At 63.9% G+C, this 56,529-nt stretch carries 53 protein-coding genes and 1 tRNA gene (1 of these 54 only partly in view); 24 read left to right on the top strand and 30 right to left on the bottom strand.

Annotated features, from left to right (window positions below; all coding sequences use genetic code 11):
• The 11 genes from rpsB to Q4543_RS03470 form a co-directional block, all read right to left on the bottom strand.
• On the bottom strand, nt 1-228 hold the 5' portion of the coding sequence (gene rpsB / locus Q4543_RS03520; RefSeq protein ID WP_303436371.1) for a 30S ribosomal protein S2. 537 nt of this gene lie to the left of the window's left edge; 228 of the gene's 765 nt are visible here — the first part of the coding sequence; it begins with the start codon at nt 226-228; its stop codon lies beyond the left edge, outside the window.
• A 161-nt stretch (nt 229-389) separates the two neighbouring features.
• Nucleotides 390-1,079 carry a phosphate regulon transcriptional regulator PhoB gene (gene phoB / locus Q4543_RS03515; protein WP_216004851.1) on the bottom strand — a complete coding sequence of 230 codons (690 nt, stop codon included), beginning with the start codon at nt 1,077-1,079 and terminating at the stop codon, nt 390-392.
• 4 nt (nt 1,080-1,083) lie between these two features.
• A complete protein-coding gene (gene phoU, locus Q4543_RS03510; protein ID WP_216004852.1) occupies nt 1,084-1,818 on the bottom strand; it encodes a phosphate signaling complex protein PhoU in 735 nt (244 codons plus the stop codon).
• A gap of 5 nt (nt 1,819-1,823) precedes the next feature.
• Nucleotides 1,824-2,621 carry a phosphate ABC transporter ATP-binding protein PstB gene (gene pstB / locus Q4543_RS03505; RefSeq protein WP_303436370.1) on the bottom strand — a complete coding sequence of 266 codons (798 nt, stop codon included), beginning with the start codon at nt 2,619-2,621 and terminating at the stop codon, nt 1,824-1,826.
• 35 nt (nt 2,622-2,656) lie between these two features.
• Nucleotides 2,657-4,006, bottom strand: a complete 1,350-nt coding sequence (gene pstA / locus Q4543_RS03500) for a phosphate ABC transporter permease PstA (RefSeq protein WP_303436369.1) — start codon at nt 4,004-4,006, stop codon at nt 2,657-2,659.
• On the bottom strand, nt 4,003-5,460 hold the full coding sequence (pstC, locus tag Q4543_RS03495; RefSeq protein ID WP_303436368.1) for a phosphate ABC transporter permease subunit PstC: 1,458 nt from the start codon (nt 5,458-5,460) through the stop codon (nt 4,003-4,005). The genes pstA and pstC overlap by 4 nt, the downstream gene beginning before the upstream one ends.
• A gap of 94 nt (nt 5,461-5,554) precedes the next feature.
• A complete protein-coding gene (locus tag Q4543_RS03490) occupies nt 5,555-6,595 on the bottom strand; it encodes a substrate-binding domain-containing protein (protein WP_303436367.1) in 1,041 nt (346 codons plus the stop codon).
• A 284-nt stretch (nt 6,596-6,879) separates the two neighbouring features.
• Nucleotides 6,880-7,920 (bottom strand): cell wall metabolism sensor histidine kinase WalK, encoded by a 1,041-nt coding sequence (locus Q4543_RS03485; protein ID WP_303436366.1) that lies wholly within the window; start codon nt 7,918-7,920, stop codon nt 6,880-6,882.
• Between the two features lie 111 nt (nt 7,921-8,031).
• Entirely contained in the window at nt 8,032-8,553 is a 522-nt protein-coding gene (locus Q4543_RS03480; protein WP_303436365.1) for a gamma carbonic anhydrase family protein, read from the bottom strand.
• On the bottom strand, nt 8,550-9,191 hold the full coding sequence (gmk, locus tag Q4543_RS03475; RefSeq protein ID WP_216004859.1) for a guanylate kinase: 642 nt from the start codon (nt 9,189-9,191) through the stop codon (nt 8,550-8,552). Before gmk ends, Q4543_RS03480 begins: the two co-directional genes overlap by 4 nt.
• A 5-nt stretch (nt 9,192-9,196) precedes the next feature.
• Nucleotides 9,197-10,075: a YicC/YloC family endoribonuclease gene (locus Q4543_RS03470; protein ID WP_303436364.1), complete on the bottom strand. Its 879-nt coding sequence runs from the start codon at nt 10,073-10,075 to the stop codon at nt 9,197-9,199.
• A 287-nt stretch (nt 10,076-10,362) separates the two neighbouring features.
• Between Q4543_RS03470 and Q4543_RS03465 the strand changes: the two genes are divergently transcribed.
• Nucleotides 10,363-11,016: a PAS domain-containing protein gene (locus Q4543_RS03465; RefSeq protein ID WP_303436363.1), complete on the top strand. Its 654-nt coding sequence runs from the start codon at nt 10,363-10,365 to the stop codon at nt 11,014-11,016.
• A gap of 190 nt (nt 11,017-11,206) precedes the next feature.
• On the opposite strand, the gene Q4543_RS03460 is transcribed toward Q4543_RS03465, so the two are convergent.
• Nucleotides 11,207-12,118: a UTP--glucose-1-phosphate uridylyltransferase gene (locus tag Q4543_RS03460; protein WP_303436362.1), complete on the bottom strand. Its 912-nt coding sequence runs from the start codon at nt 12,116-12,118 to the stop codon at nt 11,207-11,209.
• A 442-nt stretch (nt 12,119-12,560) separates the two neighbouring features.
• Between Q4543_RS03460 and Q4543_RS03455 the strand changes: the two genes are divergently transcribed.
• From Q4543_RS03455 to ggpS, 3 genes are read left to right on the top strand one after another with little or no spacing between them, the layout of a single operon-like run.
• Nucleotides 12,561-13,694, top strand: a complete 1,134-nt coding sequence (locus Q4543_RS03455; RefSeq protein ID WP_303436360.1) for an NAD(P)H-dependent glycerol-3-phosphate dehydrogenase — start codon at nt 12,561-12,563, stop codon at nt 13,692-13,694.
• Nucleotides 13,691-14,467, top strand: coding sequence for an HAD-IIB family hydrolase (locus Q4543_RS03450; protein WP_303436359.1), 777 nt, complete (start codon nt 13,691-13,693; stop codon nt 14,465-14,467). Before Q4543_RS03455 ends, Q4543_RS03450 begins: the two co-directional genes overlap by 4 nt.
• A 3-nt stretch (nt 14,468-14,470) precedes the next feature.
• Entirely contained in the window at nt 14,471-15,979 is a 1,509-nt protein-coding gene (gene ggpS, locus Q4543_RS03445) for a glucosylglycerol-phosphate synthase (protein ID WP_303436358.1), read from the top strand.
• A 61-nt stretch (nt 15,980-16,040) separates the two neighbouring features.
• On the opposite strand, the gene Q4543_RS03440 is transcribed toward ggpS, so the two are convergent.
• Together Q4543_RS03440 and Q4543_RS03435 are read right to left on the bottom strand one after the other, a co-directional pair.
• Entirely contained in the window at nt 16,041-16,478 is a 438-nt protein-coding gene (locus Q4543_RS03440; RefSeq protein ID WP_303436357.1) for a DUF4174 domain-containing protein, read from the bottom strand.
• A gap of 163 nt (nt 16,479-16,641) precedes the next feature.
• Complete coding sequence (locus Q4543_RS03435) at nt 16,642-18,012, bottom strand: class II 3-deoxy-7-phosphoheptulonate synthase (protein ID WP_303436356.1); 1,371 nt, start codon at nt 18,010-18,012, stop codon at nt 16,642-16,644.
• 198 nt (nt 18,013-18,210) lie between these two features.
• Here Q4543_RS03435 and Q4543_RS03430 point away from each other — a divergent pair, with 198 nt between their 5' ends.
• The 8 genes from Q4543_RS03430 to Q4543_RS03395 all read left to right on the top strand — a co-directional run bounded on the left by Q4543_RS03430 (nt 18,211) and on the right by Q4543_RS03395 (nt 25,242).
• Entirely contained in the window at nt 18,211-19,206 is a 996-nt protein-coding gene (locus Q4543_RS03430) for a GlxA family transcriptional regulator (protein WP_303436444.1), read from the top strand.
• 97 nt (nt 19,207-19,303) lie between these two features.
• Complete coding sequence (locus Q4543_RS03425) at nt 19,304-20,488, top strand: ABC transporter substrate-binding protein (RefSeq protein ID WP_303436355.1); 1,185 nt, start codon at nt 19,304-19,306, stop codon at nt 20,486-20,488.
• 105 nt (nt 20,489-20,593) lie between these two features.
• Nucleotides 20,594-21,373 carry an ABC transporter ATP-binding protein gene (locus Q4543_RS03420; protein ID WP_303436353.1) on the top strand — a complete coding sequence of 260 codons (780 nt, stop codon included), beginning with the start codon at nt 20,594-20,596 and terminating at the stop codon, nt 21,371-21,373.
• 82 nt (nt 21,374-21,455) lie between these two features.
• Nucleotides 21,456-22,268, top strand: coding sequence for an ABC transporter ATP-binding protein (locus tag Q4543_RS03415; protein ID WP_303436352.1), 813 nt, complete (start codon nt 21,456-21,458; stop codon nt 22,266-22,268).
• A gap of 57 nt (nt 22,269-22,325) precedes the next feature.
• Nucleotides 22,326-23,336: a branched-chain amino acid ABC transporter permease gene (locus tag Q4543_RS03410; protein WP_303436351.1), complete on the top strand. Its 1,011-nt coding sequence runs from the start codon at nt 22,326-22,328 to the stop codon at nt 23,334-23,336.
• Nucleotides 23,333-24,622, top strand: coding sequence for a branched-chain amino acid ABC transporter permease (locus Q4543_RS03405; RefSeq protein WP_303436350.1), 1,290 nt, complete (start codon nt 23,333-23,335; stop codon nt 24,620-24,622). Before Q4543_RS03410 ends, Q4543_RS03405 begins: the two co-directional genes overlap by 4 nt.
• A 120-nt stretch (nt 24,623-24,742) precedes the next feature.
• A complete protein-coding gene (locus tag Q4543_RS03400; protein ID WP_303436348.1) occupies nt 24,743-24,973 on the top strand; it encodes a hypothetical protein in 231 nt (76 codons plus the stop codon).
• Nucleotides 24,974-25,053: 80 nt separating this feature from the next.
• Nucleotides 25,054-25,242 carry a hypothetical protein gene (locus tag Q4543_RS03395; protein ID WP_303436346.1) on the top strand — a complete coding sequence of 63 codons (189 nt, stop codon included), beginning with the start codon at nt 25,054-25,056 and terminating at the stop codon, nt 25,240-25,242.
• 3 nt (nt 25,243-25,245) lie between these two features.
• Here the strand turns inward: Q4543_RS03395 and Q4543_RS03390 are convergent, their stop codons facing one another.
• Nucleotides 25,246-25,866, bottom strand: coding sequence for a helix-turn-helix domain-containing protein (locus tag Q4543_RS03390; protein WP_216004875.1), 621 nt, complete (start codon nt 25,864-25,866; stop codon nt 25,246-25,248).
• 64 nt (nt 25,867-25,930) lie between these two features.
• Here Q4543_RS03390 and Q4543_RS03385 point away from each other — a divergent pair, with 64 nt between their 5' ends.
• Both Q4543_RS03385 and Q4543_RS03380 read left to right on the top strand, forming a co-directional pair.
• On the top strand, nt 25,931-27,436 hold the full coding sequence (locus tag Q4543_RS03385; RefSeq protein WP_303436443.1) for a class I adenylate-forming enzyme family protein: 1,506 nt from the start codon (nt 25,931-25,933) through the stop codon (nt 27,434-27,436).
• A gap of 189 nt (nt 27,437-27,625) precedes the next feature.
• Complete coding sequence (locus Q4543_RS03380) at nt 27,626-27,970, top strand: hypothetical protein (RefSeq protein WP_303436345.1); 345 nt, start codon at nt 27,626-27,628, stop codon at nt 27,968-27,970.
• A 161-nt stretch (nt 27,971-28,131) separates the two neighbouring features.
• Here the strand turns inward: Q4543_RS03380 and Q4543_RS03375 are convergent, their stop codons facing one another.
• The 5 genes from Q4543_RS03375 to pdxH form a co-directional block, all read right to left on the bottom strand.
• Nucleotides 28,132-31,767 (bottom strand): vitamin B12-dependent ribonucleotide reductase, encoded by a 3,636-nt coding sequence (locus Q4543_RS03375; RefSeq protein WP_303436344.1) that lies wholly within the window; start codon nt 31,765-31,767, stop codon nt 28,132-28,134.
• Between the two features lie 525 nt (nt 31,768-32,292).
• A tRNA-Pro gene (locus tag Q4543_RS03370) sits at nt 32,293-32,369 on the bottom strand.
• Between the two features lie 52 nt (nt 32,370-32,421).
• Nucleotides 32,422-32,892 (bottom strand): DUF192 domain-containing protein, encoded by a 471-nt coding sequence (locus Q4543_RS03365; RefSeq protein WP_303436343.1) that lies wholly within the window; start codon nt 32,890-32,892, stop codon nt 32,422-32,424.
• The gene (locus Q4543_RS03360; protein WP_303436342.1) at nt 32,865-33,407 is read right to left on the bottom strand and encodes a cold-shock protein; all 543 of its coding nucleotides are present in this window, start codon (nt 33,405-33,407) and stop codon (nt 32,865-32,867) included. Before Q4543_RS03360 ends, Q4543_RS03365 begins: the two co-directional genes overlap by 28 nt.
• 109 nt (nt 33,408-33,516) lie before the next feature.
• Entirely contained in the window at nt 33,517-34,122 is a 606-nt protein-coding gene (gene pdxH / locus Q4543_RS03355) for a pyridoxamine 5'-phosphate oxidase (protein WP_303436341.1), read from the bottom strand.
• 105 nt (nt 34,123-34,227) lie between these two features.
• On the opposite strand from pdxH, the gene fabI reads away from it, so the two are divergent.
• The 5 genes from fabI to trpE all read left to right on the top strand — a co-directional run bounded on the left by fabI (nt 34,228) and on the right by trpE (nt 40,427).
• The gene (fabI, locus tag Q4543_RS03350) at nt 34,228-35,034 is read left to right on the top strand and encodes an enoyl-ACP reductase FabI (RefSeq protein WP_216004881.1); all 807 of its coding nucleotides are present in this window, start codon (nt 34,228-34,230) and stop codon (nt 35,032-35,034) included.
• A gap of 11 nt (nt 35,035-35,045) precedes the next feature.
• The gene (gene gpt, locus Q4543_RS03345) at nt 35,046-35,555 is read left to right on the top strand and encodes a xanthine phosphoribosyltransferase (RefSeq protein ID WP_303436340.1); all 510 of its coding nucleotides are present in this window, start codon (nt 35,046-35,048) and stop codon (nt 35,553-35,555) included.
• A gap of 258 nt (nt 35,556-35,813) precedes the next feature.
• Entirely contained in the window at nt 35,814-37,016 is a 1,203-nt protein-coding gene (locus Q4543_RS03340) for an aminotransferase (protein WP_303436339.1), read from the top strand.
• Nucleotides 37,017-37,063: 47 nt separating this feature from the next.
• Nucleotides 37,064-38,908, top strand: coding sequence for a peptidyl-prolyl cis-trans isomerase (locus Q4543_RS03335; RefSeq protein WP_303436338.1), 1,845 nt, complete (start codon nt 37,064-37,066; stop codon nt 38,906-38,908).
• Between the two features lie 4 nt (nt 38,909-38,912).
• The gene (trpE, locus tag Q4543_RS03330; RefSeq protein ID WP_303436337.1) at nt 38,913-40,427 is read left to right on the top strand and encodes an anthranilate synthase component I; all 1,515 of its coding nucleotides are present in this window, start codon (nt 38,913-38,915) and stop codon (nt 40,425-40,427) included.
• Between the two features lie 108 nt (nt 40,428-40,535).
• Here the strand turns inward: trpE and Q4543_RS03325 are convergent, their stop codons facing one another.
• Together Q4543_RS03325 and Q4543_RS03320 are read right to left on the bottom strand one after the other, a co-directional pair.
• On the bottom strand, nt 40,536-41,201 hold the full coding sequence (locus tag Q4543_RS03325) for an alpha/beta hydrolase (RefSeq protein ID WP_303436336.1): 666 nt from the start codon (nt 41,199-41,201) through the stop codon (nt 40,536-40,538).
• Entirely contained in the window at nt 41,198-41,827 is a 630-nt protein-coding gene (locus tag Q4543_RS03320; RefSeq protein WP_303436335.1) for a DNA-3-methyladenine glycosylase, read from the bottom strand. The genes Q4543_RS03325 and Q4543_RS03320 overlap by 4 nt, the downstream gene beginning before the upstream one ends.
• A 118-nt stretch (nt 41,828-41,945) precedes the next feature.
• On the opposite strand from Q4543_RS03320, the gene Q4543_RS03315 reads away from it, so the two are divergent.
• Complete coding sequence (locus Q4543_RS03315) at nt 41,946-43,145, top strand: MFS transporter (protein WP_303436334.1); 1,200 nt, start codon at nt 41,946-41,948, stop codon at nt 43,143-43,145.
• A gap of 85 nt (nt 43,146-43,230) precedes the next feature.
• Here the strand turns inward: Q4543_RS03315 and mltG are convergent, their stop codons facing one another.
• From mltG to Q4543_RS03275, 8 genes are all read right to left on the bottom strand, one after another.
• Nucleotides 43,231-44,391 (bottom strand): endolytic transglycosylase MltG, encoded by a 1,161-nt coding sequence (mltG, locus tag Q4543_RS03310; protein WP_303436332.1) that lies wholly within the window; start codon nt 44,389-44,391, stop codon nt 43,231-43,233.
• A 3-nt stretch (nt 44,392-44,394) separates the two neighbouring features.
• Nucleotides 44,395-45,651, bottom strand: a complete 1,257-nt coding sequence (gene fabF / locus Q4543_RS03305) for a beta-ketoacyl-ACP synthase II (protein ID WP_303436331.1) — start codon at nt 45,649-45,651, stop codon at nt 44,395-44,397.
• Nucleotides 45,652-45,745: 94 nt separating this feature from the next.
• Nucleotides 45,746-46,546: a glycosyl transferase gene (locus tag Q4543_RS03300; protein ID WP_303436330.1), complete on the bottom strand. Its 801-nt coding sequence runs from the start codon at nt 46,544-46,546 to the stop codon at nt 45,746-45,748.
• Nucleotides 46,547-46,630: 84 nt separating this feature from the next.
• Nucleotides 46,631-47,170, bottom strand: a complete 540-nt coding sequence (locus Q4543_RS03295) for a cytochrome b/b6 domain-containing protein (protein WP_303436442.1) — start codon at nt 47,168-47,170, stop codon at nt 46,631-46,633.
• A gap of 37 nt (nt 47,171-47,207) precedes the next feature.
• Entirely contained in the window at nt 47,208-47,666 is a 459-nt protein-coding gene (locus Q4543_RS03290; RefSeq protein WP_303436329.1) for a cytochrome c, read from the bottom strand.
• Between the two features lie 123 nt (nt 47,667-47,789).
• The gene (locus tag Q4543_RS03285) at nt 47,790-48,953 is read right to left on the bottom strand and encodes a M20 aminoacylase family protein (protein ID WP_303436328.1); all 1,164 of its coding nucleotides are present in this window, start codon (nt 48,951-48,953) and stop codon (nt 47,790-47,792) included.
• 88 nt (nt 48,954-49,041) lie between these two features.
• The gene (gene argE, locus Q4543_RS03280) at nt 49,042-50,205 is read right to left on the bottom strand and encodes an acetylornithine deacetylase (protein WP_303436327.1); all 1,164 of its coding nucleotides are present in this window, start codon (nt 50,203-50,205) and stop codon (nt 49,042-49,044) included.
• 149 nt (nt 50,206-50,354) lie between these two features.
• Nucleotides 50,355-52,181, bottom strand: a complete 1,827-nt coding sequence (locus tag Q4543_RS03275; protein WP_303436326.1) for an ABC transporter ATP-binding protein — start codon at nt 52,179-52,181, stop codon at nt 50,355-50,357.
• A 214-nt stretch (nt 52,182-52,395) separates the two neighbouring features.
• Here Q4543_RS03275 and Q4543_RS03270 point away from each other — a divergent pair, with 214 nt between their 5' ends.
• From Q4543_RS03270 to Q4543_RS03255, 4 genes are all read left to right on the top strand, one after another.
• Complete coding sequence (locus tag Q4543_RS03270; protein WP_303436325.1) at nt 52,396-54,102, top strand: peptide ABC transporter substrate-binding protein; 1,707 nt, start codon at nt 52,396-52,398, stop codon at nt 54,100-54,102.
• A gap of 170 nt (nt 54,103-54,272) precedes the next feature.
• On the top strand, nt 54,273-55,310 hold the full coding sequence (locus tag Q4543_RS03265; protein WP_303436324.1) for an ABC transporter permease: 1,038 nt from the start codon (nt 54,273-54,275) through the stop codon (nt 55,308-55,310).
• Entirely contained in the window at nt 55,303-56,307 is a 1,005-nt protein-coding gene (locus Q4543_RS03260) for an ABC transporter permease (RefSeq protein ID WP_216004898.1), read from the top strand. The genes Q4543_RS03265 and Q4543_RS03260 overlap by 8 nt, the downstream gene beginning before the upstream one ends.
• Before the next feature lie 10 nt (nt 56,308-56,317).
• Nucleotides 56,318-56,529 (top strand): hypothetical protein (locus Q4543_RS03255; protein WP_303436321.1); only part of this gene is annotated, 212 nt, incomplete at its 3' end.

Here is a 56,529-nt window from a genome sequence, read left to right as displayed (position 1 = left end):
ACGCTTGGTGCCGACGAACAGAACGCGGCCGCCCTTGGCGACGGTGTCGCGAATGGCCTTGAGCGCGGCGTCCAGCATCGGGACGGTCTGCGTCAGATCCATGATGTGAATGCCGTTGCGCGCGCCATAGATGAACTCGCCCATGCGGGGGTTCCAGCGCTGCGTCTGGTGGCCAAAGTGCACGCCTGCTTCAAGCAGCTGGCGCATGGTGAACTCAGGAAGAGCCATGTCCGTTATCCTTTCCGGTTTCATTTCCTCGGCGGGGGCTTGACCCAGATGGGGCAACCGGTGGACGCTTTGAGGATGTCTCCCCCAAAGGCCCGACCCCGCCTGCGGGGTTCGTGGGCGCGCCTATACGGGCAAAATCCCGCAGGCGCAACCCCTGTTGATCAGCCCAGGGCGTATCCGGCCCCGCGCACGGTGCGCAGCGGGTCGTCGCCGCCATGGATGCCAAGCGCCTTGCGCAGCCGCCCGATATGCACATCGACGGTGCGGGTGTCGACATAGATGTCGCGCCCCCAGACCCGGTCGAGCAGTTGTTCGCGCGACCACACCCGGCCCGGCTTTTCCATGAAAGTCGACAGCAGCCGGAATTCGGTCGGCCCAAGCTTGAGCTCCTTGCCAGAGCGCATCACCCGGTGGGTTTCGGCGTCCAGCAGGATGTCTTCGTATTCCAGCTGAAGCCCGGCCGCAGCGGGGCGTGCCCGGCGCAGCTGGGCCTTGACCCGTGCCATCAGCTCGCGCACCGAATAGGGTTTGATGACATAGTCATCGGCCCCGGTTTCAAGGCCCCTCACCCGGTCGATCTCCTCGGAGCGGGCCGAAAGCATGATGACCGGAACGCCGCGCGTGTCGGTGCGGGTCTTGATCTGGCGGCAGACCTCGATGCCCGACAGGTTCGGCAGCATCCAGTCAAGCACCACCACATCGGGCGCTTCCTCCTCCAGCATCACCAGCGCTTCTTCGCCATTGTCGGCAGCGGCGACGCGAAAGCCCTCGGCCTCGAGATTGTAGCGCAGCACCTCGCGCTGCGCCGCCTCGTCCTCGACCACAAGCACCGTCGGTTGATCGGCGGGCATCGGCTCACTCCGTCTCGAAGTTAGAGCTGAGCGCCGGGTCCGACGACGTGCGGTCTTCCTTGATCCGCACACCGTGGGGCTTCTTGCCGGTGGTCAAGAACACCACCTCCTCGGCGATCGCCGTGACATGGTCGCCCATGCGCTCGACGTTCTTGGCGATGAAATGCAGATGCATGCACGAGGTGATGTTGCGCGGATCTTCCAGCATGAAGGTCAGGAATTCGCGGAACAGCGTGTTGTACATCTGATCGACGTCGCGGTCGCGTTCGATCACATCCAGCGCCAGCGCCTCGTCACGCTTGATATAGGCGTCCAGCGCATCCCGCAGCATGTGTTCGACGTCGCGCGCCATGCGGCGCAGCGCGGTGGCCGAGCCATTGATTGGCGCGAGCTGCGCCAGAACCCCGGTGCGCTTGGCCATGTTCTTGCTCAGATCGCCAATGCGCTCGAGGTTGCTCGACATGCGCATCACCGACAGCACCACGCGCAGATCCGATGCCGCCGGCTGGCGCAGCGCGATCAGGCGCGCTGCCTCATCGTTGAGTTCCTCGTCCAGCGCGTCGATGGCCTTGTCGCCCTTGCGGACCTTTTCGGCCAGCTCCTCGTCGCGGGTTTCCAGCGATTTGGCGGCCTCGAGGATGGCTTCCTCGACCAGCCCGCCCATCTTGAGGATGCGCGCCTGAATGCCTTCGAGATCCCGGTCGAAAGCCGAGGCGATATGTTGCTTGAGATCGCTCATGAGACTTATCCGATCCGTCCGGTGATGTAGGACTCGGTGCGCGGGTCCACGGGGTTGGTGAAGATCTGGCTGGTCTCGCCGTATTCCACGAGATTGCCGAGGTGGAAGAAGGCGGTCTTTTGCGACACGCGCGCCGCCTGCTGCATCGAGTGGGTGACGATCACCACCGAGTAGTTGGTACGCAGCTCGTCGATCAGCTCTTCGACCTGAGCGGTGGCGATGGGGTCGAGCGCCGAACAGGGCTCGTCCATCAGCAGCACCTCGGGTTCGGTGGCGATGGCGCGGGCGATGCACAGGCGCTGCTGCTGGCCGCCCGACAGGCCGGTGCCCGGCGCGTGCAGACGGTCCTTGACCTCGTTCCAGATCGCGGCGCGGCGCAGGGCCTTTTCGACGATCTCGTCAAGCTCTGCCTTGCTTTTGGCCATGCCGTGGATCTTGGGCCCGTAGGCGACATTGTCGTAGATCGACTTGGGAAACGGATTCGGCTTCTGAAACACCATGCCGACCTTGGCGCGCAGCTGCACCGGATCGACCCGCTTGTCGTAGATGTCTTCGTCATCAAGCGAGATCAGCCCTTCGACGCGGCAGATGTCGATGGTGTCGTTCATCCGGTTCAGACAGCGCAGAAAGGTCGACTTGCCGCAGCCCGACGGGCCGATGAAGGCGGTCACGGTGTTGTCGAGCAGGTTGACCGACACGTCCTTGATGGCGTGGGTGTCGCCGTAATAGACCTGCACGTCCTTTGCGGCGATCTTGGTATTCAGAGCTTCCACGTGTGCATTCCTCAGAGGTGCGTCGTACATAGGTTCATCCTCTTTAACTGTTTGCGCGGTCATGATCACCACCGACGCTCGAATTTGCGGCGCAGAAGAACCGCGAGCACATTCATCACGAGCAGGAAAACCAGCAGGACGATTATGCCGCCCCATGCCCGCTCGTAATAGGCCGGATCGGCGCGCTTGGCCCATTCGTAGATCTGCGCCGGCATCGCCGAGTTCGGCGACATGAAGCCGGAAATCACGCCGTCAGGGTAGTTGGTGGCGATGTAGCCGACCATGCCGATCAGCAGCAGCGGCGCGGTTTCGCCAAGCGCCTGGGCGAGGCCGATGATGGTGCCGGTTAGGATGCCGGGCATGGCCAGCGGCAGCACGTGGTGGAACACCGACTGCATCTTGGACGCACCAACCCCCAGCGCCGCGTTGCGGATCGACGGTGGCACCGCCTTCAGCGCGGCGCGGGTCGAAATCACGATGGTCGGCAGCGTCATCAGCGTCAGCGTCAGGCCACCCACGATCGGCGCCGATTGCGGCAGGTGCACGAACTGGATGAACACCGCGAGGCCAAGGATACCAAAGACGATCGAGGGCACGGCGGCGAGATTGGAAATGTTGACCTCGATGAAATCGGTGAACCAGTTGGTCGGCGCGAATTCCTCAAGGTAGATCGACGCGGCGACCCCGATGGGCAGCGCAAGGAACAGCACCACCAGCATCATGAACAGCGAGCCCAGCATCGACACGCCAAGCCCTGCCTGTTCCGCCCGGCTTTCGGACGCATCCGCGCCCAGTACGAAATCCCAATTGAAGCCCTTGTGCAGCGCGCCCTGCGTGCGCAGCGCATCGACCAGATCAAGGTGCCCGGCATCGATGTTCTTGTCCTGCGCGATGCTGTCGCGCGACACGCGGCCCTTGAGATAGCCATCGACGCGGCTGGAGGCGAGGATGTCGAAGCTGACGGTATCGCCGATGCGGTCCGGGTTTTTGAGCGTCCAGTCGCGCACCTGCGCCGCCGCCGAGGCCGAGATCAGCGCCTTCATGTCCTTGGCGCTGTCATACGGCGTCTCGATGCCCGCATCATTCACCAGCTGGAACAGGCCGTTCTGAACCAGCGGCGCGTAGCCAAAGGTCGAGACCTTGGCAAGCTGCTCGGGATCGCGCCCGCCCTGCTTGTCGAGCTTGGCCGGGTCCAGATAGACCGGCACCTCAATGAAGGTCTGCTGGAAGGCGCCAAGACCGTTGCTCAGAATGGCGCTCATGAGCACCACAAGAAAGAACATCCCGGCGCAGATCGCCGACAGGCCGTAGATGCGAAAGCGCTTCTCCGTGGCGTTGCGCCGCTTGGTGCGGGCGTCCGCGACGGTCAGGCTGGTCCTGCGCTGGCCGCCGCCGGTGTGGGTCGCGTCGCTCATTCGTACTGCTCCCGGTATTTGCGCACGATATACAGTGCAAAGACATTGAGCCCGAGCGTCATGACAAACAGGGTCATGCCGAGGGCAAAGGCGACAAGCGCCTCGGGCGAGGCGAAATCCGCATCGCCGGTCAGCTGGCTGACGATCTTGGCGGTGACGGTGGTCATCGCATCGAACGGGTTGAGTGACAGCCGTGCCGCCGCCCCTGCCCCAAGCACCACGATCATCGTCTCGCCGATGGCGCGCGACGCCGCCAGCAGGATCGCGCCAACGATGCCCGGAAGCGCCGCCGGCAGGATCACCTGCTTGATGGTCTCGGACTTGGTGGCGCCCAGCCCGTAGCTGCCGTCGCGCAGCGACTGCGGCACCGCGTTGATGATGTCATCGGACAGCGAGCTGACAAAGGGGATCAGCATGATGCCCATCACAAGGCCTGCGGTCATCACCGCGGTGCCCGCCTGCATCCAGCCAAGGCCGTCGCGGCCAAAGACGCTCAACAGCAGCGGACCGACGGTCAGCAGCGCGAACAGACCGTAGACGATGGTCGGAATGCCCGCGAGCACCTCGAGCATCGGCTTGGCCCATGCGCGAAATTTCGGCCCGGCGTATTCCGACAGGTAGACGGCGGCGAACAGCCCGATCGGCACCGCCACAACAAGCGCGATGATCGAGATATAGAACGTGCCCCACAGCAGCGGCCAGATGCCCAGCTGCGAGCCTCCGCCAAACGATGGCGACCATGTGAACGAGCCAAAGAAGTCCGCCGCCGGATAGATCCGGAAGAAATGGATCGTGTTGCCGATCAGCGAAAGCATGATGCCGATGGTGGTCAGAATGGCGATGGAGGCGGCAGAGAGCAGCAGGATGCGCACGCCGCTTTCCACGGTGTTGCGGGCACGGAACGCGCGCTTGGTCTGCGCAAGGCCCCAGCACGCTCCGGCAAGCGCAAGCCCCAGCACCACGGCGCTCATCATCAGCGTGCCGGTGTTGTTCATCTTCCGCCAGGTCTGCGCGGCGGCAAGCACCGGCGCCGTGACGTTCGATCCAAGCGCAACGCCAGCAGCGGCGATGCGCTCGCGCACGTTGGAAAATTCGGTCCGCAGGTCCGTCACCTGCTCGGGGCTCATCAGCCCCTGTGCAACGGCGGCATCAAGCCCTTCGGCGACGCGGCGCACATCGGACATCACCAGCCCCATGCTCGCGCCTTCAGGCACGGCGCCCTCGCCAAGCTGGGCGGACACGGTCGAGTTCACCACAAAGGGCTGCACGATCAGCCAGACAACCAGCAACAGAAACGCCGGCACCATCGCTTTCATGGCGACGTTCCAGCCGTAATAATTTGGCAGAGAATGAGGGCGCTCGGCGCCATGAAAACCCGCGATGCGCATCCGACCGGCGATATAGCCGACCAGCGCAATCGCCAGCACGATGAGAATGAGCCACGAAACCGGCATGCTGCCCCCGGTGAGAATTCAGAAAATATCGCCCTGATGGCGAAACGGGGCGGCGTGCGATACGCCGCCCCGCGCGATCCGACCAGAGGTCAGATTACATGGACGAGCCCATGACCTCTTCTTCCGAGACCATTGCCTGAGTGTCGGCAAGCTCGGGGTCCGACACAAGGCCGTAGGCTGCCAGCGGGCCATCGGGGCCTGCAATCTCGTCCGCCACAAAGAATTCGGCGAATTCCTTCAGTCCGGGGATCACGCCGAAATGCGCTTTCTTGACGTAGAAGAACAGCGGGCGCGACACCGGGTAATCGCCGGCGGCGATGGATTCGGTGGTCGGCTCGACGCCGGACATGGTCGCAACCTTCAGCTTGTCGGTGTTGTTCTCGTAGAACGCGAGACCAAACACGCCAAGGCCGTTGGTGTTGCTGTCGATGCGCGCGAGGGTCTCGGTGTAATCGCCGTCGATGTCGACCGACTTACCATCGGTGCGCACGGACATGCAGGCACCTTCGGCGTCGTCTTCGGACATGCCGCCGTCGATCATCGCCTGCATCGCGCCGGTGTCTTCGCAGCCCTGAAGCAGGACCTTTTCCTCGAACACTTCACGGGTGCCGTGCTTGGTGCCGGGGATGAAGGCGGCGATTTCAACGTCGGGAAGGTCGGCGTTGACCTCGGCCCACGAGTTGTAGTCGTTGTCGACGATCTCGCCGTCCTTCAGGACCTTGGCGCCGATGGCGTTGAACCAGTCGGCCGGCTCGAAGGCGCTGAAGGCCGGGCCGCTCTTTTGCGAGGCGAAGACGATGCCGTCATAGCCGATGCGCACTTCGATGATGTCGGTCACGCCGGCGTCTGCACAGGCTGCGATTTCTTTTTCACGGATTTTGCGCGAGGAGTTGGCGATGTCGACGGTGTTCTCGCCGACGCCTTCGCAGAAACGCTTGAGGCCAGCCGAGGAGCCGCCCGATTCGACCACCGGTGTCGGGAAGTCGAAATTCTCGCCGAAAGCTTCCGCAACGATCGAAGCATAGGGCAGAACGGTCGAAGATCCGGCGACCTGAACGTTGTCGCGGGCAGCGGCGGCGGTGGCCGAGACGGCTGCAATTGCCAGCACGGAAGCGGAGAGTTTCACGGATTGCATTGGGATGCTCCTGTCACATGTTTCTGAACCCCGTCCCCGCGGGATCCTCGAGCGCAGCCCTAGGGCCCACGCGCAATGCTTTTGTGACGCTTGTGTAACAGTATCATGACAGTGACCATGGAAAACCGGCGCTCCGTAATACTGCGGTCCCCCGGGCCCCGTATTACACCATGAAAACAAGGACTTTGGCGCGATCCTGCCGAGATTTTCCAGCGGGCGGAAACTTTGGATTATCTTTTCCGGTGCGCGGCCCGGGTGGCATGTGTGACGAATCGCGCCGCCGCTCAGGCGGACATCGGCAGCAGGATGCGAAAGGTCATGCCCTTGCCCGGCGCGCTTTCGATCTTCATCCGCCCGCGATGGCGGTTGATGATATGTTTGACGATGGCAAGGCCAAGGCCGGTGCCGCCCTTTTCGCGCGAACGGTGGGTATCGACGCGGTAGAACCGTTCCGTCAGGCGCGGAATGTGGATCGGATCAATGCCCTGCCCGGTGTCGGAAATCGTCAGCTCGACGCCGTTGGCGCGCAGACGGGGCTGAAACACCGGGCCAGCAAGCGCGACGCGCAGCTGGGTGCCACGCCCGGCATATTTCACCCCGTTTTCGACCAGATTGGTCAGAACCTGACGCAACTGGTCGGCGTCGCCGGGCACCTCAAGATCGTTTTCGGGAAGATCGCAGCTCAGCGTGACATCAGCCTCGCGGGCCAGCGGCGACAGCCCGCCCAGCACCGAGCGGATCAGCTCTGGCAGGTTGACCGGATCGGTCGGGCGCACGCGCTCTTCGGCCTCGACCCTGCTGAGCGAAAGCAGATCGCCCACCAGCCGTTCCATCCGGCCGGCCTCCAACTCCATGATGCCAAGAAAGCGCTCGCGCGCCGCAGCATCGTTGCGCGCCGGGCCGCGCAGGGTTTCGATGAACCCCAGCAGCGCGGTCAGCGGCGTGCGCAACTCGTGGCTGACATTGGCGACGAAATCGCGGCGCATCTGGCTGGCCTGTTCCAGATGGGTGATGTCGTGGAAGGTCAGCATCACCCCCGGCGCATCTTCAAGCGTCACCGAGCGGCAGGACACCTCGTAGGTGGCATCGCGCCGCTCGTGCGAGACGAGATAGCGCGTCAGGCGCGGCGCCCCGTCGCGAAAGGTGCCCTCGATGGCATCCAGCAGGATCGGCTGGCGCAGCGCGGTGATGAAATGCCGCCCTTCAAGATCGCTCCCGAGCAGCGCGCCCGCCTCGGCATTGGCGGCGGCGATACGCTCGTCTCGGCGGATCAGCAGCGCCGGCAGCGGCACCGCGGCGACGATCTGGCGCGAATCCGTTCTCATGCGGGGCGGCTCTGATGCGACATGACTGGCTCTTTGTTGCAAACGGACGGTCAGACCGACCTTGAGGGTCCGGGTGTTTGACCAGCCCGTCGTATCAATTTTATGACAGGCCTAGACCGCTTCCAGCCCGACGGCGAACCGCTGCGCGTTTTGCTGGTAATGCAGCGCCGACTTGCGCAGACCTTCGATGGCGGCCTCGTCAAGCTGGCGCACCACCTTGCCCGGCACTCCCATGACAAGACTGCCGTCGGGAATCTCTTTGCCCTCGGTGATCAGCGCCCCGGCGCCGATCAGGCAGTTGCGCCCGATCTTCGCGCCGTTGAGGATCGTCGCCCCCATGCCGATCAGGCTGTTTTCGCCGATGATACAGCCGTGCAGCATCACCTTGTGCCCGATGGTGCAGCCCGCGCCGATGATCAGCGGATAGCCCATGTCGGTGTGGCACACGACGTTTTCCTGCACGTTCGAACCAGCACCGACGCGAATTTCCTCGTTGTCGCCGCGCAGCGTGCAGCCGAACCAGACCGAGCTGTCCGCCTCGAGCACCACATTGCCGATCAGGTTGGCATCCGGCGCGAGCCACGCACCGCCTGCGATCTGCGGAGCGATCCCGTCAAGTTTGTAAATGGTCATTCATCCCCCTCCTCGAATTCCCGCTGCAAGCCGCGGACATGATCCAGCAGACCGGGCTGCTGGGTGCGCCGCAGCCGCGCTGCGGTCACGATGCTTTTAAGACGTTCCTCGGTGGCGTCGAGATCCTCGTTCACCAGCACGAAATCATAGCTGCCCCAATGCGAGATCTCGTCCCAGCTTTTCTGCATTCGCCGGTCGATCACCTCGGGGCCATCCTGCCCGCGCGATTCCAGCCGCCGCTTGAGCTCGGCGATCGACGGGGGCAGCAGAAAGATCGACAGCGTGTGCAGCGCCAGTTCGGAATTGGTCATCTGCTGCGCGCCCTGCCAGTCGATGTCGAACAGCACATCCTTGCCGTCGATGATCGCATCGCGCACCGGACCCTTGGGCGAGCCGTAGAAATTGCCGAAGACATGTGCGTGTTCCAGCATCTCGCCATTGGCCACCGCCTTCTTGAAGGCGGCGTCGGTCATGAAATGGTAATCCTCGCCGTCGACCTCGCCGGGGCGCGGCGGGCGCGTCGTGGCCGACACCGAAAAGATCACCGACGGATCCCAGGCCCGCAGGCGTTTGGCCAGCGTCGACTTGCCCGCACCCGAGGGCGAGGACAGGATGATAAGAAGACCACGTCGGTTCATAAGGTTCACTCCACGTTCTGGACCTGCTCGCGCATCTGATCGATGACCGTCTTGAGGTCCAGACCGATCCGCGTCAACGCAGTAGATCCCGATTTGCTGCACAGGGTGTTGGCTTCACGGTTGAACTCCTGCATCAGGAAATCAAGCTTGCGCCCGATCGCGCCCGGCTCTGCCAGCAGCGCTCGCGCGGCATCCACATGGGCGCCGAGGCGGTCGAGCTCTTCGGTGACATCGGATTTCACCGCGATCAGCGCCAGTTCCTGCGCCATGCGGGCTTCGTCGAGCTCATCAGACGCATCCAGCACCCGCGCCAGCGCAGCGCGCAGCCGGTCGCGCTGTTCATCCCGGCGCATGGCAACAACGGCTGCCGCATCCTGCACCAGCGTGTCGATCTGCGACAGCTGCCCGTCGAGCACCGCCGCCAGCGCCGCGCCCTCTGACGCCCGCATCGCGGCGAAGTCTTCCAGCGCGGTTTCGAATTCGGCCAGAAGCAGCGCGCGCAGCGGTGCAATCGCGCGCGCACCCTGCCCCGTCGCCATCACGCCGCGCTGCGCCACGATCTCGGCGGCGTTCGAGGGCGCAAGTGCCAGCCCGCGCCGCGCCGCCTCGGCCTCGATCCGCGCCAGAGCATCCAGCGTGCGGGCCAATGCGGCCTCGTCAAGCCGGGCCGCATCGTCCTCGCCGCCGCCGGCAAGGCGCAGCGACACCTGCACATTGCCCCGGGTCAGACGTTTTGCAGCGGCGCTGCGCACCGCCGGCTCAAGCCCGTCGATCCAGTCCGGCAGGCGCAAACGCAGATCGAGCCCCTTGCCATTGACGCCGCGCAGCTCCCAAGACCACCGCAGCCCGTCGGAATCGCCCGCTCTGGATGCAAATCCGGTCATTGAATGCCGCATTTTCGCCCTCTTTTGTTTTAACCGAAAGTTTTCCGGAAAATATTGGTTTTTAAGGCCATACAAGCTAGGATTTCGCTGAGCAACTCCCCGTTGAACCGTCGGACGTTAACCTTTCAGCCACAATTGGTGCCAAATTGGGGCGCATTTGAGTTAACTTCACACTCAAGACGAAGAAGCGGTGGCAAGGTGGAACGGGGGCTCCGACCGCGCTGCGCAGGAAATTCAGGAGTGCGCACATGTTCGGTAAAGGTGATAACGGACAAGGCATTGTGTCGATGACCGATCGAGAAAAGCACAAACGGATGGCGCCGCTGCGCCTTCTGGAAACCTATTGGCAAGGGCTTGCCGGCTTGACCGGCGAGGTTCCCCTGCGCAGCCAGATCGACCCGCGCGGCATCGAAAGCGCGCTGGAATTCGCCTTTCTGGGCGAACGCATCGCGCCCAGCCTCGCCAAGCTGCGCGTGGCGGGCACCCATCTGAACGAGCTGATGGGCATGGAAACCGGCGGGATGCCGCTGTCGGCCCTGTTCACCCCCGCCGCCCGCGACCGTCTGGGCGAGGCGCTGGCACGGGTGTTCTCCGAAGGCGCCATGGTGCGTCTGGACGTCGCCGGTGAGGAAGGCTTTGGCAAAACCGCGCTGGAAGGTCACGTGCTGATCCTGCCGCTGCGCTCGGACATGGGCGATATGACGCGGATGATCGGCATGCTGGTCACCACCGGGCGGATCGGTCGCACACCGCGCCGCTTTACCATCACCGCCTGTACGGTCGAGCCAGCGCTGGGGGCCAAGCCGCAGCCAAGCCTGCCGGAGCCCGAAGCCTCTCGCAAGCAATTGACCGAACTGACCGAACCTGCTGCCAGCTTCACCCACAAGCCGCGCAGAACCGGTAAGCATCCCTACCTGAGGCTTATCGTGTCGAACGATTGATCCGACAGATAAAACAGTAGATATCCCAATCTGTTGCCCGGTGACATTCGTCCTTACAGCCCGCGCGATCTGGGCCGCGCCCCCGTACGGAGAATCCGGCGGGGGATTTTTTGTGCGGCTTGCCGCAAAGATGCCGGACATGAAAAAGGCGCAGCCCGAAGGCCGCGCCTAAAATCGCGTTACGGCAGGGTTATTCCGCTGCGAGCGGAAGCGATGCATGATCTTCGAGGATCGACCGGAACTCGTCGTGGCGGCCTGCAAAGGCAAGCGTTGCGCGCAGCATTCCCGCCTTCGATCCGCAGTCAAAGCGCTGACCGCTGAACCGGAAGCCGCACAGACCAACGCGCTCGATGCCCTTGGCGATGGCATCGGTCAGCTGGATCTCGCCGCCTAGCCCCGGGTCCTGCTGGCGCAGATCGTCAAAGATCGACGCATCAAGAATGTAGCGCCCCACAACCGCCTGCAGCGAGGGCGCGGCATCGGCGTCGGGTTTTTCCACCATGCCACGGGCTGTCATGCACTGGCCTTCAACGTCGCCATCAGGGTCGAGCACACCGTAAGCGCTGACCTCATCGCGGCTGACTTCCATGGTCGCCACCATATGCCCGGCGACGCCGGTCTCATAAGCTTCGATCATTTCACGCAGGCAGCCCTTTTGCCCGACAATCAGGTCATCCGGCAGGATCACCGCAACCGGCCCCGGCAGAACCTCATCCACCGCACACAGAACCGCGTGACCAAGCCCAAGCGGCGTGGGCTGCATCACGAAATGCGCCTGCTCGGCAACCGGGTCGATGGCATCTTTGCCAAGACGATCGGCAATGCCGTGCTTGCCCTTGGAGCGCAGCGCGTCGCACAGTTCCTCGTCATGATGCACGTAGCGTTCGATGGCGCTCTTGGACGGGTGCGACACAAAGATCATACGTTCGATCCCGGCATCGCGGGCCTCGTCCATCGCGAATTGAAGAAGCGGCTTGTCGAGCACGGGAAGCAGCTCTTTCGGCGTTGCCTTGGTGGCCGGAAGGAAGCGGGTTCCAAGTCCGGCAACCGGGAAGATCGCGGTGCGGACTTTCTGGCTGACCTTGGGGCTGGATGTGTTCACGACGGGCTCTCCTTGTCGATAGGTTGGGCACACTGTCAAACGCACGCTGCATCGCGGCATTTGTGTAAGAGTGTATGCCCTATCAAAATAACGTCAATAAAACGCGTGCCGGACCGCAAGGTTCCGCGCACAAACCTTTGAAAAGTTGCGGCCCACGATCGTGGCAGGCCGCACGCCCACGTTACATCATGCGAAACATGATTGTGGAAAATTGTTGTCTTTCAGCGAAAACATCCGTCATTCGCTTATTATTCAGGCAAATACCCACAGGAGTCGCCCAATCCATTTGCCAATGGCGTTCGGGTGGCCGATGCTCGGAAAACCACAGCGCGCGACTTGGCGCGCGGGAACCAATTCCATAGTGTCGCGTTATCAAATCGAGACAACATGGAGTGAGCCAATCGGCCTGCCGCCTTCGCCCCGAAGGTCACGGCACATTATTATGGACGGACTGAGATTGAACATCCCGCCCGCGCGCGCCAACGGCAACCTGCCCAAACGCGCTGAACCTTATGCCCGTCTTGCCGTTATCGGCATGGGCAGCTGGGGCACAGCCCTGGCGACCGTCGCAGCGACCGCCGGATGCGACACGCGCCTGTGGGGGCGTCGAGAAGCGCTTGCTGACGCCATTCGAACCGCTGGCGAGAACGTCGACCACCTTCCCGGTATCAAGCTGCCCGCAACATTGAAGGCAACCTCGGACCTGTCCGAAGCACTTGATGGCGCCGAGGCGGTTCTGCTCGTGACGCCATCGCACACCTTGCGGGACGTGGCGCGCGCCATGCGCCCGTGGCTGCCCGAAGGCATTCCGATTGCGCTGTGCTGCAAGGGCATCGAACGTGGCACCGGCTATCTGCTGAGCCATGTGGTCGAAGAAGAGCTGCCCGGTCACCCCGTGGGCGCCATTTCCGGCCCGACCTTTGCCCATGAAACAGCGCTTGGGCATCCCACCGCCGCCACCGTGGCCTTCAACTTCCGTCATCACGATCGCATCGCGCCGGAACGTGCCCCCGCCGCGCGTCTCGCGCTGACCATGCAAACGCAGGCCTTCCGCCCCTATGTGTCCGATGATCTTGTCGGCGTCGAGGTCGGCGGCGCGGTGAAGAATGTCATCGCCATCGCCTGCGGCATGATGACCGGCGCTGGCTTTGCCGAAAACACCCGCGCCGCGCTGATCACCCGCGGTATGGACGAGATGAAGGTTCTTGCCGAAGCCCTTGGTGGAAAAAGAGAAACTGTCACCGGCTTGTCAGGCGCTGGCGATCTGACCCTGACCTGTTCGTCGAGCACTTCGCGCAACATGTCGCTGGGCACCCAGCTTGGCAAGGGCATCCCGCGCGCCGAATGCTTTGGCGGCAAGGCCACGGTGGTCGAGGGCGAAGTCAACGCGGTGTCGGTGGTCGATCTGGCCCGCCGGGTCGGGGTTGAAATGCCGATCTGCGAATCCGTCCACGCCATTCTTTACGAGGGCGCGCCGCTGTCCGAGACCTTTCAGGCGCTCTGGTCCCGCCCGATCGAGGGTGAGCCGCGCGCGCTTGATATCACCCTTCACCCTCACGAAGGAGACCCCGCATGAGCTTTGATCACCCCCACGGCCGCGACATCGCAGGCTGCCGCTTTGTGCTTGCCACCGATCTTGACGGCACCTTTCTTGGCGGCTCCGAACAGGATCGTGCCCGTCTTTACGACTGGATCGAAGCCAACCGGCAGACCATCGGCCTGATCTTCGTCACCGGCCGCGATCCGAAATTCATCGGCGAGCTTTGCGACGGCGGTGTGCCTTGGCCGGAATATGTCGTCGGCGATGTCGGCACCACCATCGCCCGCGTCGAGGATGGCAAGATCCATCCCATCGAACCTCTCGAGGTCGAGATCGCCGAGACATGGGGCAGCGCTGGCGATACCGTGCGCGCCGCGCTGAACGGCCACCCCGGCCTGACCCTGCAACAGACCGAATTCCGCTACCGCGTCAGCTATGACCTCGATCTTGGCAGCTTCGATGAAAGCGCCCACGCCAAGGTGCAAGAGCTTGGCCATGACGTGCTGGTGTCGGACAACCGCTATTTCGACGTGCTGCCGCGCGGCATTTCCAAGGGCCCGTCCTTGCGCCGCCTCGTAACCCACCTTGGGATCGAAGAAAACCGGGTGCTGGCCGCGGGCGACACGCTCAATGATCTGTCGATGCTGCAATGCGGGTTGCGCGCGGTTGCCGTTGGCGGCGCCGAACAGGCGCTGCTCGATCAGGTCGCCGGCCTGCCGCAAGTCCACACCGCCAAGGCGATCGGAGCTGCGGGCATTCTCGAAGCGGTCGACGTCTTCAATCTGCACGACCTTCCGGAAGGAGTGTAACCCATGCCCAGTGAACTGGTCATCGTCTACCACCGCCAGCCCTACGAAGAAGTCGAAGTTGACGGCACCATCGAGTATCGCGCGAACAAAAGCCCGAACGGCATTGTTCCGACACTGAAAAGTTTCTTCGGCAAAGTCGATAATGCCGCCTGGGTCGCTTGGAAAGAAGCCGAGGATACCTCGAACCCCGGCTTCGATCGGGTGATCAACATCGAGGACAGCTTCGGCAAATACACCGTGTATCGCCTGCCGCTCACCGGGGCGCAGGTGAAAAGCTTCTATCACGTGACCTCGAAAGAAGCCTTCTGGCCGATCCTTCACGGCTTCAAGGAAAAGTACAATTACGACCCGGTCGACTGGCCGACCTTCAAGGAGGTCAACTGGGCCTTTGCCGAGGCCGCCGCCGCCGAGGCCGCCCCCGGTGCGTCGGTCTGGGTGCATGACTACAACCTGTGGCTGGTGCCCGGCTATCTGCGGCAGATGCGCCCCGATGTGCGGATTTCCTTCTATCATCACACACCCTTCCCAGCGGCCGACATGTTCAACGTGCTGCCGTGGCGCGGCGAGATCATCGACTCGCTGCTGGCCTGCGACGTGGTCGGCTTTCACATTCCGCGCTATGCGTCGAATTTCGTCAGCTGCGTGCGCTCGGTTCATGATGTCGGCAACGTGCCGCGTAAGCCGGTGGAGCCGGACATGATCTCGGAGGGGTCTGCCCTGTCGGACCGCACCGTGCCCACCGAAATCCGTACCGAAGAGCGCACCGTGCAACTGGGCGTGACGCCTGTTGGCGTTGATGTCGACTATATCAAGAGGCTCGCGGAATCCGACACCACCGCAAAGCTGGCCGAACGGTTCCGCGGCGAAATCGGCGACACCCGTGTGCTGCTGTCTGTCGGGCGGACCGATTACACCAAGGGCGGCGCCGACCAGCTTCTGGCCTTTGAACGCCTGCTGGAACGGCGTCCCGATCTGCGCGGCGTCGTGCGCCTGCTGCATGTGTCGGTGCCTGCCAACCGCGCCATGACGGTTTACGAGCCGATCCAGAAAGAGCTCGAAGAGATCGCGGGCCGGATCAACGGGCGCTTTGGCACCTTCACCTTTCAACCCGTTGCATTGATCAGCCGGGCGGTTCCGTTCGACGAGCTGGTGGCGTGGTATCAGGTGGCCGACGTGGCGTGGATCACACCGCTGGCCGACGGGATGAACCTTGTGTGCAAGGAATATGTCGCGGCGCGCACCGACGGTGATGGCGTTGTGGTTCTGTCAGAATTCGCCGGTGCGGCGGTCGAGATGGGGGCCGCGGTGCTGGCCAATCCGTTCTCGACCCGGTCGATGGATTACGCCATCGACATGGCGCTCGACATGCCTGAAGAGGAACGCCGCGCCCGCATCGCGCTGCTGCGCACGTCGGTTGAAAAGCGCGACACCCAGCACTGGGCTGCGGACCAGCTGGCGCTGTTGTCTCCGGCAGATTTCGGAGAGGAGTCGCAGGAATCTGAGATCGCCTGACAGGCGTTTTTCGGGGGCATTTGGGGGCGGGTCTTTGGGCCCGCCCCTTTGCTTTGGCGCGTCAGTCGGTCATCTCGCGCTGGCGCATCGGCATCCGGTCGATCACCGCAAACAGCGCGTCGGGCGGCAGAACCTCGGTCTGTTCCAGCTTCACGCCGCCATCCTTGCCCACCAAAACCAGCCTGAACCCGCCCGGCTGAAACCCCTGCCGCAGATATGAGGCGGCTTTCGGCTCGGTGTCGCTCAGCACCACGATGTCGCGCTCGGCAAGCGCGGCACGCGCGGCGTCGAACAGCGCCATCTGGCGCATATAGGTCGGATCGTCACTTGACGGAGCGAACAACAGCACCGGGCGGTACTGCCAGCGCAGTTCGCCAAGATCGCGCATGTCATGCGGCAACGCGCGAAACAGCTCGCCCTGCGCCCCCGACTGGGTGGCGGCAATCGCCCCCGCAGCAATGGCGACGCCAAGTTTGGTCTTCATCAGGATGCGGCCCATGAGCGGCAGTACCTCCGGCTGAGTGGTTCCTGCAGGTATTACGCAGGGGCAGCCAAAGGGTTCCGCACTGCAATGCTGCCTCGCGAGGTTTCGCGCAGGCACCACAAACGCAAAACGGCGCCCCTGTCGGAGCGCCGCTGGTCTTTGCCCTGAACCGTGGCGGTCAGACCGCAGCAACCTCGGCCGGGCGCTGGCCCAGCTGGGTCAGCTCTTCGGCCACGAGGAATGCCAGTTCCAGCGATTGCGACGCGTTCAGGCGCGGATCGCAGGCGGTGTGGTAGCGATCGCTCAGGTTCTCGTCGGATACGGCATAGACGCCGCCGGTGCATTCGGTCACGTCCTGACCGGTCATCTCGAAATGCACGCCGCCGGGAATGGTGCCGTGATCCTTGTGCACCGCAAAGAACTCGCGCACTTCGGACAGCACCTTGTCAAACGGCCGGGTCTTGTAGCCCGAGGCCGACTTGACGGTGTTGCCATGCATCGGATCGCAGACCCACAGCACGTTGGCACCTTCACTGCGCACCGTCTCGATCAGGCGCGGCAGATGTTCGGCCACCTTGCCAGCGCCAAAGCGGGTGATCAGCGTCAACCGGCCCGGATCGTTGAGCGGGTTGAGCTTGGCCATCAGCACCTTGAGGTCTTCGGGCGTCATCGAGGGGCCGCATTTCAGGCCGATCGGGTTCATCACGCCGCGGGCGAATTCCACATGCGCGCCGTCCGGCTGCCGGGTGCGATCGCCGATCCAGATCATGTGGCCCGAGCCAGCCAGCCATTTGCCGGAGGTGGAATCGACGCGGGTCAGCGCCTCTTCGTATTCCAGCAGCAGCGATTCATGGCTGGTGTAGAAGTTCACCTGATGCAGCGCCGCCGAGCGGTGGCTGTCAATGCCCGCCGCTCGCATGAAATCAAGCGTGTCGCCGATGCGGGTCGCCATCTCGCGGTAGCGCGCGGCCTTCTCGCCTTCGGTGAACCCAAGGGTCCACTGGTGCACCTGATGCACATCGGCATAACCCCCGGTGCTGAAGGCGCGGATCAGGTTCAGCGTCGCCGCCGCCTGTGTGTAGGCCTGAAGCATTTTCTGCGGATCGGGCCGACGCGCCTCGGCGGTGAAGGCCAGCTCGTTGATGATGTCACCGCGGAAGCTGGGCAGCTCGACGCCGTCGACGGTTTCGGTGGGCGCCGAGCGCGGCTTGGCGAATTGCCCCGCCATGCGGCCAACCTTGACCACCGGCACCTTGGCACCAAAGGTCAGCACCATCGCCATCTGCAGCATCACCTTGAACGTGTCGCGGATCGCGGTGCCGGTGAACTGGTCGAAGGCTTCGGCGCAATCGCCGCCCTGCAACACGAACGCCTCGCCGCGCGACGCCTTGCCAAGCTCGGCCCGCAGCTTGCGCGCCTCGCCCGCAAACACCAGCGGCGGATACTTCGACAGCTGCGCCTCGACACGCTCCAGCGCCTCCTGATCCTGATAATCAGGCATCTGGATGCGGGGCTTGGTTCTCCAGCTGGATTTGTCCCACTCGCTCATGGCTTCTCTCCCGTTCGGTCTCCGTTAGCGAAAACGTGCAGCGCCTATAGCGAATGTGCCGGGGCAAAGCCATAGCAAATGACGCGCATGGCTTGACGCCCCAGTCCTTGTCTGAGCATCTGGACCGGACCGACGAGCGCCCATTCCGCAACAGCGCGTCGGAACACCATGAAATATCGACAGGAAAACGAGGTCGGGATGGCGCAATCGCAGGCCGACGCAAGGCCAGACGCATCGGACCGGACGCGCCGTTTCATCTTTGTGCTGCTGCCAGAGTTCACCTTGCTGAGCTTTTCCGCCGCGCTCGAGGCGCTGCGCCTTGCCAACCGCATGAGCGGCAAACCGCTCTACGAGTGGCGCATCGTCGGCGATGGCGGCGGCATGGTGCGCTGTTCGGCGGGCACGGTGTTCGAGCTTGACGGCGATCTGCCCGAGGTAAGCCGCGCCGATACGGTGATGCTCTGCGGCGGCATCGACATCGTATCGGCGACGACAAAACGCCTGCTGAACTGGCTGCGGCGCGAGGCGCGCAAGGGGCCGGTGGTGGGCGGGCTGTGCACCGCAAGCTGGGCGCTGGCCGAAGCCGGGCTGATGGACGGCAAGCGCGCCACCATCCACTGGGAAAACCACGACGGCTTCGAAGAGGAATTCCCCGAGGTGAGTCTGACCAAGTCGGTCTTTGTGATCGATGGCAACCGGATGTCGACCGCCGGGGGCATCTCGTCGATTGATCTGATGCTGAAGCTGGTCGCGGATCAGCATGGCGAGGATCTGGCCAACGCGGTTGCCGACCAGCTGATCTATTCCGCCATCCGCACCGACCGAGACACCCAGCGCCTGTCGACCCCGACCCGCATCGGGGTGCGCCACCCCAAACTGGGAGAGGTCATCAAGAAGATGGAAGCCGCCATCGAAGAGCCGATCTCGCCGGCGCTTCTGGCGGGGCAGGTCGGCATGTCGACGCGCCAGCTGGAACGGCTGTTCCGGCGCTATCTCGACCGCTCGCCCAAGCGCTATTACATGGAACTGCGCCTGCAAAAGGCGCGCAACCTGTTGATGCAGACTGATATGAGCGTGATCAATGTCGCGCTGGCCTGCGGTTTTGCCAGCCCGTCGCATTTTTCCAAATGCTACCGCGCGCAATACGCGACCACCCCCTACCGCGAGCGCGGCAGCAGCTCGGCCAAGGAGTGATCGGGGGCTGATCGGGCCTCTTCACATTCAGCAAACCGAAAGCTAGGATTCGCTTTGCAATCGAGATCCAACGGGATCCAGCAAGGGAGAGTCTTCCATGAAAAAGTGGCTTCTGGCATCTGCCGCATCACTGCTCGCAACAGGGGCTGTGCAAGCGGAAGACGCCAAGATCGGCGTCATCGTCGGGTTCACCGGCCCTATCGAGTCCCTGGCACCGGCGATGGCCGCAAGCGCCGAGCTGGCGCTGAGCGAAGTCAATGACAGCGGCAAGTTCCTCGAGGGCGTGACCCTTGTGCCCGTTCGGGCCGACAGCACCTGCATCGACGCCGCCGCCGCGACCGCCGCGGCCGAGCGTCTGGTGACCACCGATGGCGTGGTGGCGATCATGGGCGCCGATTGCTCGGGCGTGACCGGCGCGGTCCTGAGCAATGTGGCGATGCCCAACGGCGTGCCGATGGTTTCGCCCTCGGCGACCTCTCCGGCGCTGTCGAACGTCGAAGACAACGGGTTGTTCTTTCGCACCGCGCCCTCGGATGCGCGGCAGGGCGAGGTTCTCGCCGACATCCTGACCGAGCGCGGCATCACCTCGGTTGCTGTGACCTACACCAACAACGATTACGGCAAGGGCTTCGCCGACAGTTTCGACGCAGCGTTTCAGGCAGTGGGCGGGGCGATCACCCTCACCGCGCCGCATGAGGATGGCAAGGGCGATTACAGCGCCGAGATCGGCGCACTGGCATCCGCCGGCGGCGAGGTCCTGGTCGTGCTCGGCTACTCCGACGCGGGCGGCAAGGGCATCATTCAGGCGGCGCTGGACAGCGGGGCGTTCGACACTTTCGCCATGGGTGACGGCATGTATTCCGACGCGCTTCTGGCCGATCTGGGCAATGACATCGACGGCAGCTTCGGCTCGATTCCCTGGGCCGAGGGCGATGGTGCAACGGCGTTTTCCGAGTTGGCAACGGCTGCGGGCGTGACCGCCGAAAGCTCGTATACCCGCGAAAGCTATGACGCGGCGGCGCTGATTGCGCTGGCGATGATGAAGGGCGGCGAGCCGTCTTCGGCGGCGGTTGCAGCCAATCTGCTGGATGTGGCGAATGCGCCCGGTGAGCCGATCCTGCCCGGCGAGCTTGGCAAGGCGATGGAGATCATCGCGGATGGCGGCGAGGTGGATTACGTCGGCGCGACCAATGTCGAGCTGGTCGGCGCGGGCGAAGCGGCGGGCAGCTATCGGTATTACGAGATCAAGGACGGGGCGTTTTCGACCGTCTCGTTCAAGTGATGCCGCAGGCGCAATGATATTAAGCCCGGCCCGGAGCGAGAGGCTCCGGGCTGGTGCCATGATCGCAGACAGGCGCCGACAAGAGCGCCGTTGGGGAGTATCGTATTGATCCGGGTCGAGACCCTGCACCGCCATTTCGGCGGTTTTCGTGCCGTAGACGGCGCATCGCTCGAGATTGCCAAAGGGGCGATCACCGGGCTGGTGGGGCCGAACGGCGCCGGAAAATCCACGCTGTTCAACGTCATCGCGGGCGCGCTGCCGCCAACCTCGGGGCGGGTGTTCATGGACGGCGAGGACATCACCGGCCTGCCGCCGCACGAGCTGTTTCACAAGGGGCTGCTGCGCACCTTTCAGATCGCGCATGAGTTTTCATCCCTGAGCTGCCGCGAGAACCTGATGATGGTGCCCGGCAATCAGGCGGGCGAAACGCTGTGGAACGCGTGGTTCGGGCGCGGGCGGATCGCGCAGGAAGAGGCCGCCCTGTTGAAGAAAGCCGATGAGGTGCTTGAGTTCCTGACAATCTCGCATCTGAAGAATGAGAAGGCCGGCAATCTGTCGGGCGGGCAGAAAAAGCTGCTCGAGCTGGGTCGGACGATGATGGTGGACGCCAAGATCGTGTTTCTGGACGAGGTCGGCGCCGGGGTGAACCGCACGCTGCTGATGACCATCGCCGACACTATTTTACGGCTGAACCGCGAGCGCGGCTATACGTTCTGCGTTATCGAGCACGATATGGATTTCATTGGCAAGATCTGCGGATCGGTGATCGTGATGGCCGAAGGGCGCAAGCTGGCCGAGGGCAGCATTGACGAGATCAAAGCCAATGAGGCGGTGATCGAGGCGTATCTTGGCACAGGGCTCAAGAACAGGGAGGCGCTGGCGTGAGTGGCAATGTCGGAGGGGGCGCAGCCCCCGCCCTTCGGGCCCCCCGGGATATTTGGGGCCAGAAGAAACCGGGGCGCGGCGCATGAGATTTGATGACCGGGGCAACCGGGATCTGTCGATCGGCAATCCTGCGGGGATGGGCGAGGCGCGCCCGGTGCGGGGCGGCCACGAGCGGGCGGCGCCGGGCGGGCCGTTTCTGATCGGCGAGGCGATGACCGGCGGCTACGGGCGCGGCGCGGATATTCTGCACGCCTGCACCATTGCGGTAGAGCGCGGCGAGATCGCGGTCATTGTCGGCCCCAATGGTGCGGGCAAGTCGACGGCGATGAAGGCGGTTTTCGGGATGCTCAACCTGCGCGAAGAATCGGTGCGGCTGGACGGAGAGGATATTACCGCGCTGAGCCCGCAGGCGCGGGTGCGCAAGGGCATGGGATTTGTGCCGCAGACCCACAACATCTTTGCCTCGCTCAGCGTCGAGGAGAACCTTGAGATGGGCGCGTTCATCCGCAAAGACGATTTCCGCGACACGCTGGAACAGGTGTACGAGCTGTTCCCGATCCTTCGTGACAAACGGCGGCAGGCGGCGGGCGAGCTGTCCGGCGGGCAACGCCAGCAGGTAGCCGTCGGGCGGGCGCTGATGACCCAGCCCAAGGTGCTGATGCTGGACGAGCCGACCGCTGGCGTATCGCCCATCGTGATGGATGAGCTGTTCGACCGGATCATCGAGGTGGCCCGCAGCGGGCTGTCGGTGCTGATGGTGGAGCAGAACGCCCGGCAGGCGCTGGAAATCGCGGACAAGGGCTATGTTCTGGTGCAGGGGGCGAATGCCCATACCGGCACCGGGCGCGAATTGCTGGACGATCCGCAGGTGCGGCGCAGTTTCCTTGGTGGTTGAACAAATGTGTGGTTTGACAAGGTTGACCGGCCCGGGCGGGCCTGAAGGGGGCAGCGGATGGATCTGCTGAATGCGCTGGTCGCGCTGGCGAATTTCGTGCTGATCCCGGCGCTGGCCTATGGCAGCCAGCTGGCGCTGGGGGCGCTTGGGGTGACGCTGATCTATGCGATCCTGCGGTTTTCCAATTTTGCCCATGGCGACACCATGGCGTTTGGCACCATGGTGACGATCTTTGCCACATGGGGGCTGCAAGCGCTGGGGATCGGCCTTGGGCCGCTGCCAACCGCCTTGCTGGCGATCCCGTTCGGCATCCTCGGCGCGGCGGCACTGCTGCTGCTGACCGATCGGATGGTCTATCGCTTCTACCGCGCACAGAAGGCCAAGCCGGTGATCCTTGTGATCGTGTCCATGGGGGTGATGTTCGTCTACAACGGTATCACGCGGTTCATCATCGGGCCGGATGACCAGAGCTTTGCCGATGGCGAGCGGTTCCTGATCTCGGCGCGCGATTTCAAGGCTTGGTCGGGGCTGGACGAGGGGCTGGCGCTGAAATCGACGCAGGCGATCACCGTGGTGGTGGCCGTGCTGGTGGTGGCGCTGCTGTTCTGGTTTCTCAACCACACCCGCACCGGCAAGTCGATGCGCGCCTATTCCGACAACGAGGATCTGGCGCTGCTGTCGGGCATCAACCCCGAGACCGTGGTGCGGGTGACATGGATCATCGTCGCGGCGCTGGCGGTGGTGGCCGGCACGCTCTACGGGCTTGATAAAAGCTACAAGCCCTTCACCTATTTCCAACTGCTGCTGCCAATCTTTGCCAGCGCCATCGTGGGGGGCATCGGATCGCCCGTCGGGGCCATCGCTGGCGGCTTTGTCATCGCCTTTTCCGAGGTGCTGTTCACCTATGCATGGAAGAAGGTGCTGGGCTATCTGCTGCCCGCCTCGCTTGCGCCGGACGGGCTCGTGCAACTGATGGGCACCGATTACAAGTTCGCGGTCAGCTTTGTCATCTTGATCATCGTGCTGCTGTTTCGGCCGACCGGCCTGTTCCGGGGGAAATCCATATGAGAGCGCTTGGCCTGTTTGCGCTGGTGGCGGCGCTGATCCTTGGCACCGGGGTGCTGCAAAGCTGGAATTCGGCGCTGATCATCCTCAACATGGGGCTGGTGAGCGCGATCATGTCGCTCGGGGTCAACCTGCAATGGGGCCTTGCGGGGCTGTTCAACGTCGGGGTCATGGGCTTTGTGGCGCTGGGCGGGCTGGCGGTGGTGCTGACCTCGGTGGCGCCGGTGCCCGCTGCTTGGGAGGCGGGCGGCGGGCGGGCCATCGCCGCGCTGATCCTTGGCGCGGCGGTGATCACGCTGGCGGCGCTGGCGTGGCGCGGGCTGGCGCATCGGCGGCGCGGGCTTGCGGTTGCGGCGATCCTCCTTGTCGGGCTGGTGGCGTTCCGCTGGGTGCTCGATCCGGCGACAGCGTCGATCGAGTCGGTCGATCCCGCCGCAACCGGCTATCTTGGCGGGCTGGGCCTGCCGGTCTTGCTGGCATGGCCGGTGGGCGGGCTGCTGGCGGCGGGCGTGGCATGGATGATCGGCAAGACGGCGCTGGGGCTGCGGTCCGATTATCTGGCCATCGCGACGCTGGGCATTGCCGAGATCATCATCGCCGTACTCAAGAACGAGGACTGGCTGGCGCGCGGCGTCAAGAACGTGATCGGCCTGCCCCGGCCCCTGCCCTATGAGATCGACCTGCAACAGACCCCCGGCTTTGCCGAGCGCGCCGCCGGGCTGGGGCTGGATGTCACCACCGCCTCGACGCTTTATGTCAAGGTCGGCTATTCGCTGCTGTTCACCGCCGTGCTGGTCGCGGTGCTGGTGCTGGCGCAGCTGGCGCTGAAATCGCCTTGGGGGCGAATGATGCGCGCCATTCGCGACAACGAGGAAGCCGCCGAGGCGATGGGCAAGGATGTCACCGCCCGCCATCTTCAGGTGTTCATCCTTGGCAGCGTGCTGTGCGGGATCGCTGGCGCGATGATGACCACGCTGGACGGGCAATTGACGCCGTCAAGCTACCAGCCGCTGCGCTATACCTTTCTGATCTGGGTGATGGTGATTGTCGGCGGCTCGGGCAACAACCTTGGGGCGGTTCTGGGCGGCTTTCTGATCTGGTTCCTGTGGGTGCAGGTCGAACCGATGGGCCAGTGGTTGATGGGCCTGATCACCGCCGGCATGGCGGACGACTCCGCGATCAGAAACCACCTGCTGGACTCGGTTCAGCACATGCGCCTGCTCACCATGGGGGTGATCCTGCTGCTGGTGCTCAGGTTCGCACCAAGAGGTCTGCTGCCGGAAAAATGACCGCATTGTGTTTTGTATCGGTGCCTCTCGTTATGGTAGAATCTGCGCACGTGCAGACGGAACCTTGCTCACCCGTCCCGCGTTCTCCGCTCATGACCAATCGCCGGGAGGAAACAGGCCATGGAATGGAACAATATCGCCAACAATTGGGACAGCGCAGCGCGTCGTCTCGAACAGCGGTTTCCGGGGCTTGACCGCAAATTCTTGTCTACCCCGCCAGACCGTCTGGAATACCTTGCAGAGCTGGTTGCGGAGCAAAATGACCTGACGCTTTTCGAGGCACGCGAAGAGGTCGAGGATGTCTTGTTCGGCGACCGGATGCCCTATCAGCTTTCGCGCATGTCGGGCTAAGCCCGTTCGACCGGTCGGGTCCAGACAATGATGGACCCGGACGCGATTTCACGGCATTCTGTCCTGGGGAGGACCTTGCAATGCTCAGACTTCTTGAACTTTTTCGCCATGACAAAGCTCCGGTGATCGCGACGCCAACTGGATCGGATCTTCCCGATCTGATGCGCCGCTGCACCGATCAGAGCGTTACGCCTCGGGAATTGACACGCTCAAGCGCCGAAGACGAGCTTGCCCGTGTCGTGGCCCTTGCCCGCAACGCCGAGCCCTGACGCCTAGCCGAGCGACGTGACCCAGAGAATGGTTGCGTCCTCGGCACTGAGCGACACGACATTGTGCCCCATGCTTGCGTCGTAATAGGCGCTGTCGCCGCGGCGCATTTCGACCGGTTCGTAGAACTCGGTGTAAAGCCGGATGATGCCGGTCAGCACCAGCAGGAATTCCTCGCCATCGTGGCGCACCCAGCCGTCGAATTCATCCATGCTGCGGGCCCGCACGCGGGCGCGATAGGGCAGCATCTTCTTTTTGGTCAGGGTCTCCGCCAGCAATTCATGCTCGTAGGTGACGGTGGCCTGATGCAGCCCCTCACCGTCGCGGGTGTGGACCATCCGCCCCGACACCTGATCCTTGCGCGGCGGCGAGAACAGTTGCGGCACACCGATGCCAAGCCCCACCGCCAGCTTCTTGAGCGCATCATAGGTGGGCGACATCTGCCCGTTCTCGATCTTGGACAGGGTCGAGCGGGCCAGCCCCGCCTGTCGCGCCGCCTGTTCCAGCGTCCAGTCGCGTTCCTTGCGCAGTTCGCGCACCCGCGCCCCAAGATCGAGAGGCTCGGCCACGGTGTCTTCGCCGGTCTCGCGGGCAAGGCGGATGAGGGTCTTTGGATCGCGTGTCATGGCATTGCTATAGGGCCGCGCCGTTTTGCTTGCAACGCTGCTGCGCGAGGCCTACCCCAAGACCATGGTTTCGATCTTTGATGACGGCGCCTTTGCGCCCTGTCCCGCGCCCTTCAACCTTGCCGCCCATGTGCTGCGCGCCGGACAGGCGTGTCCGGACAAGATCGCGCTAAGCGTGGTCACGCCCACCGCTGTGCAAAGCTGGTCTTATGCCCGGCTGATCGCGGCGGTACGCGGCACCGCCAGCGGGCTGCTGCGGGCCGGTGTGCAGCCCGGAGCCATCGTGCTGATGCGGCTGGGAAACACAGTCGATTTCCCGATCGCCTATCTTGGCGCAATCGCCGCTGGCATCGTGCCGGTGCCAACCTCGTCGCAGCTGACCGCGCGCGAGGTTGCGCCGATGCTCGCGACGCTGAAACCGGCGGCGATCCTGCGCGGCAACGGCATCGCCTGCCCGGAAACGGCCCTGCCAGTGCTTGGACCCGAAATCTATGAGCCTTGGCACGATCTGCCCCCTGCCGACTATGCCATGGGCGATCCGGACCGGTTGGCCTATGTGATCTACACCTCGGGTACCTCGGGCGCGCCGCGCGCGGTGGGCCATGCGCATCGTGCCATCTGGGCGCGGCAGATGATGATGAATGGCTGGTACGGGCTGCGCTCTTGCGACCGGCTGCTGCATGCGGGCGCCTTCAACTGGACCTACACGCTGGGCACCGGCCTGATGGATCCCTGGACGCGGGGTGCCACCGCGCTGATCCCCGCCGCCGGGAGTGACCCCGCGCAGCTGGCGCTGCTTCTGAACCGCCATGATGCGACGATCTTTGCCGCTGCGCCAGGGGTTTACCGGCAGATGTTGAAGTACCCGATGCCAGCGCTTCCAAGGCTGCGGCACGGGCTGTCGGCTGGGGAAAAGCTGGCCCAGCCGATCCGCGATCACTGGCGCGAGGGAACCGGAACCGAGATCTTTGAAGCCTACGGCATGTCGGAATGCTCGACCCCGATTTCCGGAGCGCCGGGGCGCGGCGCCCCCGAGGGCACGCTGGGGCGCCCGCAGCCCGGTCGGCGCGTCGCCATTCTGGGCGAGGATAATGCACCGGTGCCCTTCGACACCCCCGGCAGCATCGCGATCCATCGCAGCGATCCCGGCCTGATGCTAGGCTATCTCGGGGCGCCCGAAGATACGGCTGCGAAATACGCGGGCGAGTGGTTCTTCAGCGGCGACACCGGCGCCATGGCCAAGGACGGCGCGATCACCTACCTTGGGCGCGGCGATGACATGATGAACGCGGGCGGCTATCGCGTCTCGCCGCTGGAGGTCGAGGCGGCGCTGGCAGGCCTTCCCGGCCTGAGCGAGATCGGTGTAACCGATATCGAGATCAAGCCCGGCGTCTTTGTCATCGCCGCTTTTTATGTTGCAGCCGCTCCCATGGACGAGGCGCTGCGCGCCCGCGCCGCCGAGCGTCTTGCCCGTTACAAGCAGCCGCGCGCCTTTGTCCGCGTCGATGCCATGCCGCGCAACCCGAATGGCAAGCTGATCCGCAAGGCCCTGAAGGATCACGCGCTCTAGGCGTTTCGGGGTTGTTCGACACGATCCGCGCCGCATTTCAGCAAACCGGACAATCAGGCACGGCGGATCAGGCAAGGGCGACGCAGGCTGGAACAGCTGGGCCACCCCTTGCGCCGAAGCTGGACAGGCGCAGCGCCCTCGGCCTAGACTTCCCCTACGGAAGCCATCAGCCCAGCGGAGACCAGCGCCATGACGTTTCTTGCCGCAACCCTTGCCTTCGGGCTGTGCGCCACAGGCGCGCTTGCTCAGAGCTGTCACGAGATCAAGTTCGCCAGAGGCGCCTCGTCGGGCGAGGTCTCGGGCCGGGTGTCCGACAGCGCGCCCCTGTGTTTCAGCTTTGGCTCCGGGGCGGGCCAGACCGCGCGGGTGCAGCTGTTTGGCAGCCAGAATACCTGTTTCGCCATCGTCGGCGTGGCCGATTGCCGCGACGATTACAGCTTTGTCACGCAGCGCCGCCCCTACCAGATCAACGTCTCGCCGCTGATGCGCAGCAACGGCTTCGAGGATTTCACCCTGCGCCTGACCATCAAGTGAAAAAAGGGGCCCCCGAACGGGAGCCCCTGAAGGTTCGCTGACAAGGCTTATGGTTTACCGCCCGGACTGTTTCATGCCTGCTGCCTTGCCCGCGACAGGACGAGCGCACCCGTCCCGGAGGCAGACAGGGCGCTTCAAGGCGCCCCGCCCTCGTGGTTCCGTCAGCTACAGCCCGAGGTCGAGCCGCAGGTGTTGCACTTCATGCAGGTGCCATTGCGCACCAGCGTGTAATTGCCGCATTCGCCGCAGGCCTCGCCCTCGTAGCCCTGCATCTTGGCCTTGACCCGCGCATCCATCGCGGTGGCCGAGGTAGTCCCGGTCAGCGTGGCGACGCTGCTTTGTGCGGATACCGCCATCGCACCGCCGGTGCCGGTCATCGTCGCCTGACCGCCCTGCAGCACCACCAGTTCCTGCGGCAGACGCTTGCGCAGATAGCCGGTCGAGGAGATTTGCTTGAGCATTTCAAGCGAGCGCGCCGCGGTGCCTTCGGACAGCTCCTTGACGTTGTTGACGCCCTCTTCCTCGCCGCGGCCCAGATCGTCGAAGGTCGCCCCGGAGGGTTTGACATGGGCAAGGTCGGTGCGATCCAGATAGCTCACCGCCAGTTCGCGGAAGATGTAATCAAGGATCGAGGTGGCGTTCTTGATGCTGTCATTGCCCTGCACCATGCCCGCCGGTTCGAACTTCGTGAAGGTGAAGGCGTCGACGAATTCCTCGAGCGGCACGCCATATTGCAGGCCGACCGACACGGCGATGGCGAAGTTGTTCATCATCGCACGGAAGCCCGCGCCTTCTTTGTGCATGTCGATGAAGATCTCGCCAAGCGCGCCGTCCTGATATTCGCCGGTGCGCAGATAGACCTTGTGACCGCCGACAACCGCCTTTTGCGTATAGCCCTTGCGGCGCTCGGGCATCTTGGTACGCCCGGCGCGGACCACCTCCTTGATGACCACCTTCTCGACGATCTTTTCGGCGATGACCTGCGCCTTTTCATGCGGCGTGCCGGTTTCCAGAATTTCTAGCGCATCGTCATCGTCTTCGATCAGCGCCGAGGCCAGCGGCTGCGACAGTTTCGATCCGTCACGGTACAGCGCGTTGGCCTTGACCCCAAGCGACCACGACAGCTCGTAAGCAGCCTGACAATCCGCGACCGTCGCCGAGTTGGGCATGTTGATGGTCTTGGAAATCGCGCCCGAGATAAAGCTCTGCGCCGCCGCCATCATGTGGATGTGGCTTTCGACCGACAGGTAGCGCTTGCCCTTCTTGCCGCAGGCGTTGGCGCAATCGAAGATGCCGATATGCTCGGGGCGCAGATGCGGCGCGCCTTCCAGCGTCATGGTGCCGCAAACGTGATCGTTGGCGGCGTCGATCTCGGCCTTGCTGTAGCCAAGATGGCGCAGCAGCTCGAAGCTGGCATCGTTGAGCTTTTCCGCCGGAACCTTCAGCACGTCGCGGCAGAATTCGGCCCCCAGCGTCCACTGGTTGAACACGAAGCGGATGTCAAAGGCGGTGGCCAGCGAGGCTTCGATCTTTTCAATCTGCGTCTGGCCGAAGCCGCGGCTGCGCAGCGAGGTGTGATTGATGCCGGGTGCATTGCCCAGGCTGCCGTGACCGACGGCGTAGGACACGATCTCTTCGATCTGCGCCGAGCCATAGCCCAGCTTTTCAAGCGCGCCGGGAACCGAGCGGTTGATGATCTTGAAGTAACCGCCGCCCGCGAGCTTCTTGAATTTCACCAGCGCGAAATCGGGCTCGATGCCGGTGGTGTCGCAATCCATCACAAGGCCGATGGTGCCCGTGGGGGCGATGACCGACACCTGAGCGTTGCGATAACCATGCGCTTCGCCAAGGCGCAGCGCCTCGTCCCAGCTGGTCTGGGCCAGTTCGACCAGCTTGTGATCGGGGCAGTTGTCGATATCCAGCGGCACCGGCTTGACGGCGAGGCCCTCGTAACCCTCGCTTTGCCCGAAGGCGGCGGTGCGATGGTTGCGGATGACGCGCAGCATGTGCTCTGCGTTACGCTCATGGCCCGGGAATGCGCCCAGCTCTCCGGCGATCTCGGCCGAGGTGGCATAGGCGACGCCGGTCATGATCGCGCTCAGCGCGCCGGCAAGGGCGCGGCCCTCGTCGCTGTCATAGCCAAGGCCCATGTTCATCAGCAAGCCGCCGATATTGGCATAGCCAAGGCCCAGCGTGCGGAAATCATAGCTGCGCTGCGCGATTTCCTTGGACGGGAACTGCGCCATCAGCACCGAGATTTCCAGCGTCAGCGTCCAGAGCCGCGTCGCATGCATGTAGGTTTCGGCGTCAAAGCGCCCGTCCTGCAGGAAGGTCAGCAGGTTCATCGACGCAAGATTGCAGGCGGTATCGTCAAGGAACATGTATTCCGAGCACGGGTTGCTGCCGCGGATCGCGCCATCTTCGGGGCAGGTGTGCCAAGCGTTGACGGTGTCATGGAACTGGATGCCCGGATCGGCGCAGGCCCAGGCCGCGTGGCCGATCTGCTCCCACAGCTCCTTGGCATCGACGGTCTTGGCAACCGAGCCATCGGTGCGGCGGATCAGCTCCCACGGCTGGCCGTTGCGGACCGCGTCGAGGAAAGCGTCGGTGACGCGGATAGAGTTGTTGGAATTCTGGCCGGAAACCGAGGCGTAGGCTTCGCTATCCCAATCGGTGTCATAGGTCGGGAATTCGATCGAGGCATAGCCCTGCCGCGCGTAATCCAGCACGCGCTTGATATAGGTCTCGGGGATCGACACCTTCTTGGCCTCGCGGATGGCCTTTTTCAGCCCAAGGTTGGCGTTGGCCTCATAGGCATCCGATTCCAGACCGTCCCAGTTGCGGATCGCGGCAAAGATACCGTTGAGCATCTGCTCGTGCATCTTGGACCCGGCGACAAGGCTGGCAACCTTCTGCTCTTCCTTGACCTTCCAGTTGATGAATTCCTCGATATCGGGGTGGTCGGCATCGCAGATCACCATCTTGGCGGCGCGGCGCGTGGTGCCGCCCGACTTGATCGAGCCCGCGGCGCGATCGCCGATCTTCAGAAAGCCCATCAGGCCCGACGACTTGCCGCCGCCCGACAGCGGCTCGTTCGCGGCGCGCAGGCTGGAGAAGTTGGTGCCGGTGCCCGAGCCATATTTGAACAGGCGCGCCTCGCGCACCCACAGATCCATGATGCCGCCCTCGTTCACCAGATCGTCGCTGACGGACTGGATGAAGCAGGCGTGCGGCTGCGGGTGTTCATAGGCGGATTTGGATTTGGTCAGCTTGCCGGTCTTGTAGTCGACGTAAAAGTGCCCCTGCGACGGGCCGTCGATGCCATAGGCCCAGTGCAGGCCGGTGTTGAACCACTGCGGCGAATTGGGCGCTGCGACCTGCGCCGCCAGCATGTGGCGCATTTCGTCGTAATAGGTGCGGGCGTCATCCTCGGAGCCGAAATAGCCGCCCTTCCAGCCCCAATAGGCCCATGCCCCTGCCAGCCGGTCGAACACCTGCTTGGCCGAGGTTTCGCCAGTGCGCGGCGTGTCAGCGTTGGCCGGGACGGAGCGCCACAGGAACTGCGGCACGCCCTTTTCCGCAACCTTCTTCAGGTCGGTGGGCACGCCCGCCTTGCGGAAATATTTCTGCGCGATGACGTCCGAAGCGACCTGGCTCCAGTTTGCGGGAACCTCGAGCGTGTCGAGCTTGAAGACAGTGCTGCCATCCGGGTTGCGGATCTCCGAGCTCGTGGTGACGAACTCGATCCCTGCATAGGCGTCCTGACCTGCCCGGGTGTATTTTCTCTCGATCTTCATCGCTCTGCCTCTGCCTTCAGATATGCTCAAACCACCCCCGAAGCGTAGGAACACCCGACCAGCCGATGGCAGTTGCCCTGCCCTCGTCGCCGCCTCGCCGCGGTCTGTCACTGCTATGTCGTGTCGGTTTATCCCCGCCAAAGACCACTACATCTTGTGTTGCGACCTCGGGTCTGCACAAACTGGCCTCAATCTAAGGTAATGGTCAACGAATTTTTTGACCCTTTTTACATATATTTGGTATTGACCCAAAGCCGTGCCACTAGGGCTATGGGTTGCTCTTGCCTTATCCACATCAGCCCCCTGCGACGGGCTGGCCTGTTCCCTTGGGAAAACCTGCCGAGCGGCGTTGTTTATCCACAGATGTTGACAACTTGCCTGAAGATAACTCAGCGGATTGGCGTTTTTTCGCCCCGGCCCGGCCCATGCAGGCGGAGCACTGCCGCGTGATCAAAAAACCGGCAAAACCACGCGACTCGACGAGTCAGCGCGGCGGAGCGGATAAAGATGTGGTGCTGAGGAAGATGGTCGGGGCGGCGAGATTCGAACTCACGGCCTTCTGTACCCAAAACAGACGCGCTACCAGGCTGCGCTACGCCCCGACGGGCCTCGTTTACAGGCGAGGCATGGGATTGAAAAGAGCGAAAACGCGTCTTAGTCGCACGGCCAGACCGGATCGGCGATGGCCGGGTGTTGAATCTGGCTGCCGGGCGCAATGCCCATCTGCTTTGCCAGCCCCGCGTTGATCTCGAGAACGTAGCGCACCGGCGCTCCGCTGGGGATCGGGGTCTCGTCATGGGGCACCGCGTTGGAATGCACCCGCGTCACCCGACCGCTTGCATCGGCAAAGATCATATCGAGGGGAATGAAGGTGTTCTTCATCCAAAAGGATACGGGCTGTTCGCGCTCGTAGGCAAACAGCATCCCCGTGGCGCTTGGCATTTTCTGTACATACATCAGCCCCTGCGCACGCTCGGCCGCATCATCCGCGACAGAGACGTGAAAACGCGCCGATCCCCAGTCGCCGCGCAACCAGAGCGTATCGTCGCGGCACTCGGCAGCGCTGACGGGTGAGGCCGCCTGCAGCGCGAGCAGCGTCAGGAAGTGGAGAGTGCGGCTTCCCATGCCCAGACCTCGGTTGCCATCAGGCCACGTTTGCCCGGAATCTTGCGAAGCGCCAGCGCCTCGCCAGCCTGAAGGTCGGCAAGGCCTGACCGGCGCAGCACTTCGATGTGAATGAAGATATCGTCCGAAGAGCCGAAAATATTAGCAAAGCCAAACCCCTTGGCCTTGTCGAACCATTTCACCCGCGCCGGTTCCAGCGGAGCGGCCCGCATGATCTCGGGATCGATTCCCTCGAAGTCCGCAAGCGGCAATCCTTCCGGCGCTTCTGGCGGCGAGATCTTCAGGACCTCAATGGCCTGCACGCCCCTGTCGGTGCGCTGGACCGTGATTTCGATACAGGCGCCGTCTGCGACGGAACTCTGCCCAAAGTTGCGTAAAACGTTCGCATGCAAAAGGATATCCGGCCCCCCTGCATCGGCAATAACGAAGCCGAATCCCTTAACTGGATCAAACCACTTCACTTTGCCGAGGACGTGCTGGTCCTCATCATCGTGCTGTTTCAACTGCATTTCCATTATTCTTGTTCGCGTATCCCCGCCCCCTCTTGCGATAGTGTGCACATGAAATGCAAGAGATGTATGGTACAGTTTTTTATAGTGGCCCTTGCGTCATCTTAGCATTGGCCTAAGGATTAAGCCGTTTTATAGACCATGGGTCAGATATTTTCTCGCGCCGCCAGCAAAACCGGTCATGCAACCGGAAGGCGCCATCGGCCCAGAACTCGATTTCAACCGGGGCGATCCTGAATCCACCCCAAAAAGGCGGACGGGCGGGCATCGGGCCATGGCTCGCCGTCACCTTTGCGACCTCTGCCATCAGTGCCGCGCGCGAGGCCAAAGGCTGGCTTTGCTGCGAGGCCCACGCCCCGAGTCGCGACTTCAGCGAGCGCGAGGCATAATAGGCATCCGCCTGCGGCCCGTCTTCGCGGGTGACCGTGCCGCGCACCCGGATCTGTCGGCGCAGCGATTTCCAATGCATGACAAAGGCGGCCTTGCCGCCATGTTCGATCTCTTGTGCCTTAGCGCTGGTGTAATTCGTGTAGAACACAAAGGCCGCGTCCTCGATATCCTTGAGCAGCACCATGCGGGCGTTGGGCATTCCCTGCGCATCGACCGTCGACAGGGCGATGGCGTTTGGATCATTCGGCTCGCTCGCTTCGGCCTCGGCCAGCCAGCTGCGGGCAATGGCAAAGGGGTCGTCCCCCGCGAATATTCCGGTGCGGTCAGACATCATGATCTCCATTGCTGTGGGGCGCCAACAGTCCCGGCCCTTGAAGCCCTGCCGGGCTTTGTCTAAAGGGATCGGAAACATAGCAATGCCGGTTGGGGAATGGGAATGTCAAACACTCTGATGGCGGGCAAGCGCGGCCTGATCATGGGCCTCGCAAACGACAAGTCGATCGCATGGGGCATCGCCAAGGCGCTGAGCGCCGCTGGTGCCGAGCTGGCCTTTTCCTATCAGGGGGACGCGCTGAAAAAGCGGGTCGGCCCGCTGGCCGCGCAACTGGGATCGGATTTCGTGCTGCCCTGTGACGTAGGCGACGAGGCGTCGATCGACGCGCTGTTCGACGGAATCAAGCAGCGCTGGGACAACATCGATTTCATCGTCCACGCCATCGGCTTTTCCGACAAGAACGAGCTGCGCGGGCGCTATGTCGATACCAGCCGCGACAATTTCACGCTGACCATGGATATCTCGGTCTACAGCTTCACCGCCGTGATGCAGCGTGCTGAGAAGATGATGACCAAGGGCGGCTCGGCGATCACGCTGACCTATTACGGCGCCGAACGCATCATGCCCCATTACAACGTCATGGGCGTTGCCAAGGCGGCGCTGGAAGCCTCGGTGCGCTATCTGGCCGAGGATCTGGGCAAGGACGGCATCCGCGTCAACGCCATCTCTGCCGGGCCGATCAAGACGCTGGCCGCCAGCGGCATCGGCGATTTCCGCTATATCCTGAACTGGAACGCCTACAACTCGCCCCTGCGGCGCAACGTGACCATCGACGATGTCGGCGGCTCGGCGCTGTACCTGCTGTCCGATCTGGGCAGCGGTGTGACGGGCGAGACTCACCACGTCGATGCGGGGTATCACGTGGTCGGAATGAAGGCGGTGGACGCGCCGGACATCACCAAAGCCTGAGGAGACACGCCATGGATCTGGATCGCCTGCCGCATGAAAAAGGATTTCACGTCAGCTGGGACCAGCTGCACCGCGACGCGCGGGCGCTGGCCTGGCGGATGCAGGGTCACGGCCCCGAGGATGGCGGCTGGCGCGCCGTTGTCGCCATCACCCGCGGCGGCATGGCCCCGGCGATGATCGTTGCGCGCGAGCTGGACATCCGGCTTGTCGATACGATCTCGGTGAAAAGCTACAATCATCAGGCGCAAAGCGAGCCCAAGGTCATCAAATTTCCCGACATGGAAGTGATGGGCGACGGCACCGGCGTGCTGATCGTCGATGATCTGGTCGACACCGGGCGCACGCTGGAAGTGGTGCGCAAGCATCTGCCCAAGGCGCATGTGGCGACGGTCTATGCCAAGCCCAAGGGCAAGCCGATGGTCGACAGCTACATCACCGAGGTCAGTCAGGACACGTGGATCTTTTTCCCGTGGGACATGGCGCTGCAATACGTCAAACCCTATCGCGGCGTCAGCGACTGAGCGCCCGATCCAGGATGATCTCGACTTTGCCCCGCGCCCGATCAAGGCGCGGGGTTTTCTGTTCCGGCGCGCCCTTCAGCCTGTCGCCAAGGCGTGCCCGGGCGGGCGAAGGGCTGCGACAGGATGCGCCCCCGCGAAACGCTTGCGCGGTCCACGAGACTGACAGCCACCAGCCCGCGCCTTTGCGGCCGCAGTCTGACCCTTCCCCCTACCCGCCGCCGCTGCTAGCGTGCGGCAAATTTCGAGGCAGGACAGATCATGACCCACAGCAGCAGCACCCAATCGACCTTTGTGCCCCCCGTGCCGGAGGCCAAGCGCTGGATTGCTGGCATCACCTTCCCGCCCGAACGCCCGCTGATCAACGTCAGTCAGGCCGCCCCCATCGACCCGCCGCCCGCACCGCTGCGTCGCGCCATGGCCGAGGCACTGGAAAAGCCGGAAACCCATCTTTACGGCCCCGTGCTTGGCCTGCCCGCCCTGCGCGAGGCGCTGGCCGCCAACTGGTCGGCCCATTACGGCGCACCGGTCGCGCCAGAGCGGGTCGCGATCACCGCCGGTTGCAATCAGGCCTTTGCCGCGACCCTGTCGGCGATCTGCGGCAATGGCGACGAGGTGCTGCTGCCGGTGCCGTGGTACTTCAATCACAAGATGTGGCTCGACATGCAGGGCGTGACCACCGTCCCGCTGCCCACCGATGAGCAGCTGCTCCCCGATGCCGACACCGCCCGCGCCCTGATCACCGAACGCACGCAGGCCATCGTGCTGGTGTCGCCCAACAACCCCGGCGGCGTCGAATACCCCGCCGAGACGCTGAACGCGCTGTTCGATCTGGCGGTGGAAAAGGGCCTGAAGCTGATCGTCGACGAAACCTACAAGGATTTCGACAGCCGCAGCGGCGCGCCGCATGACCTGCTCAATCGCAAGGGTGCGGACAAGACGCTGGTGCAGCTTTACAGCTTTTCCAAGGCCTATCGCCTGACCGGCCACCGCGTTGGCGCGATCATCGCCGACCCGGCGCTGTTGCAGGAGATCGAGAAATTTCAGGACACCGTGGCGATCTGCGCGCCGCAGCTCGGCCAGCACGCGGCGCTCTGGGGGCTGCAGAACCTGTCGCACTGGCTCGCGGGCGAGCGCGACGAGATCCTTGATCGCCGCGCCGCCATCGCCGACAACATGCCCAAGCTTGAGGAAAAGGGCTGGGTGCTCAAGGGGCTTGGCGCCTATTTTGCCTATCTCGAACACCCGTTTGCCATGTCTTCCGACGAACTGGGCCCCAAGCTGGTGCCAGAGGCCGGTGTTCTGGTGCTGCCGGGCACCATGTTCACGCCTGCCGGGGACGCCACCGGCGCGCGCCATCTTCGCATCGCCTACGCCAATGTGAACCGAAGCGGCATCGAAGAGCTGTTCGACCGGCTTGCGGCGCTGGACTGGCCCCTTGCGGGCAGTGACGGCGCGGCTTAGACACTGGCGCCACGAGGCCAAGGCAGACAATACGGGGAAAACGCACCATGACGCGCAAGAACGGCATCACAAAATATGCGGTCTGGGGCGTTCTGATCGCGTCCTTTGTCGGCTTCGGCGCCTTTGGCACGGTGAATTTCACCGGCACCACCGACCGTATCGGAACCGCGGGCGACATCCCGATCAAGGGCACCGATTACGCCCGCGCGCTTGACAGCGAGATGCGCCAGCTCTCGCAGCAATCCGGGCAGGCGGTGACGCTGGAACAGGCGCGGCAAATGGGGCTGACCCAGCAGGTGCTGGCCCGCGTGGTGAGCAACGCCGCGCTCGACAACGAGGCGTTGCAGATCGGCCTGTCGGTGGGCGATGCGCAGGTGGCCAGTTCGCTGCAGGACATCGACGCCTTTTCCGGCCCCGACGGCAGCTTCAACCGCGATGCCTATGCCTTTGCGCTGAGCAACGCCGGGCTGAACGAAGGCGCGTTCGAGGACAGCCTGCGCGCCGATGCCGCCCGCTCGATCCTGCAAGGCGCGATCCTTGCCGGGACCACCCTGCCCGACACTTATATCGACACGCTGCTTGGTTACGCCGGCGAAACCCGCAGCCTGACATGGGCGACGCTGGGCCGCGATGCGCTGACCATCGGCATTCCCGAACCGACCGAGGCGCAGCTGAAAGACTGGTACGATGCCAACATCGACCGCTTCACCCTGCCCGAAACCCACGCGATTACCTATGCATGGATCACGCCGTCGATGATCATCGACAGCGTCGAGATCACCGAGGACGTGCTGCGCGCCACCTATGAGGAACGGCGCGCCGAATTCAACATGCCCGAACGGCGTCTGGTCGAACGGCTGGTCTATGGCAACGAGGCCGAAGCGCAGGCCGCCGCCGAACGCATCGCCTCTGGCGCGGCGAGCTTCGAAGACGAGGTCGAAACCCGCGGCCTGCAGATCGAAGACACCGACCTTGGCGATCAGGACGCAGAGCAGCTGGGCGAGGCCGCCGATGCGGTGTTTTCCGCGCAGACCGGCGAGGTGGTCGGCCCGGCACCATCGCCTTTTGGCCCGGCGCTGTACCGGGTGAACGGGGTTTTCCCGGCGCAGGAAACCAGCTTCGAAGAGGCCCGCGATGCCCTGCGCGACGGCGTCGCCATGGACGAGGCCCGCAAGGCCATCGACGCGCAATCACAGGCGCTGGATGACGAATTGGCCGGCGGCGCGACGCTGGAAGAGCTCGCCGCTGACACCGACATGCAGCTTGGCCAGATCGACTGGACCGACAGCAGCAGCGACGGCCCGGCGCAATACAGCGCCTTCAACACCGCCGCCGCGCAGGCAGTCGAAGGCGACTATCCGGCCATCGAACGGCTGGGCGATGGCGGCTTGTTCGCCCTGCGCGTCGATGCCATCAACCCGCCCGCACCGGCCCCCTATGACGATGTGGCTGACGAGGTCCGCCAGCTTTGGGACGCCGAGAAAGCCGCCGAGGCGCTCACCGCGCAGGCCGAGGTGAAGGCCGAGGCGATTGCAGGCGGTGCCAGCTTCGAAGATGAGGGGCTGAGCACCCAGACCAGCAGCGGCCTGCGCCGCGACAGCCAACCCGACGGCCTTGCCGCCAGTGTGATCGCCGCGTTGTTCGAGATGCAGCCCGGAGAGACCCGCGCCCTGCCCGCCAATGACGGCGCCGTCGTCATCCGGCTGGACGAAGTCACCCCGGTCGACATGCAGGACGCGCAGGTGCAGATGCTCTCGCAGATCCTGCGCCAGCAGGCGGGCAATTCCGTCGCGCAAGACCTGTTCTCCGCCTTCAACGCCGATGTGCAGCAGCGCGCGGGCGTCAACGTCGATCAGGCGGCGGTCAACGCCGTGCTCACGAATATCCGGTAAGCTCATGGCCACGCTCATTCCCAGTTTCGACGAATTCGCCCCCGGCTACGAGGCCGGTCAGAACCAAGTGGTCTATGCGCGTCTTGCGGCAGATCTCGACACGCCGGTGTCGCTGATGCTCAAGCTGACGGGCGCTGCCAAGGATGCCTTCATGCTGGAATCGGTGACCGGCGGCGAGGTGCGCGGGCGCTATTCCATCATCGGCATGAAGCCCGACACGGTGTGGAAATGCCATGGTGAGGCCGCGCAGATCAACCGGCAGGCGCGGTTCGACCCCGAGGCCTTTGTGCCTTGCGATCAGGACCCGCTGACCAGCCTGCGCGCGCTGCTGGCCGAAAGCCGTATCGAGTTGCCGGATGATCTGCCGCAGGCCGCTGCCGGGCTGTTCGGCTATCTCGGTTACGATATGATCCGGCTGGTGGAAAAACTGCCCGACGTGAACCCCGACCCGCTGGGCCTGCCCGACGCGCTGATGCTGCGTCCCTCGGTGGTTGCCGTGCTCGATGGCGTCAAGGGCGAGGTGACGGTGGTGGCCCCGGCATGGGTGTCCGAGGGCGTGTCCGCTCGCGCCGCCTATGCCCGTGCCGCCGAACGGGTGATGGACGCGGTCCGCGATCTCGAACGGGCCATGCCGCAGGCCAGCCGCGATCTGGGCGAGGCGCGCGAGATCGGCGAGCCGGTGTCGAATTTCACCCGCGAAAGCTACAAGGCTGCTGTCGAAAAAGCCAAGGATTACATACGTAAAGGCGACATCTTTCAAGTGGTGCCCGCACAGCGCTGGACGCAGGATTTCCCGCTGCCGCCGTTTGCGCTGTATCGCAGCCTGCGCCGGACCAACCCGTCGCCCTTCATGTTCTACTTCAACTTCGGCGGCTTTCAGGTCATCGGTGCCTCGCCCGAAATCCTCGTGCGGGTCTTTGGCCGCGAGGTCACCATCCGCCCCATCGCTGGCACCCGACCGCGCGGCGCCACCCCCGAGGAAGACCGCGCCCTCGAGGCCGATCTTCTCGCCGACAAGAAAGAGCTGGCCGAGCATCTGATGCTGCTCGATCTGGGCCGCAACGACACTGGCAAGGTGTCCAAGATCGGCACTGTGCGCCCGACCGAGAAGTTCATCATCGAACGCTACAGCCACGTGATGCATATCGTGTCCAACGTGGTGGGCGAGCTGGCCGATGATCAGGACGCGCTGTCGGCCTTCTTTGCCGGGATGCCCGCCGGAACGGTGTCCGGCGCCCCCAAGGTGCGCGCGATGGAAATCATCGACGAGCTGGAGCCGGAAAAGCGCGGCGTCTATGGCGGCGGTGTCGGCTATTTCAGCGCGGGCGGCGACATGGACATGTGCATCGCTCTGCGCACCGCCATCGTGAAAGATGAAAAGCTGTATATTCAGGCAGGCGGCGGCGTGGTCTACGACAGCGATCCGGAATCCGAATATCAGGAGACGGTGCATAAATCCAACGCCATCCGCCGTGCGGCTGCGGATGCGGCGCGCTTTACCGGGCATGGCAACGGCTGACACGGCCCCTATGCCGGGGCATTGCCCCACGCATGGACTGCCAAGTAAAAGCTCTGGCAACGCTGAAACGCCACAACCGGCCTTCAGCGCTGCCAGAGCGTCACCCATTCAGAACCCGCATTTGTCACGAATGAAAGCCAGCGCGACGCTGAGCCCATCGGGCGCGATGCCATGGCCAGTGCCCTTCTGGATATGGGCAAAGACCTCTTTCCAGCCCGCGCCCTGAAGCGCTTCGGCCGCCTGCGGAAGGGATTCCACCGGCACCACGTCATCCTGATCGCCATGCACCAAAAGCACCGGCGGGCGGCTTACAGCCTCGTCCGCCAGCAGTTCGGGCTGCAACAGCCGACCGGAAAACGCCACCAGACCGGCAAACTCATCCTCGCGCCGCGGCGCGACATGCAGCGCCAGCATGGTGCCCTGCGAAAAGCTGAACAGTGCGACCTGTTCGGGCAACAAATCCTCGTCGACCATCAGCGCATCGAGGAACGCGTTCAGATCCTCGACCGCGCGCGCCATGCCCTGCATCGATTCCTCTTCAGAGGAGCCGTCGATCCACGGGATCGGAAACCACTGGAAGCCCATTGGCGAGCCGGCGCAATCCTCGGGCGCGTCCGGGGCGACGAACAGCGTGTCGGGCAGGTGTTCGCCCAGCGGATCGGCCAGCCCCAGAAGATCGGCCCCATTGGCCCCGTAGCCATGCAGGAAGACCACGCAGGAACGGATTTCGCCCGAAACGGGCTCCTTGCGGCCAGCTGTCAGAACGCGCGTCATGCAATGCCCTCTCTTTGCTTCGCCACATGGTAGTAGGCCCAGAGCGCGCGCGCCGCAACCGACCTCCATGGCGACCACGATTCGGCCATGATGCGCAGGGCCTTGTCCTTGGGCCGCTCGGGTAGATCGAACAGCAGCCGCGCCCCTTCCTGCAAGGCCAGATCTCCGGACGCGAACACATCCGCCCGGCCCAGCGAGAACATCGCGTAGATCTCGGCAGTCCAGATGCCAATGCCCTTGACCGCCACCAGCGTCTTGACGACCTCGCCCGTTGGCGCGGCGCGCAGCGCGTCGAAATCAATGCCCGCGCCGGCCAGCGCCTGCGCGTAGCTGGCCTTTTGCCGCGACAGCCCCAGCGCGCGCAGCTCTTCGTCCGAGGCGGCCAGCACCGGCCCCGGCTGCGTTATGCCCGCCGCTTCAAGCCGCGCCCAGATCGCCCGCGCCGACGCGACGCTGACCTGCTGGCTGACCACCGCCGAGAGCAGCTGCGCAAAGCCGTCGGGGCGCAGGCGCAGCGGCAAAGGCCCGGTGAGCGACAAGGCATGGGCAAAGCGCGGCTCAACCTCGGCCAGCCACGCTGCGCCTTCGGCGATACAGGCATCGCTTTCGATGATCCGTCCAACCACGGTGAGCCTTTCATCTTGTGTTGAATGCACTTATCCCGGTGCCAAAGCAATGGGTTGCCCCCAGTCTGACACGGGGGACACCACAAGCTCCACCCGAAACCTGCGCCGAAAGACCGACATGCCTCAAGACAGCCTCGCCAAACGCAACGTCATCGTGCTGGTCATGGCGCAGGCCCTGCTGGGCGCGCAGATGCCGATGATCTTTACCATCGGCGGGCTTGCCGGGCAGAGCCTTGCCCCCAACCCCTGCTTTGCCACGCTGCCGATCTCGCTGATCGTGCTCGGCTCGATGAGCGCGGCCACCCCGGTGTCGGCGTTCATGCAGAAATTCGGCCGCCGCGCCGGGTTCATGCTGGGCACGCTTGGCGGCGCACTGGGCGGCGCTGTCGGGGCTTATGCGCTGTATATCGCATCCTTCCCACTGTTCCTTGTGGGCAGCTTCCTGACCGGTATCTACATGTCAGCGCAGGGGTTCTATCGCTTTGCCGCCGCTGATACCGCCAGCGAGGCATTCCGGCCCAAGGCGATTTCCTATGTCATGGCGGGCGGTTTGGCCGCCGCGATCATCGGCCCACAGCTGGTGAAGCTGACGGCCAATGCCTTTGTCGTTCCCTTCCTTGGCACCTATGCGACGGTGATCGCGGTGAACCTGGTTGGCAGCACGCTGTTCCTGTTCCTGCGCATCCCCAAACCGCCGGTGCCGGCGCATGACGCGCCCAAGGGCCGCTCGCGGCGCGAACTGCTGGCCACGCCGCGCATCGCCGTGGCGGTGATCTGCGCCATGGTCAGCTATGCGCTGATGAACCTCGTGATGACCTCGTCGCCGCTTGCGGTGGTCGGCTGCGGGTTTGAAACCGCGGATGCCGCCAATGTCGTTACCGCGCATGTGCTGGCGATGTATGTGCCAAGCTTCTTCACCGGCCATGTCATCGCACGCATTGGCGTCGAAAAAGTGATTGCGCTGGGGCTGGTGATCCTCGCCAGTGCGGGCGGCGTGGCGCTGACCGGGGTCGAGCTGGAACAGTTTTTTGCCGCGCTTGTGCTGCTGGGGATCGGCTGGAACTTCGGTTTCATCGGCGCAACGACCATGCTGGCCGGCGCCCACCGCCCTGAAGAGCGGGGCCGGATGCAGGGCCTGAACGATCTGCTGGTGTTCGGCGGGGTGACCATGGCCTCGCTCGCCTCGGGCGGGCTGATGAACTGCACGGGGGGCTCGCCGCAGGCTGGATGGGCGGCGGTGAACATGGCGATGGCGCCGTTCCTGATGCTGGCAGGCAGCGCGCTGATCTGGTTGCTGCTGCGCCCCAAGGAGGCGTGACAGGCGCAAGCCACGCCGAACAAACAAAAGCCCCCGACGCATTCCGCATCGGGGGCTTTTCATTTTTTGGTGCTCTGCGCTGAGGCTACTGGTTGGCGCGTTCGGCCTCAAGCCTGCGATAGGCGGCAACGTTGCGGTTGTGTTCGTCCAGCGTTTCGGCGAACAGATGCCCGTCTGCCGGGTCCAGCGTCTTGGCGACAAAGTAGAGGTAGTCGGACTCAGCCGGGTTCAGCGCCGCCTCGATCGCCAGACGACCGGGGTTGGCGATGGGGGTCGGTGGCAGGCCGTCGATCACATAGGTGTTGTAGGGCGTCTCGCGGCGCAGTTCGGACTGCCGGATGCCGCGCCCGAGTACGCCTTCGCCCTTGGTGATGCCATAGATCACCGTCGGGTCTGTCTGCAGACGCATGCCGCGCTCGATGCGGTTGACGAAGACACTGGCCACCAGCGGGCGTTCATCCGGACCGCCGGTTTCCTTCTCGACGATCGAGGCCATGGTCAGCGCCTCTTGGGGCGAGGCATAGGGCAGACCCGGCGCGCGGTTCGCCCATGCCTCGGCAAGGATCTGCTGCTGGGCGTCCTGCATCCGGGTGATGACACTGGCGCGACTGTCGCCCTTGGCGATCTCGTAGCTGTCGGGGGCAAGCGCGCCCTCGGCGGGCAGATCGGCAACCTCGCCCTCAAGGATATCAACCTGCCCCAGCTCGGTGACCACCTGCCAGCTGGTCACGCCTTCGGCCAGCGCGACACGAAAGCGCGTGCCGACATCGTCGCGAAACGCCGCGTAATCTGCGGGCGCGTCTTCGGCGGGATCAAAGGCCAGAACCTCGGCGTAGCGGCCCTGCGCCGGGTCAAGCTCGCGCACCTGCACTTCGGCGCTGGTGACGCCGATGCGATAGACCACCTCGGTGCCGCAGGTCGAAGCCCCGCCGCGGGTGATGATGTCGGTGATCTCGGGCATGGTCGCGCCTTCGGGCACCAGATACGAGCCGGCCTTCAACAGCGCGGTCTTGTCGGTGTAATCCGCCCCAAGCCGGAACAGTGTGCCCGAGGTGATCGCGCCCTGATCTTCAAGATCAGCCGACACCCGGTTGAAATTGCTGCCGCGCTGCACCTGAAGACAGATCGGCGCGTCCAGAGGACCCGCCGTGCGGTATTCGTTCTGCGCCCAGAGCAGCACGCCCCCGAAGAGGAAGACGATGACCACGAGAAAGGTCATCGCATTGGAGGCGATGTTGCGCCACATGGCTCAGTCCACCTTTCCGAAGATCACGCTGGCGTTGGTGCCACCGAACCCAAAGGAATTGGACAGGGCGTAGTGCACCTTGCGCTCGCGCTTGGCGTTGGGCGCAAGGTCGATCGGGGTCTCGACCGCCGGGTTGTCGAGGTTGATGGTCGGCGGTGCAACCTGATCGCGGATCGCGAGGATCGAGAAGATCGCCTCGATCGCGCCCGCCGCGCCCAGAAGGTGCCCGGTGGCCGATTTGGTCGAGGACATGGTGACGCTGGCGGCGTGATCGCCCAGTAGGCGTTCCACGGCGCCCAGCTCGATGGTGTCGGCCATGGTCGAGGTGCCATGCGCGTTGATGTAATCGATATCCGTCGGCGCAAGGTTGGCCGATTTCAGCGCCGCGCGCATCGAGCGTTCGGCTCCGTCGCCATCCTCGGACGGGGCGGTGATGTGATAGGCGTCGCCCGACATGCCATAGCCCAGCACCTCGGCATAGATCTTGGCGCCGCGGGCCTTGGCATGCTCGTATTCCTCGAGCACCACGATGCCTGCGCCCTCGCCCATCACGAACCCGTCGCGATCAGCGTCATAGGGGCGGCTGGCCTTGGTCGGATCATCGGCGCGCTTGGTCGACAGCGCCTTGCAGGCGTTGAAGCCGGCGATGCCGATGCGGCAGATCGCGGCCTCGGCCCCGCCTGCCACCATCACGTCGGCATCGCCATAGCGGATCAGCCGCATGGCATCGCCGATGGCATGCGCGCCGGTGGAACAGGCGGTGACCACCGAATGGTTCGGGCCGCGGAAGCCGTATTTGATCGACACCTGACCCGAGATCAGGTTGATCAGCGCGCCCGGCACAAAGAACGGCGAAACCCGGCGCGGCCCCTTGTTTTCCATGGTGACAGCGGTATTGGCGATGGAATTCAGCCCGCCGATACCAGAGCCGATCAGAACGCCAGTGCGGTCCAGATCTTCGCGCTCTGTCGGCATCCAGCCGGAATCCTCGACAGCCTGCTGCGCGGCTGCAAGGCCAAACAGGATGAACGTGTCGATCTTGCGCTGTTCCTTGGGCGCCAGATAACGGTCCGGGTTGAACTCGCCCTCGGCCTCGCCCAGCGGCACCTCGCAGGCATAGGTCGTGACCAGCCCCTCGGTATCAAAATTCTTGATGGGGCCCGCGCCCGACTGACCGTCGAGAAGGCGTTCCCAGCTTTTTTCCACTCCGTCCGCGAGGGGCGATACAAGCCCCAGCCCGGTGACAACGACACGACGCATGCTGTCTGCCCTCTTCTCGGTCGATATAACGTGATTTTTCGTGGCCCCGCTCATACCCTGCCCCAAGGCCCCGGGGCAAGCCTTGGCGAGACCATCAGGCCCATTCCGAGCCGAGATCCGCCCGCGAGCGGTCGATCCAGTGGTCTTGCAGCCAATCGCAAGGCTTGGAATGACGGATCAGCGAACCATTCCAGCCGCTCAGCGCGTCGCTCATCTTGGGCCGTCCGTGGAAACAGACGACGCGCGCATCCTGCGGCAGGCGCGGCGGATGCAGCCAGTTGCCCGGAAATGGATTGCAATCATATTTGAACGAGACCACCCAAGGTTCGGGGATATAGGTGAACACCCCGCGATCCATCGCCTTGTGGCTGGTGTAGCGCTGTTCCGATCCACGCGCCTGTTCGACTTCCCTGTAGGCATCGGCGGCGAGATCCTCGTAGAGAAACCCGTGTTGCGCCGGATCGAAGCGAAACACCGAGCCATGCCCGGTGGGCCGACCCTTGCGCTTTTCGGTCCAGTCGTGGCGCATGGCAACGGTGCCGGGGGCAAGATCGTGAATATCGTCAAGGCTGCCGGTGATCACCACATCCAGATCGAATCCCAGATACGGCCCGTCCAGATCGGGCACGAGGCCGGGGCGAAACAGCGACACCTTGCGCATCGCCCCCTGCCGATTTGCCACAGCCAGCGCCTGTGCCATCGGCTCGGCAAAGGGTTCGGTGGGCAATGGCAGCACTTCGATATCCGGGTGCAGGCCCTGCGCGTCTTCGGTCATGCAGAAAAACCGCACGGGACGCGCCATGTTGCGCCGCACTCCGGAATACAGCCGGTTGACGTATTCCGGCCCGAACAGGGTGCCCCATTTGATGCAGATGATATTGGCGCGTTGGCTCACGCGGGTCTCCTTGGGCTGCTCTTGCGCAGGGTTTAGCGCAAAGCGCATCCGGGTGCCATCCTTGCGCGTTCCGGCAGGGATGGCTTATCGGCGACCGGTGATCATCGGGGTCACGAGGTCTTCGCCCTTCCAGCGCTTGTAAAAGACGATGGCCCCGATGTGGATCGCCACCATGATCAGCAGCAGCGTCGACAGCGGTTCGTGCAGGGCCAGCGCCCTCTGTGTGGTCTCGTAGCTGACATATTGCGCCAGCGGGCCGACGTTGATGTAATCCTCGGGGTCCGAAAACAGCCCCGACAGCACCTGCATCGCCAGAACCGCCAGCACGCCGACCACGAAGAGCGCGCCCACCGGGTTGTGCCCCCACGTCCGTGACGGCGCGCGATTGGGCAGGCGCCGTGCATAGGCGGCGATGGCGCGCGGGCCTTTGACAAAACTCGTAAACCGGGCGGTGCGCGGCCCGATCAGCCCCCAGATCACCCGCAGCGTCACGATGGCCGCCACCGTGTAGCCCGCGTAAAAATGCAGCGTCATCTGCGCCGGGCCGAACTTCCCCAGCCCCCAAGCGGTGGCGAAGGCCAACACCAGCGCCCAATGCAGAACCCGGACAACCGGGTCCCACATCTCGCCGGAGGGCTCCTTGGTTCCGGCGCTCACGGGATCAGAAGCTCTTGGCGCGGTAATCGTCGTGGCAGGCCTTGCAGGCACCGCCAAGCTGACCGACCGCCGGGCGCAGCGCATCCAGCCCGTTGCCGGCCGCCCCGGCCATGGTTTCGACCGCCGCGTTCAGCGCCGTGGCCTTTTCCATGAAGCCATCCATGTCTTCCCAGATCACCGGCTGCGCGCGGGTCTTGCCCGGCAGATCGGCGTTCGATGTCTCTGGTGCAAAGTAATCGGCGATGTGCAGCGACATCAGCGTCGACAGATCCGCCGCATGGGCGCTGGCCGCCTCGGCGTCGTACTCGACATCGCCCTTGGCCATGGCGGCAAGCCCGCCCATCTCGAAGCTGATCAGCTGAAAGAACCCCTGACGCGCCTTCACGGTGTCTTCGGCGGATTGGGCAAGGGCCATCGTGGCAGGCACGGCGGCAGCGAGCGTGGCAATCAGCAGCTTGCGCATGATATCGTCTTTCCTGTTGTCAAACCAAAGGAGGGGCCAGACATGGCCCCGCCCTACTCGTCAGTGATCATTACATATCACAAAATAAATGTAACAATCCGAGCACTGATGCTCACGATATTGTCAGGCGGCGGGCATCCGCCGTTCCGCCAGTCCGGCCCACCACGAACACCCGGCGGGAATCGCCTCGTCGTTGAAGTTGTACTCGGGCGAATGCACCATGGCGGTGTCGCCGTTGCCGACGAGGATGTAGGCACCGGGGCGCTCCTCGAGCATGAAGGCGAAATCCTCGCCGCCCATGATCAGCGGCGCATCGGCGCAATCACCCGACACCTCGCGCGCCACTTCGGCGGCAAAGGCGGTCTGCTCGTCGTGATTCACCATCACGGGATAGTTACGGGTGTACTCCACCTTTGCGCTGCAATTATAGGCACTAGCGATGCCGGTGCAGAGCTGGTTGATACGTTCCTCGGCAAGATCGCGGTTCTCCGCCGACAGGGTGCGCACGGTGCCGCGCAACGTAACGCGGGCGGGAATCACGTTGAAGGCCTGGCTCGAGGTGACAAAGCTGGTGATCGACACGACGATCTGGCTGACCGGATCGGCATTGCGCGAGGCGATGCTTTGCAGCGCCGTGACGATGGTCGCCGAGGTCACCGTGGGGTCGATCGTCTCATGCGGCTTGGCGGCGTGACCGCCCCGCCCCTCGATGGTGACCTCGAATACGTCCGTCGCCGCAAAGAAGGCGCCGGGCCGGATCGCGAAGCTGCCCAAAGGCTGGCCCGGCCAGTTGTGCATCCCATAGACTTCCTGAATGCCCCAGCGGTCCATCATGCCATCGTCGCACATGACCTTGCCGCCGCCGCCGCCCTCTTCGGCGGGCTGAAAGATCACCACCACGGTGCCGTCGAAATTGCGCGTCTCCGACAGGTATTTCGCCGCGCCCAGCAGCATAGCGGTATGGCCGTCATGGCCGCAGGCATGCATCGCGCCCGGCGTTTTCGAGGCGTACTCGACCCCGGTATTCTCAGTGATCGGCAGCGCATCCATGTCGGCGCGCAGCCCGATGACCTTGCCCGAGCTCTGCGCCTTGCCCTTGATCACGCCGACCACGCCGGTGCGCCCGATGCCCTCGACCACCTCGTCGCAGCCAAAGGCGCGCAGCTTGTCGGCCACCACGCCCGATGTGCGGTGGGTGTCGAACAGCAGTTCGGGATTCTCGTGCAGATCGCGGCGCCAGGCGGTGATCTCGGCCTGAAGCTCGGCGAAACGGTTCTTGACGGGCATGAAGGGTCCTTTCCAGTTTTGCGGCGCAGCCTGCCAGCCCGTCGCACCGCCCGCAAGCGGATCGGCCCGGCACGGTCAGGCGCGCGTGTCAGCCCAGCCGGGTCAGCAGCCGGTCCATGAAACGTTGCCCGGCCTCTAGCTGGGCGATCTCGATATACTCGTCCGGGGTATGGGCAAGGATGATATCCGATGGCCCGCACACCACCGCATCATAGCCCGCCGCCTGAAAATGCCCCGCCTCGGTGCCATAGCTGACCTGCAGGCTGGCATTGTCGCCGGTGATCGCGCGCACCAGTGTTTCGGCGCTGTTGTTCGCGCCCGGCCGCAGCGCCGGCACCTCGAACATCGGCGTGATCTCGATCCACGCCTCGGGGCGCACCTGCTGCATCTGCTCGGTCAGCCGCGCGACTTCGGCCTTGAAACGCGTCACCCATTGCTCCGTGGTCTCGCCCGGCACGATGCGAAAACCAACCCCGAAGGCGCAATCCTTGGCGGTGATGTTATGTGCCGTGCCGCCTGAAATCTGCCCGACGTGGACGTTGGTATAGGGCGGCTCGAACATCGCCGCCACTGGCCCCGGTGTGCTCGCGGCGTTCTGCGCATTGATGCCGTTGCACCACTCGATCAGCTTGGCGCCCCACATGATCGCCGAAACGCCGGTGTGCAGGATCGATGAGTGCACCTCAACCCCGTGCACATGCACCCAGAAATTCACCGATCCCTTGTGCCCCGACACCGCCTTCATCATCGTCGGCTCGCCAACGATCACCGAAGCGGCGCGCGGCAGATCACTGGCCACCAGCGCCTCGGCGAGATCCCTGCCCCCAACGCAGCCGATCTCTTCGTCGTAGCTCAGCGCCAGTTGCAAGGGCACGCCCCGCTGCTGCGCTTCGACCATAGCCCAGATCGCAAGCGCATCGAACCCCTTCATGTCGGTGGTGCCGCGCCCATAGAGCCGCCCCTCCCGTTCGGTCAGCACAAACGGGTCCGATGTCCAGCTCTGGCCATCCACCGGCACCACGTCGGTATGTCCCGACAAGACCACGCCCCCCGCAACGCGCGGCCCGGCATGGGCAAACAGCGCCGCCTTGGTATCCAGCTCGGTGGGTTTGCGGTGCTGGAAACTCTCGATGCCGTGGCTGTGCAGATACCCCGCCACCCATTCGATCAGCGGCAGGTTCGGATCGCGGCTTACGGTCGCAAAACCGACGAGCTCGGCAAGGATTTCACGGGGGGAAAGATGCTGTGGCATGTCCGGGTCCTTCGTATGTCCACCAATGACCTACGCCCGTGCCGCCCCGGCATCAAGCCACGCAACACCCCCATAACGCGCCGCGCCCGCGCTTCATCTTGCCCGGAAAACTCCGGGGGGAGCCGCAGGCGGGGGGCTGGCCCCCCTTTTCAATACCCGCTGTCGGAGGTCAGGACAAAATGCCCCGGCGCAACCTCGGCATAGACATTCGCGGCAGGTTCATAGCCGACCGGATGGATCGGCGACGGGATCGGTTTGAAATTCAGGTCTTTCTCGGATTTGCGCCGGCGCGGATCCGCCACAGGCACCGCCTGCATCAAGGCCCGTGTGTAGGGGTGCTGCGGGTTTTCGAACACCGCCGCCCGCGGCCCCATCTCGACGATACGGCCAAGGTACATCACGCCCACATTGTGCGACACCCGCTCGACCACCGCCATGTCATGGCTGATGAACAGATACGACAGCCCCAGATCCGCCTGCAATTCCATCATCAGGTTCAGCACCTGCGCCTGCACCGACACGTCCAGCGCCGACACCGCCTCGTCGGCGACGATCAGCTTGGGCGACAGGGCCAGCGCACGGGCAATTGCGATGCGCTGGCGCTGCCCACCCGACAACTCGTGCGGATAGCGCCGCATGAAACTGCGCGGCAGCTCCACCCGGTCGAACAGCATCGCCACGCGGTCCATCATCTCCGATCCCGAATGGGTACCGTAATTGCGCATCGGCTCGGCCACCTGATCGGCCAACCCCATCTGCGGGTTGAGCGAGGCAAACGGGTCCTGAAAGATCATCTGCATTTCGCGCCGCGCATTGCGCAGCATGTTCGGCCCCAGCCCCATCACGTCAGTGCCATCGAGCACCACCCGGCCCTGATCCGGCTCAACCAGCCGCAACAGCGAGCGCCCGCAGGTCGATTTGCCGCAACCCGATTCGCCGACAAGGCTCAGGGTCTGGCCCTTGTTGATGGTAAAGCTGACATCCTCGACCGCATGCACATTGGCGACGGTACGACGGAAGAAGCCGCCCTTGACCGGAAACCGCGTCACCAGTTTCTCGACCGTCAGCAGCGGCGTGTCGGTGCCGACGATGGGCGCGATGGCATCCGACTCGCGGCCCAGCAGCTTCATCGGCTCGGGATAGGCCTTGCCGGTCATCTCGCCCAGCTTGGGCACCGCCGCCAGCAGCGCCTTGGTATAGGGGTGCTGCGGGGTCTCGAAAATCTGCGTCGCCGGGCCTTCCTCGACCTTGTTGCCGCGGAACATCACCACCACGCGGTCGGCCATCTGCGCCACCACCGCCATATCATGGGTGATGAACATCACCGCCGTGCCGGTCTCGCGCTTGAGTCGGTCCATCAGGGCGAGGATTTCGGCCTGAATGGTCACATCCAGCGCCGTGGTCGGTTCGTCGGCGATCAGCAGGCGCGGCTTGCAGGCCAGTGCCATGGCGATCACCACACGCTGGCGCATCCCGCCCGAAAGCTCGTGCGGATACTGCTTGAGCCGCCGCTCGGGCTCTGGAATGCGCACCTGTTGCAGCAGTTCAAGCGCTCGCGCCTCTGCCGCGTCCTTCGACATGCCGCGATGCACCCGCAGCCCTTCGGTCAGCTGGCGGCCCACGGTGAACACCGGGTTCAGCGCGGTCATCGGCTCCTGAAAGATCATGCCGATCTCGTTGCCCCGGATGGTGCGCATCAAGTCCTGATCCGCCGTGGCCAGATCCATCTCGCCGCCATCCTTGCGATCGAACAGCAACCGGCCGCCCGCGATGGTGCCGCCGCCGAACTCGATCAGCCGCATCAATGCCAGCGAGGACACCGACTTGCCCGACCCGCTCTCGCCCACCACGCAGACCGTCTCGCCCGGGTTGATGTCAAAGCTCACGTCCTTGACCCCGGCGACGGTGCCGTCCTTGGTCTGGAATTCCACGCGCAGTTTTTCGATGCGGGCGATGGGTCCGGCGCTGTCCAGCATTTCGGCTCTCCTGGGGATCTCAAGATGCCAAGGCTACGGGCAGCGCCAAGCAAGTGTCAAACCCCCCGACAAGATTTCCCGACGGCAACGCTTGCAATTCCCTGCGCATGTGGTTCGAATTGGCGCAGGGAAGCGCCATGGCCGATGTGTCGACCGGTGGCCCCAAGACCAACAAGCGGCCCAGAGCGGCCGTGAGCCCAACAAGGAGAGACCCATGACCCTCAAGACCCTGCTGCTCGGGGCGGTCGCCACGTCCGCGCTGGCCCCGGCCGCCTTTGCCGAGCGAGGCGAGGACGGGCACGTCAACATCATTTACTGGCAGGCGCCGTCGATCATGACGCCCTACCTGTCGGGCGGCACCAAGGACATCGAGGCCGCCAGCCTCGTTCTGGAACCGCTGGGTCGTTACGACCAGACCGGCGCGCTGGTGCCCTATCTCGCGGCCGAGATCCCCACCGTCGAGAACGGCGGCGTCTCCGAAGACCTGACCACCATCACGTGGAAGCTCAAGGAAGGGCTGACCTGGTCCGATGGCACCCCGCTGACCTCTGCCGACGTGAAATTCACCGCCGATTACTGCATGGACCCCGAAGGCGGCTGCGCGCAGCTGGCCAAGTTCGACCATATTTCGGAAATCGAAACGCCGGATGATCTGACCATCATCGTGCATTTCGACAAGGCGATGCCGAACCCCTACGGCCCGTTCATGGGTGGCCAGTCACCGATTCTGCAAAAGGCGCAGTTCGAATCCTGCATGGGCGCGGCGGCATCGACCTGCACCGACGCCAACTTCAAGCCGATCGGCACCGGCCCGTTCGTGGTTGACGAGTTCAAGCCCAACGACGTGATCTCGCTGTCGGCCAACCCCAACTACCGCGATCCGGCCAAGCCCGCCTTTGCCACCGCGACACTCAAGGGCGGCGGCGATGCGGAATCGGCGGCGCGCGCCGTGCTTCAGACCGGCGAGATGGATTACGCATGGAACCTGCAGCTCGCCCCCGACGTGCTGGCATCGATGGCCGAAGCGGGCGCCGGTGTGCCGGTGTCGGCCTTCGGCACGCTGGTCGAGCGCATCGAAATGAACATGACCGACCCCTCGCCCGACCTGCCCGAGGGCGAGCGCGCGACCGTGGCCCATCCGCACCCGATCCTGTCGGATCTGAACGTGCGCAAGGCGCTGTCGATGGCCATCGACCGCGATCTGCTGGTCGAGGTCGGCTACGGTCAGGCTGGCCGTGCCACCTGTAACCTCGTGCCCGCGCCCGAGATGTACGCCAGCCCCAACACCGACTGCCTGACGCAGGATCTGGACGGCGCCAGGGCGCTGCTCGAAGAGGCCGGCTGGACCGACAGCGATGGCGACGGCATCCGCGACAAGGACGGCGAAAAGCTTTCGCTGCTGTACCAAAGCTCGACCAACGCCGTGCGTCAGGATTTTCAGGCCCTGATCAAGGATTGGTGGAACCAGATCGGTGTCGAGGTCGAACTGCGCAATGTCGACAGCTCGGTGTTCTTCGGCGGCGATCCCGGTTCGCCCGACACCTTCCAGAAGTTCTATGCCGACGTGGAAATGTACGCCAACAACTTCGATGGCACCGATCCGCAGAGCTATCTGCAGATGTACCGCTGCGGCAACGAGCCCAAGCCTTCGTCGCAATGGCAGGGCGAAAACATCAACCGCTACTGCGATCCCGCCTATGATGCGCTGCTCGACGAGCTGGCCGCCACTGGCGAGCTGTCCAAGCGCGGCGAGATCGCCAAGAAGCTGAACGAGATGCTGACCAAGGACAGCTACACCATCGTTCCGCTGGTCGACCGTGGCCGCGTGTCGGCCCATTCCAACAGCCTTGGCGGCGTGATCCTGAACACTTGGGATTCCGAGCTTTGGAACGCCGCGGACTGGTACCGCATCGACGGCTGATGCCGTCTTGGCGCGCCCTCGAACGGGGGCGCGCCTGATTTTCGGGCGTCTTGCCAGCGGCAAGCCCCGTTTTCCGTAACGCTGCCCGTTGCAGGGTGGTGCCCGCGCCGCTAGAGCGCGATGAAACGGAACCGCTTCGCCAGCCGCGCCCAGACCGGAGGCCACCGACCATGCTGACATTCGCCGTAAGGCGCCTATTGCTGTCCATTCCGACGCTGCTGTTCATCAGCTTCGTCATCTTCATGCTGCTTCAGCTCGCCCCCGGCGATCCGATGGCGCAGGTGCCACTGACAGTGCCGCCGGACGTGAAGGAAAAGATGCGTCAGGCGCTGGGTCTCGGAGAGCCGCCGCTGGTGCAATACTGGAAATGGCTGGTGCAGGTATTCTGGACCGAGCCGAAGATCTTCATCGACTGGCTGACCCGCGAGACGTTCCTTCTGGGCTGGCTGCCCGATACGCATCTTTATCAGGACGAGCTGCGGGTGATCAGCTGGCAGACCCGCTCGCCGGTGATGGACATCGTGCTGCAGCGCCTCCCGCAGACGCTGTGGGTGGTGGGGCTGTCGTATATCGTCGGCATCCTGATCGCGCTGCCCATCGGCATCTATTCCGCCTACCGGCAGTATTCGGTATTCGATCAGGCCGGCACCTTTATCACCATGGTCGGCTTTTCGATCCCGCCGTTCTTTACCGGGCCGCTGCTGATCGTGATCTTTTCGGTCTATCTCGGCTGGTTCCCGTCGATCTATGACACCACCCATGTGGTCAATGACTGGGACAGCTTCACCGTGCAGCTGCGCCAGATGGTGATGCCGATCATGGTGTTGGCGCTGCAGACCACGGCGCAGCTGTCGCGCTACATGCGCGCCTCGATGCTGGACAATCTGGGGCAGGATTACGTACGCACGGCGCGGGCCAAGGGGCTATCCGAAGCCATCGTGGTCATGGTGCATGTGCTGCGCAATTCGATGATTCCAGTGGTTACGGTGATTGCGCTGGGGGTTCCGGCGATCTTTGGCGGCGCGATCATCACCGAGAACGTCTTCAAGGTGAATGGCATCGGCCAGCTGCTGCTGACGGCGCTGTTTGCCAATGATCTGCCGATGGTGATGACCCTGACCTTCATCTTCGCCTTCCTGATCGTGACCTTCAACCTGATCGCCGATGTGCTTTACGGCCTGCTCGACCCGAGGATCCGCTATGACTGACAGCCCGCAGGACGATCTGATTGTGGCCGCCCCCGAAACCGTGGCCCCCATCGAAGCGCTCAGGGACAAGGGGCCCGACGCCCCGCCCCGGTCGAAATGGAAAGACGTCTGGGCTCAGTTCCGCAAACACCGGGGCGCGATGATCGGCGCCTTCTTCCTGATGCTGATCACCTTCGGTGTGCTGCTTGGCCCCTACCTGTGGACGCTGGATGCGCAAAAGCTCGACATCCGGGCCAAGGACATGCGCCCGATCTATACCGCGCTGTGGAACCCCGAGGCCAAGACCGGCTGGAATCATCCGCTCGGCTCCGACCAGCTGGGGCGCGACAACCTCGCGCAGCTGATCGCGGGCGGGCGGGCCTCGATGGCGGTGGGCTGGGCGGCGATGCTGCTGTCGCTGATCATTGGCACCGGCGTCGGCGTGGTTGCGGGGTTCTTCAAGCGGCTCGACGGGCCGCTGATGCGGCTGACCGACCTGTTCCTGAGCCTGCCGATCCTGCCGCTGCTGCTGGTGGCGGTCACGCTGTTCCGCCAGCCGCTGCGCGCCAATTTCGGCCCCGAGGGCGGCATGTTCATCCTGATCGTCGCGGTGGTCGGCATCACCTCGTGGATGCCGACGGCGCGGATCGTGCGCGGCGATGTGCTTGCGCTCAAGGAGCGGGAATTCGTGCTGGCGGCGCGCTCCATCGGCACGCGGCCCTTCGCCATCATCCGGCGCCACCTGCTGCCCAACGTGCTCTCGCCGATCATGGTGTCGGCAACGCTGGGCCTTGCCACCGCGATCATCACCGAATCCGCGCTGAGCTTTCTGGGCGTTGGCTTTCCATCGGACTTTCCGACTTGGGGCAAGATGCTGGCCGATGCGGTCGCCCGGATGGAGGATTACCCCGAACGTGTCGTTCTGCCGGGCATCGCGATCTCGCTGACGGTGCTGGGGGTCAATTACCTTGGCGACGGCCTGCGCGACGCGCTCGATCCGCGCATCCGGGGCCGCTAGAATACCAATAATGCCGGAGCTTGCCCCGGCATTATTGCATTGCGCAGAGCGCGCTTCGACAAATTTATTGCGACCAGAAAGCTATATCAGAAGAGCGCGCTCAAAAACCGCCTTTGGCGGGAATGGATGTCGGCTCAGCGGAGAAGGTGTTGAAAAACTCCACTTGAGTGATGGCTTGGCTGCTGATTCACTTCTCCTGAGGCATGGGAGAACTGACGATGA

Source organism: Salipiger sp. 1_MG-2023, from assembly GCF_030547555.1.
Taxonomy (GTDB): domain Bacteria; phylum Pseudomonadota; class Alphaproteobacteria; order Rhodobacterales; family Rhodobacteraceae; genus Salipiger.
The sequence above is the reverse complement of the archived record's forward strand: the minus strand, read 5'-3'. Positions and strand labels throughout refer to the sequence as shown.

Excerpts from the sequence above, each read along its gene's own strand:
- phoB (WP_216004851.1), bottom strand. The coding sequence starts at position 1,079 with ATGCCCGCCGATCAACCGACGGTGCTTGTGGTCGAGGACGAGGCGGCG.
- phoU (WP_216004852.1), bottom strand. The coding sequence starts at position 1,818 with ATGAGCGATCTCAAGCAACATATCGCCTCGGCTTTCGACCGGGATCTC.
- pstB (WP_303436370.1), bottom strand. The coding sequence starts at position 2,621 with ATGTACGACGCACCTCTGAGGAATGCACACGTGGAAGCTCTGAATACC.
- pstA (WP_303436369.1), bottom strand. The coding sequence starts at position 4,006 with ATGAGCGACGCGACCCACACCGGCGGCGGCCAGCGCAGGACCAGCCTG.
- pstC (WP_303436368.1), bottom strand. The coding sequence starts at position 5,460 with ATGCCGGTTTCGTGGCTCATTCTCATCGTGCTGGCGATTGCGCTGGTC.
- Q4543_RS03490 (WP_303436367.1), bottom strand. The coding sequence starts at position 6,595 with ATGCAATCCGTGAAACTCTCCGCTTCCGTGCTGGCAATTGCAGCCGTC.
- Q4543_RS03485 (WP_303436366.1), bottom strand. The coding sequence starts at position 7,920 with ATGAGAACGGATTCGCGCCAGATCGTCGCCGCGGTGCCGCTGCCGGCG.
- Q4543_RS03480 (WP_303436365.1), bottom strand. The coding sequence starts at position 8,553 with ATGACCATTTACAAACTTGACGGGATCGCTCCGCAGATCGCAGGCGGT.
- gmk (WP_216004859.1), bottom strand. The coding sequence starts at position 9,191 with ATGAACCGACGTGGTCTTCTTATCATCCTGTCCTCGCCCTCGGGTGCG.
- Q4543_RS03470 (WP_303436364.1), bottom strand. The coding sequence starts at position 10,075 with ATGACCGGATTTGCATCCAGAGCGGGCGATTCCGACGGGCTGCGGTGG.
- Q4543_RS03465 (WP_303436363.1), top strand. The coding sequence starts at position 10,363 with ATGACCGATCGAGAAAAGCACAAACGGATGGCGCCGCTGCGCCTTCTG.
- Q4543_RS03455 (WP_303436360.1), top strand. The coding sequence starts at position 12,561 with ATGGACGGACTGAGATTGAACATCCCGCCCGCGCGCGCCAACGGCAAC.
- Q4543_RS03450 (WP_303436359.1), top strand. The coding sequence starts at position 13,691 with ATGAGCTTTGATCACCCCCACGGCCGCGACATCGCAGGCTGCCGCTTT.
- ggpS (WP_303436358.1), top strand. The coding sequence starts at position 14,471 with ATGCCCAGTGAACTGGTCATCGTCTACCACCGCCAGCCCTACGAAGAA.
- Q4543_RS03440 (WP_303436357.1), bottom strand. The coding sequence starts at position 16,478 with ATGGGCCGCATCCTGATGAAGACCAAACTTGGCGTCGCCATTGCTGCG.
- Q4543_RS03435 (WP_303436356.1), bottom strand. The coding sequence starts at position 18,012 with ATGAGCGAGTGGGACAAATCCAGCTGGAGAACCAAGCCCCGCATCCAG.
- Q4543_RS03430 (WP_303436444.1), top strand. The coding sequence starts at position 18,211 with ATGGCGCAATCGCAGGCCGACGCAAGGCCAGACGCATCGGACCGGACG.
- Q4543_RS03425 (WP_303436355.1), top strand. The coding sequence starts at position 19,304 with ATGAAAAAGTGGCTTCTGGCATCTGCCGCATCACTGCTCGCAACAGGG.
- Q4543_RS03415 (WP_303436352.1), top strand. The coding sequence starts at position 21,456 with ATGAGATTTGATGACCGGGGCAACCGGGATCTGTCGATCGGCAATCCT.
- Q4543_RS03410 (WP_303436351.1), top strand. The coding sequence starts at position 22,326 with ATGGATCTGCTGAATGCGCTGGTCGCGCTGGCGAATTTCGTGCTGATC.
- Q4543_RS03405 (WP_303436350.1), top strand. The coding sequence starts at position 23,333 with ATGAGAGCGCTTGGCCTGTTTGCGCTGGTGGCGGCGCTGATCCTTGGC.
- Q4543_RS03400 (WP_303436348.1), top strand. The coding sequence starts at position 24,743 with ATGGAATGGAACAATATCGCCAACAATTGGGACAGCGCAGCGCGTCGT.
- Q4543_RS03395 (WP_303436346.1), top strand. The coding sequence starts at position 25,054 with ATGCTCAGACTTCTTGAACTTTTTCGCCATGACAAAGCTCCGGTGATC.
- Q4543_RS03390 (WP_216004875.1), bottom strand. The coding sequence starts at position 25,866 with ATGACACGCGATCCAAAGACCCTCATCCGCCTTGCCCGCGAGACCGGC.
- Q4543_RS03385 (WP_303436443.1), top strand. The coding sequence starts at position 25,931 with ATGGTTTCGATCTTTGATGACGGCGCCTTTGCGCCCTGTCCCGCGCCC.
- Q4543_RS03380 (WP_303436345.1), top strand. The coding sequence starts at position 27,626 with ATGACGTTTCTTGCCGCAACCCTTGCCTTCGGGCTGTGCGCCACAGGC.
- Q4543_RS03375 (WP_303436344.1), bottom strand. The coding sequence starts at position 31,767 with ATGAAGATCGAGAGAAAATACACCCGGGCAGGTCAGGACGCCTATGCA.
- Q4543_RS03365 (WP_303436343.1), bottom strand. The coding sequence starts at position 32,892 with ATGGGAAGCCGCACTCTCCACTTCCTGACGCTGCTCGCGCTGCAGGCG.
- Q4543_RS03360 (WP_303436342.1), bottom strand. The coding sequence starts at position 33,407 with ATGGAAATGCAGTTGAAACAGCACGATGATGAGGACCAGCACGTCCTC.
- pdxH (WP_303436341.1), bottom strand. The coding sequence starts at position 34,122 with ATGTCTGACCGCACCGGAATATTCGCGGGGGACGACCCCTTTGCCATT.
- fabI (WP_216004881.1), top strand. The coding sequence starts at position 34,228 with ATGTCAAACACTCTGATGGCGGGCAAGCGCGGCCTGATCATGGGCCTC.
- gpt (WP_303436340.1), top strand. The coding sequence starts at position 35,046 with ATGGATCTGGATCGCCTGCCGCATGAAAAAGGATTTCACGTCAGCTGG.
- Q4543_RS03340 (WP_303436339.1), top strand. The coding sequence starts at position 35,814 with ATGACCCACAGCAGCAGCACCCAATCGACCTTTGTGCCCCCCGTGCCG.
- Q4543_RS03335 (WP_303436338.1), top strand. The coding sequence starts at position 37,064 with ATGACGCGCAAGAACGGCATCACAAAATATGCGGTCTGGGGCGTTCTG.
- trpE (WP_303436337.1), top strand. The coding sequence starts at position 38,913 with ATGGCCACGCTCATTCCCAGTTTCGACGAATTCGCCCCCGGCTACGAG.
- Q4543_RS03325 (WP_303436336.1), bottom strand. The coding sequence starts at position 41,201 with ATGACGCGCGTTCTGACAGCTGGCCGCAAGGAGCCCGTTTCGGGCGAA.
- Q4543_RS03315 (WP_303436334.1), top strand. The coding sequence starts at position 41,946 with ATGCCTCAAGACAGCCTCGCCAAACGCAACGTCATCGTGCTGGTCATG.
- mltG (WP_303436332.1), bottom strand. The coding sequence starts at position 44,391 with ATGTGGCGCAACATCGCCTCCAATGCGATGACCTTTCTCGTGGTCATC.
- fabF (WP_303436331.1), bottom strand. The coding sequence starts at position 45,651 with ATGCGTCGTGTCGTTGTCACCGGGCTGGGGCTTGTATCGCCCCTCGCG.
- Q4543_RS03295 (WP_303436442.1), bottom strand. The coding sequence starts at position 47,170 with ATGTGGGACCCGGTTGTCCGGGTTCTGCATTGGGCGCTGGTGTTGGCC.
- Q4543_RS03290 (WP_303436329.1), bottom strand. The coding sequence starts at position 47,666 with ATGCGCAAGCTGCTGATTGCCACGCTCGCTGCCGCCGTGCCTGCCACG.
- Q4543_RS03285 (WP_303436328.1), bottom strand. The coding sequence starts at position 48,953 with ATGCCCGTCAAGAACCGTTTCGCCGAGCTTCAGGCCGAGATCACCGCC.
- argE (WP_303436327.1), bottom strand. The coding sequence starts at position 50,205 with ATGCCACAGCATCTTTCCCCCCGTGAAATCCTTGCCGAGCTCGTCGGT.
- Q4543_RS03275 (WP_303436326.1), bottom strand. The coding sequence starts at position 52,181 with ATGCTGGACAGCGCCGGACCCATCGCCCGCATCGAAAAACTGCGCGTG.
- Q4543_RS03270 (WP_303436325.1), top strand. The coding sequence starts at position 52,396 with ATGACCCTCAAGACCCTGCTGCTCGGGGCGGTCGCCACGTCCGCGCTG.
- Q4543_RS03265 (WP_303436324.1), top strand. The coding sequence starts at position 54,273 with ATGCTGACATTCGCCGTAAGGCGCCTATTGCTGTCCATTCCGACGCTG.
- Q4543_RS03260 (WP_216004898.1), top strand. The coding sequence starts at position 55,303 with ATGACTGACAGCCCGCAGGACGATCTGATTGTGGCCGCCCCCGAAACC.